At 46.2% G+C, this 57,671-nt stretch carries 44 protein-coding genes (1 of these 44 running past the window's edge); 31 read left to right on the top strand and 13 right to left on the bottom strand.

Annotated elements, in window-relative coordinates; all coding sequences use genetic code 11:
• From murA to rseP, 5 genes are all read left to right on the top strand, one after another.
• Positions 1-985 carry the 3' portion of a UDP-N-acetylglucosamine 1-carboxyvinyltransferase gene (gene murA / locus KG118_RS15800; RefSeq protein ID WP_117710763.1) on the top strand. It extends 320 nt beyond the left edge of the window, so 985 of the gene's 1,305 nt are visible here — the last part of the coding sequence; its start codon lies beyond the left edge, outside the window; the stop codon is at positions 983-985.
• 28 nt (positions 986-1,013) lie between these two features.
• On the top strand, positions 1,014-1,550 hold the full coding sequence (gene rimM / locus KG118_RS15795; RefSeq protein ID WP_117710764.1) for a ribosome maturation factor RimM: 537 nt from the start codon (positions 1,014-1,016) through the stop codon (positions 1,548-1,550).
• Entirely contained in the window at positions 1,551-2,411 is an 861-nt protein-coding gene (locus KG118_RS15790) for a M23 family metallopeptidase (protein WP_117710765.1), read from the top strand. It begins immediately after the preceding gene.
• 69 nt (positions 2,412-2,480) lie between these two features.
• Positions 2,481-3,629, top strand: a complete 1,149-nt coding sequence (locus tag KG118_RS15785) for a 1-deoxy-D-xylulose-5-phosphate reductoisomerase (RefSeq protein WP_117710766.1) — start codon at positions 2,481-2,483, stop codon at positions 3,627-3,629.
• 83 nt (positions 3,630-3,712) lie between these two features.
• A complete protein-coding gene (gene rseP / locus KG118_RS15780; protein ID WP_117710767.1) occupies positions 3,713-5,053 on the top strand; it encodes an RIP metalloprotease RseP in 1,341 nt (446 codons plus the stop codon).
• Positions 5,054-5,161: 108 nt separating this feature from the next.
• Here rseP and KG118_RS15775 read toward each other — a convergent pair whose 3' ends face one another.
• Positions 5,162-6,061, bottom strand: coding sequence for a diaminopimelate dehydrogenase (locus KG118_RS15775; protein WP_117710960.1), 900 nt, complete (start codon positions 6,059-6,061; stop codon positions 5,162-5,164).
• A 168-nt stretch (positions 6,062-6,229) separates the two neighbouring features.
• Here KG118_RS15775 and ruvA point away from each other — a divergent pair, with 168 nt between their 5' ends.
• Together ruvA and KG118_RS15765 are read left to right on the top strand one after the other, a co-directional pair.
• The gene (gene ruvA, locus KG118_RS15770) at positions 6,230-6,832 is read left to right on the top strand and encodes a Holliday junction branch migration protein RuvA (RefSeq protein ID WP_117710768.1); all 603 of its coding nucleotides are present in this window, start codon (positions 6,230-6,232) and stop codon (positions 6,830-6,832) included.
• Between the two features lie 37 nt (positions 6,833-6,869).
• Positions 6,870-7,865 (top strand): DUF3843 family protein, encoded by a 996-nt coding sequence (locus KG118_RS15765; protein ID WP_117710769.1) that lies wholly within the window; start codon positions 6,870-6,872, stop codon positions 7,863-7,865.
• A gap of 122 nt (positions 7,866-7,987) precedes the next feature.
• On the opposite strand, the gene KG118_RS15760 is transcribed toward KG118_RS15765, so the two are convergent.
• Together KG118_RS15760 and gdhA are read right to left on the bottom strand one after the other, a co-directional pair.
• The gene (locus KG118_RS15760; protein ID WP_117710770.1) at positions 7,988-9,151 is read right to left on the bottom strand and encodes a M24 family metallopeptidase; all 1,164 of its coding nucleotides are present in this window, start codon (positions 9,149-9,151) and stop codon (positions 7,988-7,990) included.
• 119 nt (positions 9,152-9,270) lie between these two features.
• On the bottom strand, positions 9,271-10,608 hold the full coding sequence (gene gdhA / locus KG118_RS15755) for an NADP-specific glutamate dehydrogenase (RefSeq protein ID WP_117710771.1): 1,338 nt from the start codon (positions 10,606-10,608) through the stop codon (positions 9,271-9,273).
• Positions 10,609-10,897: 289 nt separating this feature from the next.
• Here gdhA and KG118_RS15750 point away from each other — a divergent pair, with 289 nt between their 5' ends.
• From KG118_RS15750 to KG118_RS15710, 9 genes are all read left to right on the top strand, one after another.
• Complete coding sequence (locus KG118_RS15750) at positions 10,898-13,867, top strand: PEP/pyruvate-binding domain-containing protein (RefSeq protein ID WP_117710772.1); 2,970 nt, start codon at positions 10,898-10,900, stop codon at positions 13,865-13,867.
• A gap of 197 nt (positions 13,868-14,064) precedes the next feature.
• Entirely contained in the window at positions 14,065-16,578 is a 2,514-nt protein-coding gene (locus KG118_RS15745) for a DUF4493 domain-containing protein (protein WP_117710773.1), read from the top strand.
• 18 nt (positions 16,579-16,596) lie between these two features.
• Positions 16,597-17,859: a DUF4493 domain-containing protein gene (locus KG118_RS15740; protein WP_117710774.1), complete on the top strand. Its 1,263-nt coding sequence runs from the start codon at positions 16,597-16,599 to the stop codon at positions 17,857-17,859.
• 10 nt (positions 17,860-17,869) lie between these two features.
• Complete coding sequence (locus KG118_RS15735; protein ID WP_117710775.1) at positions 17,870-20,038, top strand: DUF4493 domain-containing protein; 2,169 nt, start codon at positions 17,870-17,872, stop codon at positions 20,036-20,038.
• 13 nt (positions 20,039-20,051) lie between these two features.
• On the top strand, positions 20,052-20,786 hold the full coding sequence (locus tag KG118_RS15730; protein ID WP_117710776.1) for a hypothetical protein: 735 nt from the start codon (positions 20,052-20,054) through the stop codon (positions 20,784-20,786).
• A 6-nt stretch (positions 20,787-20,792) separates the two neighbouring features.
• On the top strand, positions 20,793-21,632 hold the full coding sequence (locus KG118_RS15725; protein WP_117710777.1) for a hypothetical protein: 840 nt from the start codon (positions 20,793-20,795) through the stop codon (positions 21,630-21,632).
• Positions 21,633-21,639: 7 nt separating this feature from the next.
• Positions 21,640-23,229 carry a PCMD domain-containing protein gene (locus tag KG118_RS15720; protein WP_117710778.1) on the top strand — a complete coding sequence of 530 codons (1,590 nt, stop codon included), beginning with the start codon at positions 21,640-21,642 and terminating at the stop codon, positions 23,227-23,229.
• Between the two features lie 15 nt (positions 23,230-23,244).
• Complete coding sequence (locus KG118_RS15715) at positions 23,245-24,969, top strand: DUF4493 domain-containing protein (protein WP_117710779.1); 1,725 nt, start codon at positions 23,245-23,247, stop codon at positions 24,967-24,969.
• Between the two features lie 19 nt (positions 24,970-24,988).
• Positions 24,989-25,789: a DUF4493 domain-containing protein gene (locus KG118_RS15710; RefSeq protein ID WP_117710961.1), complete on the top strand. Its 801-nt coding sequence runs from the start codon at positions 24,989-24,991 to the stop codon at positions 25,787-25,789.
• A 588-nt stretch (positions 25,790-26,377) separates the two neighbouring features.
• Here the strand turns inward: KG118_RS15710 and KG118_RS15705 are convergent.
• Positions 26,378-27,283 carry a metallophosphoesterase gene (locus KG118_RS15705; protein WP_117710780.1) on the bottom strand — a complete coding sequence of 302 codons (906 nt, stop codon included), beginning with the start codon at positions 27,281-27,283 and terminating at the stop codon, positions 26,378-26,380.
• A gap of 108 nt (positions 27,284-27,391) precedes the next feature.
• Between KG118_RS15705 and menA the strand changes: the two genes are divergently transcribed.
• Complete coding sequence (gene menA / locus KG118_RS15700; RefSeq protein ID WP_117710781.1) at positions 27,392-28,303, top strand: 1,4-dihydroxy-2-naphthoate octaprenyltransferase; 912 nt, start codon at positions 27,392-27,394, stop codon at positions 28,301-28,303.
• A 3-nt stretch (positions 28,304-28,306) separates the two neighbouring features.
• Here menA and rfbB read toward each other — a convergent pair whose 3' ends face one another.
• The 3 genes from rfbB to KG118_RS15685 all read right to left on the bottom strand — a co-directional run bounded on the left by rfbB (position 28,307) and on the right by KG118_RS15685 (position 30,973).
• A complete protein-coding gene (rfbB, locus tag KG118_RS15695; RefSeq protein WP_117710782.1) occupies positions 28,307-29,446 on the bottom strand; it encodes a dTDP-glucose 4,6-dehydratase in 1,140 nt (379 codons plus the stop codon).
• Positions 29,447-29,465: 19 nt separating this feature from the next.
• A complete protein-coding gene (gene rfbA / locus KG118_RS15690) occupies positions 29,466-30,347 on the bottom strand; it encodes a glucose-1-phosphate thymidylyltransferase RfbA (protein WP_117710783.1) in 882 nt (293 codons plus the stop codon).
• Positions 30,348-30,481: 134 nt separating this feature from the next.
• Positions 30,482-30,973: a metallophosphoesterase family protein gene (locus KG118_RS15685; protein WP_117710784.1), complete on the bottom strand. Its 492-nt coding sequence runs from the start codon at positions 30,971-30,973 to the stop codon at positions 30,482-30,484.
• 56 nt (positions 30,974-31,029) lie between these two features.
• On the opposite strand from KG118_RS15685, the gene KG118_RS15680 reads away from it, so the two are divergent.
• Positions 31,030-33,084, top strand: coding sequence for an RNA degradosome polyphosphate kinase (locus KG118_RS15680; RefSeq protein ID WP_117710962.1), 2,055 nt, complete (start codon positions 31,030-31,032; stop codon positions 33,082-33,084).
• Between the two features lie 124 nt (positions 33,085-33,208).
• Positions 33,209-35,452, top strand: coding sequence for an inorganic phosphate transporter (locus KG118_RS15675; RefSeq protein WP_117710785.1), 2,244 nt, complete (start codon positions 33,209-33,211; stop codon positions 35,450-35,452).
• 6 nt (positions 35,453-35,458) lie between these two features.
• Here the strand turns inward: KG118_RS15675 and KG118_RS15670 are convergent, their stop codons facing one another.
• A complete protein-coding gene (locus tag KG118_RS15670) occupies positions 35,459-36,889 on the bottom strand; it encodes a CCA tRNA nucleotidyltransferase (protein WP_117710786.1) in 1,431 nt (476 codons plus the stop codon).
• Positions 36,890-36,971: 82 nt separating this feature from the next.
• Between KG118_RS15670 and KG118_RS15665 the strand changes: the two genes are divergently transcribed.
• Positions 36,972-37,793, top strand: coding sequence for an outer membrane protein assembly factor BamD (locus KG118_RS15665; RefSeq protein ID WP_199598733.1), 822 nt, complete (start codon positions 36,972-36,974; stop codon positions 37,791-37,793).
• 31 nt (positions 37,794-37,824) lie between these two features.
• Here the strand turns inward: KG118_RS15665 and KG118_RS15660 are convergent, their stop codons facing one another.
• From KG118_RS15660 to KG118_RS15650, 3 genes are all read right to left on the bottom strand, one after another.
• Positions 37,825-39,315 (bottom strand): RagB/SusD family nutrient uptake outer membrane protein, encoded by a 1,491-nt coding sequence (locus tag KG118_RS15660; protein ID WP_117710788.1) that lies wholly within the window; start codon positions 39,313-39,315, stop codon positions 37,825-37,827.
• Between the two features lie 12 nt (positions 39,316-39,327).
• On the bottom strand, positions 39,328-42,456 hold the full coding sequence (locus KG118_RS15655) for a SusC/RagA family TonB-linked outer membrane protein (protein ID WP_117710789.1): 3,129 nt from the start codon (positions 42,454-42,456) through the stop codon (positions 39,328-39,330).
• Between the two features lie 178 nt (positions 42,457-42,634).
• Positions 42,635-43,036 carry a response regulator gene (locus tag KG118_RS15650; RefSeq protein ID WP_117710790.1) on the bottom strand — a complete coding sequence of 134 codons (402 nt, stop codon included), beginning with the start codon at positions 43,034-43,036 and terminating at the stop codon, positions 42,635-42,637.
• 86 nt (positions 43,037-43,122) lie between these two features.
• On the opposite strand from KG118_RS15650, the gene KG118_RS15645 reads away from it, so the two are divergent.
• The 7 genes from KG118_RS15645 (at position 43,123) to KG118_RS15615 (ending at position 52,584) form a co-directional block, all read left to right on the top strand.
• Positions 43,123-44,757 (top strand): ABC-F family ATP-binding cassette domain-containing protein, encoded by a 1,635-nt coding sequence (locus KG118_RS15645; protein WP_117710791.1) that lies wholly within the window; start codon positions 43,123-43,125, stop codon positions 44,755-44,757.
• Positions 44,758-44,836: 79 nt separating this feature from the next.
• The gene (locus tag KG118_RS15640; RefSeq protein ID WP_117710792.1) at positions 44,837-46,216 is read left to right on the top strand and encodes an FAD-dependent oxidoreductase; all 1,380 of its coding nucleotides are present in this window, start codon (positions 44,837-44,839) and stop codon (positions 46,214-46,216) included.
• Between the two features lie 62 nt (positions 46,217-46,278).
• Complete coding sequence (locus KG118_RS15635) at positions 46,279-46,686, top strand: DUF6769 family protein (protein WP_117710793.1); 408 nt, start codon at positions 46,279-46,281, stop codon at positions 46,684-46,686.
• A gap of 112 nt (positions 46,687-46,798) precedes the next feature.
• Entirely contained in the window at positions 46,799-48,025 is a 1,227-nt protein-coding gene (locus KG118_RS15630; protein ID WP_117710794.1) for an efflux RND transporter periplasmic adaptor subunit, read from the top strand.
• An 11-nt stretch (positions 48,026-48,036) separates the two neighbouring features.
• Positions 48,037-51,180, top strand: coding sequence for an efflux RND transporter permease subunit (locus tag KG118_RS15625; protein WP_117710795.1), 3,144 nt, complete (start codon positions 48,037-48,039; stop codon positions 51,178-51,180).
• On the top strand, positions 51,177-51,338 hold the full coding sequence (locus tag KG118_RS15620) for a hypothetical protein (protein ID WP_158560988.1): 162 nt from the start codon (positions 51,177-51,179) through the stop codon (positions 51,336-51,338). Before KG118_RS15625 ends, KG118_RS15620 begins: the two co-directional genes overlap by 4 nt.
• A 16-nt stretch (positions 51,339-51,354) precedes the next feature.
• A complete protein-coding gene (locus KG118_RS15615; RefSeq protein ID WP_117710796.1) occupies positions 51,355-52,584 on the top strand; it encodes a TolC family protein in 1,230 nt (409 codons plus the stop codon).
• 84 nt (positions 52,585-52,668) lie between these two features.
• Here the strand turns inward: KG118_RS15615 and KG118_RS15610 are convergent, their stop codons facing one another.
• A complete protein-coding gene (locus KG118_RS15610; protein WP_117710797.1) occupies positions 52,669-53,415 on the bottom strand; it encodes a hypothetical protein in 747 nt (248 codons plus the stop codon).
• A 315-nt stretch (positions 53,416-53,730) separates the two neighbouring features.
• Here KG118_RS15610 and KG118_RS15605 point away from each other — a divergent pair, with 315 nt between their 5' ends.
• A complete protein-coding gene (locus KG118_RS15605) occupies positions 53,731-54,270 on the top strand; it encodes a flavodoxin family protein (RefSeq protein ID WP_117710963.1) in 540 nt (179 codons plus the stop codon).
• 16 nt (positions 54,271-54,286) lie between these two features.
• On the opposite strand, the gene KG118_RS15600 is transcribed toward KG118_RS15605, so the two are convergent.
• Entirely contained in the window at positions 54,287-55,762 is a 1,476-nt protein-coding gene (locus tag KG118_RS15600) for a methyltransferase RsmF C-terminal domain-like protein (RefSeq protein ID WP_117710798.1), read from the bottom strand.
• A gap of 148 nt (positions 55,763-55,910) precedes the next feature.
• Here KG118_RS15600 and KG118_RS15595 point away from each other — a divergent pair, with 148 nt between their 5' ends.
• The 3 genes from KG118_RS15595 to KG118_RS15585 are packed head-to-tail and all read left to right on the top strand — an operon-like array spanning position 55,911 to position 57,488.
• On the top strand, positions 55,911-56,633 hold the full coding sequence (locus KG118_RS15595) for a DUF6249 domain-containing protein (protein WP_222704295.1): 723 nt from the start codon (positions 55,911-55,913) through the stop codon (positions 56,631-56,633).
• Positions 56,630-57,175: an RNA polymerase sigma factor gene (locus KG118_RS15590; RefSeq protein ID WP_117710800.1), complete on the top strand. Its 546-nt coding sequence runs from the start codon at positions 56,630-56,632 to the stop codon at positions 57,173-57,175. The genes KG118_RS15595 and KG118_RS15590 overlap by 4 nt, the downstream gene beginning before the upstream one ends.
• The gene (locus KG118_RS15585) at positions 57,162-57,488 is read left to right on the top strand and encodes a DUF5056 domain-containing protein (protein ID WP_117710801.1); all 327 of its coding nucleotides are present in this window, start codon (positions 57,162-57,164) and stop codon (positions 57,486-57,488) included. The genes KG118_RS15590 and KG118_RS15585 overlap by 14 nt, the downstream gene beginning before the upstream one ends.
• Positions 57,489-57,671: the final 183 nt, after the last annotated feature.

The raw sequence follows: 57,671 nt of genomic DNA, 5'->3' as shown, positions 1-57,671 counted from the left end.
AGCACGTTTCGGTAAGGCTATGATTTCCAAACCGGGCGGGGACAAGATAGGTCGCCGCCGTCTGGATACGCATTTCATCGGTATACAAAATTTAGGAGCCGATTTTATTTACAACGAAAAACGGGAGGTTTACGAAATATCCTCCCGGCAACTGCAAGGCAGCTATATGCTGCTGGATGAAGCGTCTGTCACAGGAACAGCCAACATCGTAATGGCAGCTGTATTGGCTAAAGGCAAAACGACCATTTACAATGCCGCCTGCGAGCCTTACGTACAGCAACTCTGCCGGATGCTGAACCGTATGGGCGCAAAAATAGAAGGTATCGCTTCCAACCTGCTCACCATCGAGGGAGTGGACGAACTGCATGGAACAGAGCATACGATTCTTCCGGACATGATTGAAGTAGGAAGTTTCATCGGTATGGCAGCCATGACAAAGAGCGAACTTACCATCAAGAACGTCTCGCACGAGAACTTAGGCATCATCCCCGACAGTTTCCGACGCTTAGGCATCAAAATGGAACAACGCGGTGATGATATTTATGTACCTGCACAGGACACTTATCAGATAGAATCCTTTATCGACGGCTCCATCATGACAATTGCCGACGCTCCCTGGCCCGGACTTACACCGGACTTGTTGAGCGTATTGCTGGTAGTTGCCACACAAGCCAAAGGCAGTGTTCTGATTCATCAGAAGATGTTTGAAAGCCGCCTGTTCTTCGTGGACAAACTGATAGATATGGGGGCGCAGATCATTCTGTGCGACCCGCACCGTGCCGTAGTTATCGGGCATAATCACGGTTTCAAGCTGCGTGGCGGCAATATGACGTCACCGGATATCCGTGCCGGTATCGCTTTGCTGATAGCTGCCATGAGTGCCGACGGCATCAGCCGTATTCATAACATCGAGCAGATAGACCGAGGGTATCAGAATATCGAAGGGCGACTGAATGCACTTGGAGCGAGAATAACGAGAATATGATAAGAGAGTGATAAGAGAATAAAACGGTATGATACGCAAAGAAGAAGTATATAAGATAGGTATATTCAACAAGCCTCACGGCATTCATGGAGAGTTGTCATTCACCTTTACGGATGACATATTCGACCGTGTAGAGGCTGAATATCTCATTTGCCTGTTGGACGGGATATTCGTACCGTTCTTTATGGAAGAATATCGTTTTCGCTCGGACACTACGGCTCTCGTCAAACTCGAAGGGGTAGATACGGCGGAACGCGCACGGATGTTTACCAACATTGAAGTCTACTTCCCGGTAAAGTACGCCGAAGAAGCCGGGCCGGGAGAACTCAGTTGGGATTTCTTTATAGGATTCCGTATGGAGGAAATTCATCACGGCAAGTTGGGTGAAGTTACGGATGTAGACACATCGACCATCAATACTTTATTCGTGGTAGATTATAAAGGAGAAGAATTACTGGTTCCGGCACAGGAAGATTTTATTATAGACATCGACCAAAAGCATAAGGTTATTACGGTAGATCTGCCGGAAGGACTGCTTGCTTTGGATGATACGGAAGAGGTGTGAATGAAGAAGAAGAAAAGAAGAAAAGCATTCTGGAGTAATATCAAGTTTAAGTATAGACTGACAGTTACGAACGAGAATACCCTTGAGGATATTGTCACGTTGCGTGTGTCCAAGCTGAACGGAATCTCCGTATTGCTTTCCGTACTGACAGTGCTGTTTCTGATTGCTTCCCTGATTGTAGCTTTTACCCCGCTGCGCAATTATCTGCCCGGATATATGAACAGTGAAATTCGCGCACAGGTTGTAGAAAATGCCCTGCGTGTAGACTCGCTCCAACAACTGGTGGACAGGCAAAACCTGTACATAATGAACATTCAGGATATTTTTCAAGGTAAGATAAAAGCCGACACCATCCATTCCATAGACTCACTGACCACCGTACGCGAAGATTCACTCATGGAACGTACGCAACGCGAAGCCGAATTCCGCAAACAATACGAGGAAACCGAAAAATACAACCTGACAAGCATCACCTCACGCCCCGAAGTAGACGGATTGATATTCTACCGTCCCACCCGCGGCATGATTTCTTCTCCTTTTAATGCAGAGAAGAAGCACTTCGGTACAGACATAGCCGCCAATCCGGGAGAGAGTGTATTGGCAACTCTGGACGGGACAGTCATTCTAAGTACTTACACTGCCGAAACCGGCTATTTGATAGAAGTACAGCACAACCAAGATTTTGTGTCCGTCTACAAGCATTGCGGCTCTCTGTTGAAACGAGAGGGAGACATCGTAAAAGGCGGAGAAGCCATTGCGTTAGTAGGAAACACCGGACAACTGACTACTGGCCCGCATTTGCACTTTGAATTGTGGCACAAGGGAAGGGCGGTGAATCCGGAACTTTATATCGTATTTTGAGGATGAAATATGAGGTGTAAAGCATGAAATATAAGATATAAAAATCTGAAATCATAAACTATAAAGCTGATGAAGAAACAAATTGCCATACTTGGCTCTACCGGTTCTATCGGTACACAGGCATTGCAGGTCATAGAGGAGCATCCTGACCAATACGAGGCCTATGTGCTGACAGCCAACAACCGGGTAGATGATCTGATTGCCCAGGCCCGCAAGTTCAAGCCTGAAGCAGTGGTAATAGCAAACGAAACAAAATACCAACAACTGAAAGACGCACTTGCCGACCTGCCTATTAAAGTGTATGCCGGAGAAGAAGCATTATGCCAGATTGTAGCGGAAACGCCTATTGACCTTGTACTGACCGCTATGGTGGGCTATGCCGGGCTGAAGCCGACTATGAACGCCATTCGTGCACGCAAAGTAATAGCCCTTGCCAACAAGGAAACATTGGTCGTAGCCGGTGAACTCATTAATGACTTGGCACGTTTCAGCGGCACTCCCATCCTTCCGGTAGACTCCGAACACTCCGCTGTATTCCAGTGTTTGGCCGGAGAGGTAGGCAACCCTATTGAGAAAGTAATACTGACAGCTTCCGGCGGTCCGTTCCGTACCTGTACAATAGAACAACTCGCCACCGTAACCAAAGCACAGGCTTTGAAACACCCCAATTGGGATATGGGAGCCAAAATCACCATAGACTCCGCTTCCATGATGAACAAGGGTTTTGAGGTGATTGAAGCAAAATGGCTGTTCGGCGTGCGTCCCGACCAAATAGAAGTGGTGGTACACCCGCAGTCCGTTATTCATTCGATGGTACAATTCGAAGACGGGGCGGTGAAAGCACAGTTGGGAATGCCGGATATGCGACTGCCCATTCAATACGCATTCTCCTATCCGGAACGCCTGAAAGCATCCTTCCCGCGGCTGGACTTCAAACTGTGTACAGACCTGACATTCGAACAGCCGGATACGAAACGTTTCCGCAATCTGGCGCTGGCATACGAGGCCTTACACCGCGCAGGCAATATGCCATGTATCGTCAATGCAGCCAATGAGGTGGTGGTAGCCGCTTTCTTACGGGATGAAATCTCCTTCCTCGGCATGAGCGATGTCATTGAAAAGACAATGGCACGCGTGTCTTTCATACAGAAGCCTACTTACGAGGACTATGTAGCAACTGATGCGGAAGCCAGACGGATAGCGGAAGAGCTGATATAATCAGATATTGACAGTTAAAAATCAAACAGTAAACAGTAAACAGTAAACAGTAAATTGTAAATCATAAAATAGTAAATAATTAGATGGAAACATTTTTAATCCGTGCCCTACAACTTATAATGAGCCTTTCATTGCTCATCATAGTCCACGAAGGAGGGCACTTTCTCTTTGCTCGCTTATTCAAGACACGAGTGGAAAAGTTTTGTTTATTCTTTGACTTCGGATTCACGCTATTCAAATTTAAGCCTAAAAACAGTGAAACAGAATATGGTATCGGTTGGTTACCCTTAGGCGGATATGTTAAGATTGCGGGTATGATAGACGAATCTATGGATACCGAACAAATGAAACAACCTGTGCAACCGTGGGAGTTCCGCGCCAAACCGGCATGGCAACGCTTATTAATCATGGTAGGCGGCGTATTGTTCAACTTCTTGCTGGCATTGTTCATCTATTCCATGATACTTTTTGCTTGGGGAGATGAATATGTACCTTTGCAGAAAGCGCCGTTGGGTATGGACTTCAACGAAACAGCCAAAGCAATCGGTTTTCGCGACGGTGACATATTGATATCTGCCGACGGCGTACCCCTTGAACGCTATGGAGGCGATATGTTGACAAACATTGTCGATGCGCGCCAAGTTACCGTATTGCGTAACGGACAGGAGGCTTCCGTATATATCCCCGAAGACATGATGGAACGTCTGCTTGCCGACAGTGTCCGCTTTGCATCATTCCGTTACCCGTTTGTTGTTGACAGCATTATACCCGGCCGTCCCGCCGCACTTGCCGGACTGCAACCGGGCGACAGCATCACCCAACTGAACGGACACGACATTGCCTATTTCGACTTCCAAGAAGAAATGCAAAACCGTCAGAAGACAGCTAACGACAGTACCAGCCGCCTTCTCACCCTGACCTATGTAAGAGCCGGGGTGGCAGACACCGTAACACTGGCTACAGATTCTTTACACCAAATCGGTGTTGCCGCATTGTTACAGACCGACAAGTTGTTGCCTTTTGTCAAGAAAGAATATAGTTTCTTCGCATCGATTCCCGCCGGAGTAACTTTGGGGGTAAATACGCTGAAAGGATACGTCAGCCAGATGAAATATCTCTTCTCCAAAGAGGGCGCCAAACAGCTCGGCGGTTTCGGAACAATCGGCAGCATATTCCCTGCAACATGGGACTGGCATCAGTTCTGGTACATGACGGCATTCCTCTCCATCATCCTCGCTTTCATGAACATCCTGCCTATTCCGGCATTGGACGGCGGACACGTCTTGTTCCTTATTTACGAGATTGTGGCACGCCGCAAGCCCAGCGACAAGTTTATGGAACGTGCGCAAATGGCAGGTATGTTCTTACTGTTCGGCTTGCTTATTTGGGCAAACTTTAACGATATACTCCGATTCCTCTTCTGACGACAGGATATAAAAAAACACATCATCTGCTTCAATGAAACAGATGATGTGTACAAGATTAACAGATGATGCATTTCACGTAAACACATCATCTGTTTTTTTATGCTCTTATACCAAATGTGCAATCCACTCTTCGCGGTCGCCCGGCAGCAAATCAATTACCGGAATCTCAACCATTGTATAGCAACCCGGTTGTTGACGCATTGCAGCACGAGCCACACACACCAGCACTTGCGCAGTAAGCGCAGGATTATTGATACGCATATTGAATTCGAACAACTGGTTCTGAGTTTTTCCTGAAACACCCTTACGCGTCAGGTTTACACCGTGACCCATATCTAACAGCGCATCTACACTGGGAACGAGCTTCACGTGCGTTTCATCATTCACGAAGTACGGATCTGCCTTGATAGCTGCTGCTACTTTCTCAAATTCATAACCATCCTTCAGTTCGATGTAAACCATACGGCGATGTATGCCCGTTCCGGTAGGAATGGTCATTGAAAGAGCCGCTTTTACACCTTCAACGGCTTTCACCGCTACCGTATGTCCCATACTCATACCCGGACCGAAGTTGGTATAAGTAATACCTTTCGGAGCAATGGCTTCCAGCAAGGTGCGTACAACAGAATCGCTTCCCGGATCCCAACCGGCAGAAATAATAGACACTGTGTTATGGGCTTTTGCCTCAGCATCCAAAGTACGACGCAATGCCGGAATACCGGTATGGATGTCGAAACTATCTACCGTATGAATACCCAATGCCAATATTTCTTTAGCATATTTCTCGACACTGCGAGTAGGAGTACAAAGAATTGCAACATCTACATCCTTCAACTCTTTAATATCTTTCACTACGGAATATTCACTCAATTCCGCAGGACGGTTCTCTGCTCCTGCACGACGTACCACTCCGGCAATTTCAAAATCAGGAGCCGCTTGTAATGCTTCAAGTACAAAATGTCCGATATTGCCATAACCCACGATGGCAGCTCTTACTTTTTTCATCTTTTTATCGGTTTTAGTTATCATCTTTCTATTTTCTGAGCGCAAAAGTAATCATTTTCATTTATATCTTAGTACAGAAGTCCCCAAGTTTCACAGAGTTTTTCTTTTTTTAGAGAGTAAAAGTCGATAATAATTCCTACATTCGCAGAAAAGAAAGAGTAATGTGATATGATAGAATACATTAAAGGTGAACTTGCCGAACTAAGCCCGGCAAGCGCCATTATAGATTGCAACGGCTTGGGATATGCCATAAATATCTCCTTAAACACATACGCCGCCATACAAGGGAAAAAGAACTGCAAACTGTACATCTACGAGGCCATCCGCGAAGATGCGTATGTCTTATATGGATTTGTCGACAAGCAAGAGCGCGAATTGTTCCTGTTACTGATTTCCGTATCGGGCATCGGAGGCAATACGGCACGTATGATTCTTTCAGCCCTATCTCCCTCTGAATTGATAAATGTCATCAGTACGGAAAATGCCAATTTACTGAAAACAGTAAAAGGTATAGGTCTGAAAACGGCCCAGCGTGTGATAGTTGATTTAAAAGATAAGATAAAAACCACGGGAATGGCTGCCGGAGGGGACGCCATGACGGGTCCGGCTTTTACCCCCGCCAACGCCCAAGTACAGGAAGAGGCCATAGCCGCCCTTACCATGCTGGGATTTGCACAAGCTCCCTCGCAAAAAGTAGTAATGGCCATTTTAAAGGAAGATGCCGACGCACCGGTAGAACAAGTTATCAAGTTGGCGCTAAAAAGGCTATAACCTCATAAGCATCAATCACCTACAAAACAGACAAGTGATGAAAACAGCCCCTATTTTCATGAAACAATGGTTAGCAGCCAATAAACGCACACGCATTCTATCCGGCGACCAATGGTATCTTGATTTTGCTGCAAAAATATTGCCGATAATAAAGCTGTCTCCTCTATTCGAGGGGGATGACAATGCGCAGAAAAATGCTGCAATCTCACTCTGTGTGTATTTTCAAGATGTAATTGCCCGGACAGGAGGTTGGAAAATATTCTCCGATACATACCATTCATTATATAATACGTATCTTCCCTTCTATCAGTTATCCGACAGCTACATCCCCGATGAAATCAATCCGGAAGATATAGCTTTCGTACTGTGGACATTAAAATCTCATCCCGCACTCAATGAACCGGACGAATATGCCCTGCACAATCCGCATGACAAAGGTTTATCGACCTTAGCCCAAGAAATATACAAACTAATGGATGAGAATTTTGAAGAAGCTCCTATCAACGAAACGCCTTCTTCTTCATGGGTAACGGGGACCAATCTATTAGACACCCCATCAACTCCTCTTCCTGAAATTACTCCGGAAACAAGACTGAGCAAGAATGTTGAGTACAGTCTGGAATACAGTAGTGGCAAACCCCTGTTATACTTTACTACCTATAAAGAGCTTTGCAAATTCTTTGTTGAGGTCTTGAAATGGGAAGACACCCCTTCTTCTTTGCTGCCCGACTTACAGCATAACAAAGAGTTCGTAATCTACGCCAATGCCAAAGGTATGCTGATAGCCCCTGATGTAGCTGCCTATTTTCGTGAAGCACACAATCCTATGTACAACGCCGAACGCGCCGCAGCCAAAGGTTACGAACTTTTCTGCCGTCCGGGAACTTGCCCATTCGATTTAATAAAATACGGAATGGGCCAAGGAATATTACCGGAGGTACAACTTCCTTTTCCCGACGGCAAAGAAATCTTACACAAGAATTGGGACTTTATCGCCCGCTATTATTTATGTGAATATTATGAAGGAGACTAAAAAAGCACAATCACATCCCAACCGGAACAATAAAGCCAAACCGACAGGAAAGAGAATCGGAAAATCGAAACCGTCCAAGGCTAATAACCAATTGAATAGAAGGGTGAAGTGACTAATATCTATCACAGTTCCACAATCTCCTCTTTGCACAACGTCAGTTTTTCCAAACCATCCGTTGTTACGACCCAAGAGTTTTCAATTCCGACAGGACCGATGCCCGGCAAGACAATCTTGGGTTCCAAAGCAAATACCATACCCGGCTCCAACTCCTGCTTCATGCGGGGAGCCAATACCGGCATTTCGTTTATCTCCAGCCCGATACCATGACCTATGAACTTTGCCTTTTGCTCCACTCCCATAAAATAGTCCGCAAAACCGGCTTTAGTTACTATCTCAACAGCCTTGTTGTACATATCTTCACACACGGTACCCGGTTTTGCCATTGCGGCAACAGCCTCTTGCACCTCCAAACACGTCTGATGTGCGGCATATGCTTGTTCCGGCAACTTACCGATGGAAAACACACGGCTCATATCACCCATGTAGCCATAGAAGTTTCCGCCCATATCTACCATAAAGCATTGTCCCTCTTGCAAGAGAGTGCCGCTTACTCCACCGGGCAATGACGGGTCGATACCTTTACCACCCAATGCAAAATCGTACGGGGAAGGTACTGCCGCATTATCACCTGCCAAAAGGCTTCCCATAAAGATTTCCATGCTTTGCCCGAATACCCGGAAAATGCCCAGACAACCTTCCAGACGCATCAACCGTTCTATCTCGATAGAAAGTTGGCAATCAGTCATTCCCGGCTGATAAACCGAAGGAATCTGTTCGTACGCCTTTGTGTGGGCAGTTCCGGAACGACGGAACATTTCAATTTCTATCGGAGTCTTTATGCTTCGTGCCTGACGAATCAATGCAGTACCGCAAGGTACAACCTCCGTTTCAGGAAAGCAGGCAGCCAAGCGGTTATACTCTCTGAAAGGAAGTTCGTCACCCTCCAACATCAGCTTGGTCGGCAAAGGCAGACCGCATTCTTTCAACAACTCAATAATCTGTTCCGGCTTACGGATAGGGTGGATATGTTCGCCCTCAATGTCATTAGGACGTTTTATGAACAAACGTGCAGGGGCATTCAGCGGCAAATATAAATATCCGCTGACAACACGTCCGTACGTATAGATTAAATTTACATTACAAGTGATAAGAGCCGCATCAATGCCTTGCTGTGCCATGAGAGCACGTATCTTATCACGTCTTAATTTCAACTCCGGTTGTAACATCTCTTTGTTATTTATAATTTCGAGATGCAAAGGTAATAAAAAAAATAATGCTGCCCACACCTTCGCAGGCCGGGGCAGCACAAACCACAAATACAAATACAACTAAACAAAGTTTTTCTTTAGATAATTCCCTGGCCCATCATGGCATGGGCTACTTTCATGAAGCCGGCAATATTGGCGCCTTTCACGTAGTTAATGTAGCCGTCAGGTTCAGTTCCATATTTCACACACTGGGCATGGATACCGTGCATAATGGCATGAAGTTTTTCATCCACTTCGGCAGCGCTCCAGCTAAGGTGCATGGCATTCTGTGACATTTCCAGACCACTGGTAGCCACACCGCCTGCATTCACAGCTTTACCCGGTGCATACATAATCTTGTTCTCGATAAAGAGGTCGATAGCTTCGGGAGTACATCCCATATTGGAGATTTCGCCTACACAAGTCACTTTATTATGAATTAAGTGCTGTGCATCTTCACCATTCAGCTCATTCTGCGTTGCGCAAGGCAAAGCAATATCAGCTTTCACTTCCCATGGGCGTTTGCCGGGAACGAAAGTAGAGCCGGGGAATTCGTCAGCATACGGAGCTACAATATCATTGCCCGATGCACGAAGTTCCAACATATAATCTATCTTTTCACCACTGATACCGTTCGGGTCGTAAATATAGCCGTCGGGACCGGAGATAGTGACAACTTTCGCACCCAGCTGAGTAGCTTTGGTAGCTGCACCCCAAGCCACATTTCCGAAACCGGAGATGGCAACTGTCTTACCCTTAATATCAATGCCTTTGGTTTCCAACATCTGATGTACGAAATACAATCCGCCGAATCCTGTTGCTTCAGGACGTATCAGTGAACCGCCGAATTCCAGACCTTTACCTGTGAATGTTCCCGTGAACTCACGCGTCAGCTTCTTATACATACCGAACATATAGCCCACTTCACGACCGCCTACGCCAATATCACCGGCAGGCACATCCATATCCGGGCCAAGATGACGCCATAACTCCAGCATGAAAGCCTGGCAGAAACGCATCACTTCCGCATCACTCTTGCCACGCGGAGAGAAATCCGAACCACCTTTACCGCCACCCATAGGCAGAGTAGTCAAAGCATTCTTGAAAGTTTGTTCAAATCCCAAGAACTTCAAGATAGAGAGGTTCACGGAAGCGTGGAAACGGATACCGCCTTTGTACGGGCCAATGGCGTTGTTGAACTGTACACGATAACCGAGATTGGTTTGCACCTCACCCTTATCATCCACCCACGTAACACGGAAAGTAAAAATACGGTCAGGTTCAACCAACCGTTCTATAATCTTAGCCTTTTCGAACTCTGGATGCTGATTGTAGATATCTTCGATAGAAAGAAGTACTTCCTTTACGGCTTGAAGGTATTCAGACTCGCCGGGATGCTTTGCCTCCAAAGAGGACATGATACGTTCGATATTCATAATATTACGTTTTAAAGGTTCTTACCTCGTTAGTTAACGCTGTTTTGAGCAAAATGTCAACAAACAACACTGCAAATATAGGAAAACTTTTCAAAACGCCTAAGCATTGCAGCAATATTTTGATTAAATAATAATAAAACGTCAGATTTCATAGAATATAAATAATGAGAAAACCGGAATTAAGCTGTCCTATGCAAATACATTGCCAAAGCAAATCTTTCTTCCCCATTCTTCATTCTTCATTTTAATTGCTACTTTTGTCCTCCGAACTAATAAACCATGAGAATCCATGCTTAGTAAGTTTAAATTGAACCAGCTATATTTCAAAGATACGCAGTTTGCCAACCTCATGACACGACGTATCTTCAATGTGCTTTTAATCGCCAACCCTTATGACGCTTTCATGCTGGAAGACGACGGACGTATCGACGAAAAAATCTTCAATGAATACACCTCGCTCTCCTTGCGCTATCCGCCACGTTTCACGCAGGTATCCACTTGCGAGGAGGCATTGGCGCAACTGTCTTCCATGCCCTACGATCTTATTATATGTATGCCCGGAACAGGAGACAATGAAGGGTTTGATGTGGCACGAAATATCAAAGGACAATACGAGCATATTCCCATGGTAATTCTGACCCCGTTCAGTCATGGCATCACCAAACGCATTGCCAATGAAGACCTCAGTCCGTTCGAATACATCTTCTGCTGGTTGGGCAATACTGACTTGTTGGTGTCTATCATCAAACTGATTGAGGACAAAATGAATCTGGAGCATGATGTCAGCGAAGTCGGTGTGCAAATCATCCTTCTGGTAGAAGACGGCATCCGCTTCTACTCCTCCATCCTGCCCAACCTCTATAAATTCGTATTAAAACAGAGTCAGGAATTCTCTACCGAAGCCCTGAACGCCCACCAACGTACGCTCCGCATGAGAGGACGCCCTAAAATAGTCCTTGCACGTACTTATAATGAAGCAATCGGCATATACGAAAAATACAAGAACAACATTTTGGGAGTTATCACAGACGTTCGTTTTCCCCGCATAGAGCGTGGTGAAAAAGACGCGCTTGCAGGTATAAAGTTATGTGCCGCCATACGCAAGGAAGACCCGTTTGTCCCGTTGATTATACAATCTTCCGAATCGGAAAACGTATTGTATGCCGCCAAATACGATGCGTCTTTCATCGACAAGAATTCCAAGAAGATGGACGTGGACTTACGCCGTATCGTATCGGATAATTTCGGTTTCGGCGACTTCATCTTCCGCAACCCCGACACATTGGAAGAAATCGCCCGCGTCAAAAACCTGAAGGAACTTCAGAACATCCTCTTTGCAGTACCGGCAGAATCGTTCCTGTACCATATCAGCCGCAACCATGTGAGCCGCTGGCTCTATTCGCGTGCCATGTTCCCCATTGGCGAGTTCCTGAAGCCCATTACATGGAACAGCCTGCAAGACGTAGACGCCCATCGCAAAATCATCTTCGAGGCAATCGTGAAGTACCGCAAGATGAAGAACCAGGGAGTGGTAGCGGTATTCAGACGTGACCGTTTCGACCGTTACTCGAATTTCGCCCGCATCGGAGACGGTTCATTGGGCGGAAAAGGACGTGGCCTCGCATTCATCGACAACATGGTGAAACACCACCCCGAATTCGAAGAATTTGAGAACGCCCGTGTTGCCATCCCCAAGACCGTAGTGCTCTGTACAGATGTATTCGACGAGTTCATGGAAACCAACAATCTGTATCAGATAGCCCTCTCTGACGCAGACGATGATGTGATTCTGCGTTATTTCCTGAAAGCCAAGCTGCCCGACCGTCTGGTTGAAGACTTTTTTACTTTCTTCGATGTAGTAAAATCGCCTATCGCCATCCGTTCCTCCTCCCTGCTGGAAGATTCGCATTACCAACCTTTCGCCGGAATATACAATACTTATATGATTCCTTACCTGGATGACAAGTATGAAATGCTCCGTATGCTCAGTGATGCAATCAAGGGGGTTTATGCCTCTGTATATTTCCGTGACTCCAAGGCTTATATGCAGGCCACAAGCAATGTAATCGACCAAGAGAAGATGGCCGTTATCCTGCAAGAAGTGGTCGGCAACCAATATGGTGACCGTTACTATCCTTCCATGTCGGGTGTGGCACGCTCGCTCAATTACTACCCTATCGGCGACGAAAAAGCCGAAGAAGGCATTGTCAACCTGGCACTCGGCTTAGGTAAATATATCGTAGATGGCGGCATGACCCTCCGCTTCTCTCCCTACCACCCCAATCAGGTGCTGCAAACCAGTGAAATGGAAATTGCGCTGAAAGAAACCCAGACACGTTTCTATGCCCTCGATTTGCGTAATGCCGGTCACGATTTCTCTATCGACGACGGCTTCAACCTATTGAAGTTGCACGTAAAAGAGGCCGAGAAAGACGGTTCGCTCAATTACATAGCTTCCACCTACGACCCGTACGACCAGATTATCCGCGACGGTTTATATCCGGGCGGACGTAAAGTCATCACCTTTGCCAACATCTTGCAACATGATGTATTCCCCCTGCCCCGTATTCTGCAATTGGCATTGAAATACGGGCAACAGGAGATGCGCCGTCCTGTAGAGATTGAATTCGCAGCTACCATGAGCCGGGAAAAAGACAAGACCGGCACATTCTACCTATTGCAAATCCGTCCGATTGTCGACAGCAAGGAAATGCTCGATGAGGACCTCACGGCTATTCCCGATGAAAACCTGCTGCTCCGTTCCAACAACTCCCTGGGACATGGCATCATGAACGAACTGCAGGACGTAATCTATGTAAAGACCGATGATTACAGCGCCTCCCACAATCAGGAAATTGCTTGGGAGATAGAAAAGCTGAACCAACAATTCTTAAATGAAGGAAAGAATTATATTCTGATAGGCCCCGGACGTTGGGGTAGCAGTGATACTTGGTTGGGTATTCCCGTGAAATGGCCTCATATCAGTGCCGCACGTATCATCGTGGAAGCCGGACTGACGAATTACCGTGTCGATCCCAGTCAGGGAACGCACTTCTTCCAGAACCTTACTTCCTTTGGAGTAGGCTATTTTACGATTAATGCGTTTATGAACGACGGTGTATACAATCAAGACTTCCTGAATGCACAACCTGCTGTGCATGAGACCAAATACTTGCGCCATGTCCGTTTCGAGCATCCGATAACGGCCAAAATGGACGGGAAGAAGAAACAAGGAGTGGTATTACTGCCCCAACCCTAACAATTCATAATCAAAAATAAGCTAAAAAGCACTTTAAACAACTTTTCTTTTTTTGCAGGAAATGGGACAAATGATGTCCCATTTTTCATTTATCGCTGTAAAATAAGGCTTTACAGGGCTATTTTATCGCCAAAAAACAGTATCTTTGTCCCCAGTTTTAGATTTTAATAGGTAAAAAAGATAATTAAGTATTGTCAATGGGCAAAAAATACACAACTATTCTGACCCTGTTTGCAACTATATGTTTCATATTATCCGGATGTGAACAGGATGACGAACAAATATCAAACCGAGGCAAGCTTAATCTAAGATTGGCAGCCGATACAAGCGTGGAAAGTACCATCACACGCGCAACTACTGATGAAGGTACAAAACCCGATATAAACAATTTCACTATTGCAGTTCTTCAGAATAATAGCATAAAACTCTCATGGGATAAATATGCCGACTTTACAGACGGCACAGAGATACCGGCCGGCAATTATACCTTGAAGGCAGCTTATGGAAACATCGAGACACAAGGTTTTGATGCTCCATATTATGAAGGGATAGAGGACTTTTCTATCAAGAAAAGTGAAAGCACGGATGTATCCGTAACTTGCCGTCTCGCCAATGTAAAAATCACCACTGAATATACAGAAACTTTCAAAAAATACTTCACCGACTATTCCGTTAAGATACGTCCGGCCGGAGGGTCAGACATTACATTCAGTAAGAGCGAAACACGTGCGGCATACGTCAAGCCCGGAAAAGTAAGCATTTACATGACAGGCAGCAAGCAACAAGGAAACAAGGTAACATTTGAGCCCTCTCCCATTGAAGATGCAAAAGCGCGTACACATTATCGTATCAAATTTGATGTAAATGCGGGCGGAACCGAACTGAACATATCTTTCAGTGAAGAAACGGAGAGAGAGCCGATAGTTATCAATATCTCGGATGAAGCCCTGAATACGTATCCGCCTTTTTTCACTCCAACAGGATTTGAGTCGGGAGTGGCACAGGAATTAATAGAATGGACAGAACCCAAATCGCAACTGTCCACCCTGTTGACGGCACGTGGCGGTATTGCCAAGTGCATACTGATAACCCGTTCGCCCTCCCTCATAGAAAAAGGCTGGCCCGACGAAATAGACTTAGCTAATCCCGACCCGAGTGTTCTTGCCACCATGCAAGGATTAGGGTTGGCAACCAAAGGACTGAGTGCCAATATTGATAAGATGGCAATACTGGACTTTACCAAAGTATTGGTTAATATAGCCTATTCTGAAGCGAACAGTGAAAGTACTTTTACTCTTATTGCCACAGACAAGCTGAATAAAGTGAGCGAAGTACCGTTAGTGCTCAAAATAAAATCCTTGTCCAATGATTTTGATGTGGCCCAGCCTATGAACGTCATGCGGGGAAGTACCTCCATACAGCTGACCATAACTCTAAAAGGAGACATCAGCAAAGTCCGGTATCAATATCAAGCATACGGATATTGGCAGTCGCTCACTCCTGCAAAAGTGGAAAGTGATGTAGAAAAGCATCAAATCTTCCTGCCGTTCGAAGAAATACAAGACCCGCAACAAATCAAAATCATCGCAGGTGATAAAGAAAATATAGTAACCGTGGGAATTGGAGAATCCTCATGTTCATTATCTTCTCCGGAAGGGAGTGTATGGGCAAAGAAAGCTACCATATATTTAGTAGGAGATACGGAAGGAACAACCGAATACCTCAAAACCGTAAATGACATTACCTTAGAGTACAAAAAAGAATCGGGTGCATGGTCTTCTCCAACGCAAAAAAAGGTAAAAGAAGCAATTGAAGTAACCGGATTGGAACCTAATACTAACTATACATTCAAAGCAATCATCAAAGGAACGAATACAATCAAAGTGCTCAATGAGATTTCTGTCAAGACGGAAGAAGAATTGCAAATACCCAATTCCGATTTTGAAGAATGGTCGGAAAACAAAGTATGGGAGAAAAGCTCAGCCATTGGCGGACAAGTTATCTATGCTTACCATCCTTACAAATCAACAGATACAGACAGATGGTGGAGTACATATAATGATAAGACCACCCAAGAGTTGGCTGATGCATCATGGTATTATGGCGCATATCCGGGTAGTGTGCCAACCAATGCTGCCAATATGCACACCGCAAGCTGGCATTTAAACACGTATAAAGGAATGAGCTTAAATACCGGAGCTTTCGATGGAAATGTATCAGTAGAGCTATCGACAGTCGGTTGGGGTAAAAACAACTGGGGACCCGGAACTGATACCGGCGTAAACTATGCAGACCAAAGAACAGCAGGAAGATTATTTATCGGCACATACGACCGTAAGACTCAAACAGAAACTTTGGGACATTCATTTGAATCCCGTCCGGCTGCCGTTCACTTCTATTATACATTTTATTCATACAATGGAGAATCAGCAAAAGCGTATGTGGTTTTAGAAGATGAGAATAGAACGGTAATAGGTAAAGGAGAACTGATCATTTCCACAACTACCAACAATTACCTGCCCGGTACTATTAACATAAACTATACAGAAGCAAAAAAAGCCAAATATATAACAATTATGTTCTTGTCGAGCGCATCCGACTCTCCCTCCACATTAGCTGTTGTGGGTAATAGCGGAATGTTTAGCGGATACGGTGACTCCCGTCATATCGGCAATATATTAACCATCGACAATGTCTCATTAGAATATTAAAGAAATAAACAACGAAATATGAAGAATCTAACAGCAATATTTACCCTGGCGTTTTTCACATTACTTGCATTCTCTTCATGCGAGCGTGAAACGTGGAATAGCGGAAAAGTCACTGAAGAAGTAGACAATCGCGCTGAAGGACAAATAAGTTTGTCTGCCCTCCAAGTTTCTGTTGACGAGAGTACTTCCACCGTAACCCGTGCTGTCAGTACGAATGATTTCATTATCCGCATCTACGATAAGGATAAAGAAGGAAAAATGGTGCAAGAATGGAAGTATAGCGAAATGCCCGAAATATTCACTCTCAAAGTAAGCCATTACAGTATTACTGCCATGTCTCACGAGGTGCAGCCGGCTGAATTCGAGAAACCCTATTATTTTGCCAAGCAAGATTTTGAAATAACCGAGAATACAGTAACCGACCTGCAAGCGTTGGTTTGCTCCCTGAACAACATCAAAGTTAGAATAGAGTATGACGATGAGCTTAAAGCCCTGCTCGGAGAGGATTCCAAAGTGGGAGTTTCTCTTGGAGAAGGTCATCTGGAATATGCCAAAGATGAAACACGCGCAGGATATTTCAAAGCTATCGGCGAAACAAACATTCTGATAACCGACCTGAGTGCGACTGTAAACGGAGAAAAGGTTACGATGTCCAAAGCATTCATCGACGTGCAACCCGGAGAAGAGCGCATCATCAAATATTCAATGAAAGAAAACAGCGGGGGTGACGGCGAAAATGGAGAGATGGGAGGTATTAATATACAAATAGACGTCACCTGCGATATTGTTGAAAAAGACATCACCATAGATCCGGAAGATGAAGAGTTGATTCCCGATAATCCCGATCCGGACGAGCCAGACGACCAGACCCAACCAACTATCGTGGGTAAGGATTTCGATATCAATCAAAGCATTACCATTCCGGCAGAGACTTCCCCGGAGAATCCTTATCCGGTTGTTGTAAAAATCGCAGCGCCAAACAGCATCCAGAAACTGGAAGTAGGCATCACATCCAGCAGCTCGGACTTTACCGGAGCTATTGCCGACTTGCACCTCACGGACTTTGACTTGGCAAATCCGGCAGAGAACATATTAGGAACTATCAAAAACTTAGGTTTACCTTACGGAGACCAAGTAACCGGAAAGACTGATATGGATTTTGACATCAGCGGATTCACAGGTATGCTGGCCGGTTTCTCCGGTACTCACCAGTTCAGTCTGAAGGTTACGGACAATACGGGAAAAACAGCCTCCGCCATATTGACTTTAAAAGTAAATTAATTAAAGCTCGATGATAAGGAAATATATAAAATACAGCTTAATATGTGCAGCGGTGATTGCCCTCACCTCCTGTACGGAAAAAGACATCCTGAACGGAGAAGGTACACTTCATCTGCAAGTCGGTGTAACCGACCGGATAAGCGTAACTACCCGTGCGATGTCCGATGAGCTGCAAGACTCTTTACAGCAACATTGTACTATCAGCATTTTCAGTGACAAGGGAGTGATACGCCGCTATACAGGTGTCAACGAAGTGCCCGGAGCACTCTACCTCTCTTCCGGAAGTTATACAGCCCAAGTGATTGCCGGAGATTCGGTGCCTGCATCTTTCGAGACCAAATTCTACAGAGAAGCAAAGCCATTCGACATCAACAGCGGAGAAGTAACCAATCTCAACCTGACCTGCGGCATTGCCAACACAGTAGTTGCCGTAAAGTACGATGAAGTATTGAGATCCGTTTTCCAGACTTATAAAGTCACGGTTTCCAGCGTGGACGGAACATTAAATTACCTGCCGGAGAGCAAAGATTCCATAGGATACTATATGTTGCCCGAAGACGACAGAACTCTGTCTTGGAAGTTGGAAGCAACCACTCCCGACGGTAAGAACTATACCAAAGAAGAAAACATTAAGGATGTGAAATCCGCCTACCGCTACGATCTCTCTTTCAACTTTGTACCTACGGAATACGAAGTAGGCGGCGGTATGGTACAGGTAAGCGTCAATGCCGAACCCATAAAAACAGAAACCGAAGAAGTGCAAATCTACCAGCGTCCCATATTCCAAGGGGTGGGTTTTGACATCACTTCATCCGCTTTTTACGAGATAAATCAAGGCACAAAGTTGGAATATACCGTAACCACCACAGCCTTTCTGAAAGAGCTCTCCATGTCGTGCCGGCAATTGGCGGACTGCGGACTTCCTGCACAAATGAATCTCATGAAACTGACGCCTATGGAAAGAGGACGCCTGAAAGACAAAGGGCTGGAATTCGTCTCCGTATACAATGCAGGTAGCGGTATGGGAACCATGACGGTAACTTTCTCGGACCACTTGATGAAGCAAATCACTGCCAAGGAAGGAACATACAACATCGTGCTACACGCCACCGATGCCCGCGGACGCACCAACGAAGGATTACTCTCCATATCGGCTTCCGATGCAACGGTGCTGACCAAAGACGCTCTCGAAGGCGAAGTATGGACATCCAAAGCCACCCTGCGAGGCGGTTTGATGAAAGAAACAGCCGAGCCGCTGACATTCCGATACCGGGCAGTAGGTTCGTCCTCATGGGAGGAAACAGAAGCAACCCTGACAGGTAAAGAACTGACAGCTTCCGTCACCGGACTGAAAGTTGCCACCACCTACGAGTACGTAGCCGTAGCGGGAGAGAAAGCATCCTCGGTGGTCTGCAAGTTCACTACCGAAAAGGCGGCGCAGCTTCCCAATTCGGGATTCGAGAACTGGCACGGTTCCAAGCCGGCTTATGTGTTCGAGTCCGGCGGAACGATGTTTTGGGATACCGGTAATCATGGTTCCAAGAAAGCAAGTGTGGACATCACTACCTCGGACGATGCGGTGAAACACAGCGGCAACTATGCAGCCAAGTTGGAGTCCAAATTCGCCAGTATGTTGGGTATCGGACAGTTTGCCGCAGGAAACATATTTACCGGAAAATATTTGGAAACCAAAATGGATGGTGTTACCGGAAACGGAGTAATAGGTTGGGGACGTCCGTTCAATTCCCGCCCGACAGCACTACATGGCTATGTACGCTATATATCCGCTACGGTAGACAACGACAACAATTGCGACTATATCAATACCGGCGACCCCGACATAGGCAGTATCTTCATTGTACTGGGCAACTGGCCCGGCGAAAGCTATGGCGGCGAGACTTGGCCGGTAATCGTCAAGACCAATTTCAAGAATATCAACAGTGCGCAATTGTTTGATGTGAACAGTGAATATATCATAGGCTACGGTGAAAAGGACTTCACCTCTTCTACCGAAGGCGAAGGGATGATAGAGTTCACCATTCCGGTGGACTATCGCTACACCAACCGGAAACCTACGGCTATCATCATCGTAGCTTCATCCAGCAAGTACGGTGATTATTTCAGCGGCGGGGTAGGCAGTACCATGTGGCTTGACGACTTAGAATTAGTTTACGAATAAAAAACATCGGGAAGTGAGACAAAAAACAATCATTATAGTACTGATTCTGGCTGTCATTGCAGGCGGTAAAGCCCGGGCACAAGAGTTCAAGCGCCACATCGAGCAAAGCACTTTTGTACCCAAAGGGCAATGGGTCGTAGGAAGTTCCATATCCTATTCGGAGCACACCGAAGACAATTATCAGTTCCTGATTATCGACGGATTCAATTCCGACGGCTATACTTTCAAAGTCAGTCCTTTGATATGCTATGCTTTCAAGAACAATATGGCAGCCGGCGGGCGCTTCGCCTACAGCCGTACCCTGATGAAAATAGACGGGCTGACCTTGAATGTTGATGATGACAACCAGTTCGACATCAACGACTTGTACCAGTTAAAGCATACCTATTCCGGCATGCTGATTCTGCGCAACTATATCAGCTTGGGCCGGAGCAAGCGTTTCGCGCTGTTTAATGAGACCCAGCTTGAATGGTCGGGCAGCCAGTCCAGGGTGATAAACGGAAAAGACGAGTCCGTCACCGGAACCTTTGCCACTACCACCGGCATGAGCATCGGAGCCGCCCCGGGCATTGTGGCTTTCATCAACAACTATACAGCCGTAGAGGTCAGTATCGGCGTACTTGGCTTGAACTTCAGCAAGACCAAGCAGGTCACCAATCAGGTGTATCAGGGCGAATATTCGTCCAGCAGTGCCAATTTTAAGATAAACTTATTTTCCATAGGCTTGGGACTGGCCTTTTATTTGTAAGAGAGGATGAAGAAGTTACTTATATATATAGTGTGCATTATAGCGGGAGCGGAAATGGCAGGCGCACAAGAGGTGCATACAATATATGTGCACGATACGATTTACATTGAACGCCCTGAAGCGAAAGCCTCACCGGTGGACAGTACCGATATTATCTACACCAAGCCTATCGGACGTTTCGACCGGGGTATCATCAACTACCGCTTCATCCCCAAAAAGAAATGGGTGGGCGGGCTGACGTTCTCGTACGTGAATTTTGACGGAGAAGACAGCAGGCTGCTCTTTTCATTGCTAAAGGACTTTGACTGTAACTTCCGTACGTTGTCGGTAAAGCCGTTCGTGGGTTATGCTTTTAAAGACAACATTATAGTGGGACTGAAAGCCGGTTATAACCATACCGTAGCCGACTTGGGAAATATCTCACTGAGCATTGACGATGATTTGAGTTTCGACCTTAAAGACATACGCTATTCGGAAGACTCATATAGCATCGCCCTGTTCCACCGTTCTTATGTGGGACTGGACAGGGGCAAGCGTTTCGGTTTTTTCAATGAGAGTTCCCTCTCCTACAACAACGGAAGCAGCGTATTCAGCCGCGGCAAGGAAGAAACCCTGAAGCGCACGGAGACAACGATACACGAAATACACTTGGGACTAAACCCCGGTGTGGCCGTATTCATCATGGAGAATGTATGCGCCGAGATGTCCTTTGGAGTTGTCGGCTTCAAATACAGAATAGAGAAACAAAAGAATAATGAAGGCGAAACCGGTAAACGAAGTACCAGCGGTGCAAACTTCAAAATCAATTTGTTCAATATCAATATAGGAATTACACTTTGCTTGTAAGACATAAATGAAGAAGATAGAAACATATATCACCGGATTGTTCATGCTGCTGGCAGCCCTGCTGACCTCCTGCATAGAAAACAATGTGCCCTACCCCACCGTAAAGCTCGATATCACCGCACTTGAGGTAGAGGGGGAAACCACGGGAGCGGTTATCAGCACAGAAAACCGTACAGTGACGGTCACCCTTGCCGATACGGTAAATATGAAGAAAGTATATATCAAGAAGGTGGAGATGACGGCAGGCGCCAAAAGCATATTGCGTGCGGATACAACTTTCGACCTGACCAATCCGCAAACGGTTATCTTGTCTCTCTATCAAGACTACCCTTGGAAGATTATAGGTAAGCAGCCCATCGAACGCCGCTTTGCGGTAGAAGGCCAGATAGGAGAACCGGTTTTCTATGTCAGCGAAAAGGAGCACAGAGCCATCGCTTACGTCAGCAAAGAACAGAATCTTGAGAAAATCAAAGTTACTGACTTGAAACTGGGGCCTACAGGGGCTACGATACACGGATATGACGGCGCTTCCACCGTTATGAACTTTTCGGGCGGCAAGCCGCAGATAGTGATAGTGACCTACCGTGATGTATTGGAAGACTGGACGCTGAACGTATTCGAAACTGATGCTGTACGGGTTACTTCGGCAGACGGTTGGGTCAACGTAGCTTGGCTGTATGGCGAGGGTCTTGCCGGCGAAGACAACGGGTTTGAGATACGCGAAGCTACTTCCGATGAATGGCAGAAAGTGGACGCCTCGTATATGCAGACCACAGGCGGCAGTTTCTCGGCGCGCATTCCTCACCTGAAAGCTGCAACGACCTATGCTTGCCGCGCCTATTCGGGCACATCCGTCAGTACGGAAAAGACTTTCACTACCACTACTGCGGTAGAGTTACCGAACGCGTCTTTCGATTATTGGCACATGAGCGGCAAAGTTGCCAATCCTTGGGAAGAGAACGGGCAACAATTCTGGGATACCGGTAACGTGGGTGTCACCACCGCCAGTTCCAGCAACTCCGTTTCTACCGACGACACGGCGACCGGAACAGGCAAAGCAGCCAAACTGACCTCCAAGAATGTGATTGTGAAATTTGCCGCCGGCAACTTGTTTGTGGGCAACTTCATCAAGATAGACGGAACAAACGGTATTCTGAATTTCGGTCAGCCTTTCACCGGTCGCCCTACCAAGCTGAAAGGATATTACAAATATACCACTGCTCCGATTTCCAGTATACCTGACGAAAGCCATCAGGACTATGCACGATTCAAGGATTACAAAGGAGTACCGGACACTTGTTTCATCTACATCGCTTTAGGTGACTGGACGGAACCGGTAGAAATACGCACCCGTGCCACCAACCGCAAGCTGTTCGACAAGAACGATGAACACGTGATAGCGTATGCCGAAATGAGCAGCGGAAGCACGGTGACAGACTATCAACAATTTGAATTAGAATTAGATTATCGTGCCACCAACCGTATACCTACTTACCTCATTATCGTTTGCTCGGCAAGTAAATACGGGGACTTCTTTGTAGGAGGGGACGGAAGTACTCTCTGCGTAGATGCGTTTAGTTTGGATTATGATTACTGAAAGGGATAAGAAGATATGAGAAACGGAATACAATACATATTAATACTATGCCTGCTTTGCGGTATTGTGGGTTGTCAAGAAGACATTCTGCAATCACCTGCCAAAGGAAAAGGACGGCTTGTACTGAAGGATGTAGAGATTTCGGTAGAAGCCTCAGCTGAAGCAATTACCCGTACAACAAGTACTTATGAAGCGCCAACGCGTGACCAACTGACGTACAAAGTTACTAATACTCAAACAGGAGTTGTGGTATACGAGCAGTCCGGTGAACTCACATCTTTGGTGTTAGACGAAGGTTTTTATAAATTGGAGGCTCGTTACGGAGAAGAAACAATGGGAACAACTCCCTACTTATATACTTCCACTGAAGAGTTTCAAATAATAATGGCAACAGAAATAGAGAAAAGTATTTCAGTAAAGTTGTCATGTGCAATTGTGCATCCTGCAATAGCAGATAAGTTACTCGAACAGTATAAAAGCTACAAAATTGAAATCTCCGATGGAACAAGTACACAAGAGATAACAAACAATGCTGACTATTTCGTACCGTCCGGTAAAGATTATATATTAACCCTGTCAGGTACAAATGCTATAAATGAAGAAAAATCCAATTCTTGGAATCTGAAAGAAGTTGTTATTGCAAATCGCTATACATTGAATTGCAATCCCAATTTACCTTCCTTTACATTGCCGGAACAAGTAGAAGGAAATGTGTGGAGTAAACGTATTTATATAAATCCAATGACAAAGGAAAATATGCTTTCTCAACCTGAAATGGCAGAAAAAGTAATAAGAAACATTACATATGAAGCATCAACTGATGGGATAGAATGGCATCAAGCAATACTTGAAAATAGTAATTGGGTAATAAAAGGACTCCAACCTTCTACAACTTACACTATACGTTCACGTTTTGGTAACATAGTAAGTATTAATACATCAAAAAGTTTAAGGACAGAGGATGCACAATCTCTAAATAATGGAGATATGGAAAGTTGGAGCCAAGATGAATTATATGGAGGGCAAGGAGCAAGTTGGTGTGCAAAAATAAATTTAGTAAAAGCAACAGGATGGGATACCCGAAATGCAAAAACTACAGATGGTGCTTCTTCTAATGCAAGTAGTACGGCAGGTACTATATGGCCTGCCGACACAAAAGGAAGCTATGCTGTATGGTGGAAATGGTGTTCCGGAACTACCTCTACAACAGATTCTCATATAGGTAATGCAGCGAATATTTCTACATTAGCTTTATATAACGGAAGAGTATATGGAAAATGGGAAGAAAGTGAAGTTATAAGTTATACACAAGAAAATAACACTGTTTATCCAGGCTATTTATTCACTGGCACATACAATAAAGACAAAGACACATATGATTTAGGTATTTCTCATAATTCCCGCCCAAATAGTATCGCATTCTATTGCAAGTATATACCAGGGAATGGTGGAGACAACTGCATTGCATATGCTAAACTCTATGACAGTACTAAAAATGTAATTGCAGAAACTCAAATTTTAAAAGAAAATTCTATTAATCAGTATAAAAGGCAAGAATTATCTTTCAATTATATAGATATGCAAGCCAAAGCCTATTACATCGGTGTGTTCTTCCAATCAGGAGAAAATAAGGCTTTTTCTAGTACAACATTAGTAGATGCAAGTTCTACTCCTTTCAAAAATGCCCGTTTTGTTGGCAGTCAATTATTTATTGACGATATAGAATTAATTTATGAATAATAAAAACTCAACAATAATAATGAAACACCTTTTAGTATTAGCAGGAATTGCTTTAATGGCAGCAGCTTGCACCGGCAATGATGAGCCCGTACAGGGATATGGACAAATAAATCTATCTTTGGGGAATACTGTGAACCCGGAAATAGAAGTGAGTACCCGTGCTTACCAAATACTTACCACGGATGAAGCTAAGGACTATTGGATAGAAGTTCTTCAGAATGGCAAAAGCGTATTAGAGCCTACGAATTATCTGAACTTTATGAACACCAATCCTATATTTCCCAGCGGAGAAGGTTATGCCGTAGCGGCGCAAAGCTGTACGGAAGAGGAAGCTCAGACAGCCAATGGCGGAGCAGGTCAAGTGAGATACACAGGCACAAGTGACGCTTTCGCTATCGCGGTAAGCAGCACAAGTGATGTCACCGTAAGCTGCACTATGGCAAACGCCAAAGTCAGCATTGTGTACGATGAGGAGTTTACAAAGTATTTCACAGATTATAAAGTAACCGTTTATGAAGCCTCGAATGAGTCCCGAAAAATAGAATTCGATGCCAACGGCAAATACACCCCGTCACAAGGAGGTAGTGCTTACGATGCCGTATTTTTCAATATAGACCAAGACCCTACTCTGAAATGTGAGATATCCGGCACTTATAAAGGTATTCTACGCAAAGCCGGTACCACTGTGAATCTTGAAGCCGCCAAATGGTACAAGCTGAAAGTAAAAATCAGCCCCAGCGGACATATCGACTTAAACATAGGAGTAGACAATACGGTAACTGACACGGAAGTGGATGTAGAAGTCAATCCTTACGTATAAAAACTCCCTACATATTCTCAGACTTCAGCAAGAAGTATGACAAGTCAAACGCATCATATATTACGAGTAGATACATGATGCGTTTGGCTTTAACCAATAATGCGTTTGTCCCCTACGCATCATGCAATTCTTTCCGATACATCCTCCGTTTATCTACCTAATACAGTTTCACGCCCCTACCCTTCCACCCTCCTGAAACCTCCTATTCATGCGGGATAGCGGGTGGAACCCCATATCGCAGACTGCACATCCCGGCAATTCCAATGACACATCTCAGCTTCCCGGACAACACACCTTAGTCCCCCTAACCTCACACTTCAGCTCCCTTAACCACGGGCATTTGTCTTGCAAACCACAGGCATTTGAAGAGTTGAGGTGTGAGGTTAGGGGGACTAAGGTGCGGCATTAGGAAAGCAAAAAGCCGGTTCCACCCGCTACCCCGCATGAATAGGAGGTTCCGAAAGGGTGGAAGGGATGCAGGTACAAACTAAAATCCAAGAAAATCCTCTATTCTTATATATATGATAATCTGTTTTGATGTACATCAAAACAGATTATCATTATAGGAAAAAAAAATTAGTTCCGGACTTACTTCAGCCGTTTCAGCGTAATCACCACCACCTCACTCGGTGCAAACAAGCGGATATTCTTGTTGGAAGTACCGATGCCGTTGGTAATGATAATCGGAGTGTTATTAGAATTATACCTCAACCCGGTGAGGAAACGTTGTCCGTAATGAGAGGGAATGATAGGTGCGTACAAACCGAATAAAGTAACCTGTCCGCCATGCGTATGCCCGGCAAGAACCAAGTCGGTATTGGTAATGGGAACATCTTCGGCATAGTCGGGAGTATGCGTCAGCAGTATAACGAAGTCATCGGGAGAAAGGGAAAGTGTAGGCGACTGCCCGTTCTGTTCGAGGTTGAAAGGGTCGCGCACTCCGGCTATCACAATCCGTTCGCCGTTCCGCTTTAAGGTATCCACCTTATGCTCCAGCAGACGGATGCCCTGACGCTCCATTTCTTTCAGAATATCATCATAGCAGGCCTCATAATCGTTGTTTCCAAGAACGGCATAAGTACCCAAAGGCGTCTTTACAGCTCCCAATGCCGCTATCACATCGGGAACATATCCGCAACCCTCATGCAAATCACCGCCTATCAGCAAGGCATCGGCTTTCAGGTCATTCAACAGGCGGGTTATATCTCCCAAACCTTCCTCTTTCAGCAAGCTCTGGTAATGCAAATCGGAAACAAAAGCCAGCCGGCAACCGTCGAATGAAGCCGGGACATCACGATGCGCAAACTCATATTGCTTGACGCGCTTCACATTTTTATATCCGGACGCGGACGATTTGGAGGCGCTAATGGAATACTCGGCAGGAAGCGGCGAAGTAAAATTCTGTGTGGACTGACAAGAAGAAAGAAACAACACCGCCAAAGCTGAAACAAACAGCAGGCTCTTAAACTCCCTATAAAACATCACTTGGCACATAGGCTTATCTTTATTGTTTTAACGAAATAAATAATTTTACTCAAACAGTAGTGCAAAGATAACAAATCCTTTGACTATCTTTGTACTATAACTTTCTAAAAAATCAACATGGAAGCAATAAAATCCAACTCATTCCGCGCATGGGTACTTGCCGCCCGCCCCAAGACACTAACGGGAGCAATCATTCCTGTACTGATAGGTTCTTCACTGGCATTTGCTGACGGAAATTTTGACATAATCCCGGCATTGCTGTGCGCACTGTTCGCTTGCGGTATGCAGATTGCCGCCAATTTCATCAACGACCTATACGATTATCTGAAGGGCAGCGACCGTACAGACCGCCTCGGTCCGGAACGTGCCTGCGCGCAAGGATGGATTACTCCTGCAGCCATGAAACGAGGAATTACCGGTATGCTTATATTCTCCTGCCTCATGGGGTGCGCACTGCTGCAACAATGTTGGGGAAAATTGCCGCATGGCGGTTGGGAACTGATTCTGTTGGGGTTACTCTGCGTGATATTCGCTTTCCTATATACCACCATCCTCTCCTACCGAGGTTGGGGAGATTTGCTCGTATTGGCATTCTTCGGTTTCATCCCCGTAGGCGGAACATACTATGTGCAGGCCCATGCCCTTACCGCCGACGTATGGATAGCGTCACTTATCTGCGGACTGGTAATAGATACCTTATTGGTAGTGAACAACTACCGCGACCGCGAGCAGGATGCCCTCAGCGGCAAACGCACGCTGATTGTCCGCTTCGGCGAGCCTTTCGGCCGTTATCTGTATCTGGGATTAGGCATAGCCGCCGTTTTGCTAAGCCTGTGGTTTGTCCATACCGCCAAGATAGAACCGCTTGCTTTTATCTGGGCCCCCTGCATCTACCTGTGCCTGCACGTGCTGACTTGGCGTAAAATGGCAGCTATACGAAGCGGTAAAAAACTAAACAGCATATTAGGTGAGACTTCACGTAATATGCTGTTCTTCGGCTTGCTGCTAAGCCTTGCGTTTATTCAGTAACGATTATTTCTTTCCGTACATTCTTTCGTAGTATTTCTGATAATCGCCGCTGGTAACTTCTTCCACCCAGCCTTGATTGTTCAGATACCACTCGATGGTCTTCACGATGCCGGTCTCGAACTTCGTTTCGGGATACCAGCCTAAGGCATCCGTTATCTTGGCGGGGTCTATGGCATAGCGCTGGTCGTGACCGAGACGGTCTTTCACGAAGGTTATCAAATCTTCGTTTATCCAGCTGATGTCAATCTGTCCGCCGGCATCTTTGACTTGCTTTTTAAGTACGGCGCGATATTCGGGTTTCTCTTCCATCAGGCGGCGGATAGTGGCGATAGTCAGTTTTACAATCTCCAAGTTGGTCTTTTCGTTATGACCGCCCACGTTATAAACCTCACCCTCTACTCCTTTGCGCACAACAAGGTCGATAGCCTTGCAGTGGTCTTCCACATACAGCCAGTCGCGCACATTGCTTCCGTCACCGTATACCGGAAGATTCTTGCCTTCAAGGATATTCTTTATAATCAGCGGAATAAGTTTTTCCGGGAAATGGTACGGTCCGTAGTTATTGGAACAACGGGTAATAGTGACCGGCATTTTATAAGTGTCATGGTATGCCATCACTACCATATCGGCACTTGTCTTGGAAGCGCTGTACGGGCTGTGCGGGCATAGCGGGGTGTTTTCCGTAAAGAAGCCTTCCGCTCCCAACGAGCCGTAAACTTCGTCCGTAGATACTTGGTGATAGCGCACACCGCTACGCCAAGTGGGATAACCGGATTCATCCTTGCCCGTTACCCATGCGCGACGGGCAGCGTCAAGCAGATTCTGGGTTCCCAAAATGTTTGTCGTCAGGAAGAGCTGCGGATTCTCAATGCTGCGGTCTACGTGACTTTCGGCGGCGAAGTTCACCACATAGTCAAATTTGTACTTCGCAAACAGTTCGTCCGCAAGGACACGGTCGCAAATGTCACCCTTAACGAAGAAACAACGTTCGTCGTCAATGTCTTTGGCAATAGTACCCAGATTTCCTGCATAAGTCAGGGCATCCAATATTACCACTTTTATATCATCGTGCTTTGCCAGAATGTATTTTATATAATTAGCTCCGATAAATCCGGCGGCGCCGGTCACAAGATAAGTCTTCATATATTTATATAGTTATGAATTATGAATTAGTTCGGTATGAGTCTGCAAGTTCCATCAGGTATTTGCCGTATTCCGTCTTGCCTAGTTGTTCACCGAGACGGTAGAGTTGGTCGAGGTCTATCCAGCCTTTACGCCATGCTATTTCCTCGATGCAGCTCACACGGAAGCCCTGACGGTTCTGTATGGTAGCCACGAAATTGCTGGCTTCGAGCAGACTGTCGCAATTGCCCGTATCGAGCCAAGCAAAACCACGGCCGAACAGTTCCACCTTCAGCGTGCCTTCTTCCAGATAAAGGCGGTTGAGGTCGGTAATTTCATATTCGCCGCGGGCGGAGGGCTTCAAGGCGGCAGCCTTTGCCGTCACTGTGGAGTCGTAGAAGTATAAGCCGGGAACTGCATAATTACTCTTCGGCTGTGCGGGCTTTTCTTCCAAAGAAATAGCCTTGCCGTCGGCATCGAACTCTACCACGCCGTATGCACGCGGGTCTTTTACATAGTAACCGAAGATGCACGCGCCTTTCTCTATGGAAGCCGCACGCTTCAACATGGCGGAGAAACCCTGCCCGTAGAACATATTGTCGCCCAGAATAAGGCAGCCCGGCTCACCGTTCAAGAATTCGGCGCCAAGTACAAAAGCCTGTGCCAGTCCGTTGGGATTCTCCTGTACCTTATAAGAAAAAGACATTCCAAGCTCTTCGCCCGTTCCTAATAAATCGCGAAACATAGGCAAGTCGCGCGGAGTGGAGATAATCAGTACTTCACGTATTCCCGCTAACATCAATGTAGAGAGGGGGTAGTAAATCATGGGCTTGTCGTAGACAGGCATTATCTGTTTGGAGATAGCCTTGGACAATGGATAGAGACGAGTGGCACTGCCACCTGCAAGAATAATTCCTTTCATATTTCAGTTCTTTATTGGATTGACTTCAAATGTAGAATAAAATAAGAAGGAGGACTATGCCCCACGGCTCTCGTTGCTATTCAGGACACAAAGTTCTGAAAAAGTTCTGACATGGCAAAATTATAAAGTCAAAATCAACCTGCAAGCTCTATGACTTCAAGGTCCTTGAACACGCCGTTGTCTACTGCGAAACGCACCATAGTACGCACTTTATGAAAGCCGTAGATACCTGCCGCACCGGGATTTATATGGAGCATTCCCAGTGTCTTGTCAAATTTCACCTTTAATATATGCGAATGCCCACTGATGAACAGCTTGGGGGGATGCACCAAGATACTTCCCTGTATGGACGGGTCGTACTTGCCGGGATAGCCGCCGATGTGTTTCATCAGCACCTCGGCGCCGTCTACCGTAAAACGGAGCGTTTGCGGATAGAGCCGGCGCAGGTCTTGCCCGTCTATGTTGCCATACACTGCACGGAACGGACGGAAAGCCGCCAGCTTCTGCGCCACTTCCAATGTACCGATGTCACCCGCGTGCCATATTTCATCACACGGTTCAAAGTATTGCAGGTACTTCTCATCCCAATATCCATGCGTATCCGACAGTAAACCAACTTTTGTCATTTTTCCTTTGTTTATATGTGCAAAGGTAGCTATATTTGGAAAATAAACCTAATCTTATGGAGAGCAGATATTTCAAACGCGACATCAGTTGGCTGTCATTCAACTACCGGGTATTGCTGGAAGCAGAAGACGATACGTTGCCGCTATATGAGCGCATCAACTTTATATCCATATACTCGTCCAACCTGGAGGAGTTCTACAAAATACGTGTAGCCGACCATAAAGCCATTGCTACCGGAGCCGCACACAGCGATGAAGAGAGTGTGCAGTCTGCCATGCAACTGGTGGCGGAAATCAACGAAGAAGTAAACCGCCAGCTGGAAGAACGTATCCGCATCTACGAACAGAAGATACTGCCCGCACTGAGGCAGCACCACATTATTTTCTATCAAAGCCGCAACGTAGAGCCTTTCCATAAAGAGTTCCTGAGACGCTTCTTCCGCGAGGAAATCTTTCCGTATCTCACTCCCGTGCCCGTCAGCAAGGATAAGGTCATATCATTTCTGCGCGACAACCGTCTGTATCTTGCCGTGCGCCTGTATCTGAAAGGCGTACCTTTGGATGACCCCAACCGCATACAGTATTTTGTGATGAAGCTGCCCTACAGCAAAGTGCCACGCTTCATCGAACTGCCCAAGCACGGAAAGAACTACTACCTGATGTTCATCGAGGATATTATCAAAGCCAACATAGACACCATCTTCCCCGGCTATGACGTGGACAGCAGCTACTGCATCAAGATTTCGCGGGATGCGGACATACTGATAGATGAATCTGCCAACACATCCGAAATCATAGAACAGGTAAAGACAAAAGTAAAGAAACGCAAGATAGGCGCAGTCTGCCGTTTTGTGTACGACCGTGCCATGCCCGACGATTTTCTGGACTTCCTTGTAGACGCTTTCCGCATCAACCGCCAGGAGTTGGTGCCGGGCGACAAGCACCTCAACATGGAAGACCTGCGGCATCTGCCCAATCCGAACAATTCCGTACGCCCCATCCGCAAGCCACAACCGATGAAGCTGAACTGCCTGGACGAACGGGAATCTATCTTCCGGTATGTAGAGAAGAAGGATTTGCTGCTGCACTACCCGTACCACTCTTTCGAGCACTTCATCCACTTCTTGTACGAAGCCGTACACGAGCCCACCGTACGCGAGATTATGGTAACACAGTATCGTGTTGCCGAGAACTCCGCAGTTATCAATACCCTGATAGCCGCCGCACAGAACGGCAAGAAAGTAACCGTATTTGTGGAACTGAAAGCCCGTTTCGATGAAGAGAATAATCTGGCAACCGCCGAAATGATGAAAGCCGCCGGCATCAACATCCTGTTCAGCCTGCCCGGACTGAAGGTGCATGCCAAAGTGGCCCTTGTACTGCGGCGTGACAAGCTGGGACACAAACTACCCAGTTATGCCTATATAAGCACCGGAAACTTCAACGAGAAAACCGCCACACTCTATGCCGACTGCGGGCTGTTTACCTGCAATCCGGTACTTGTAAACGACCTGCACAACCTGTTCCGCACTTTTCAGGGTAAGGAAAATCCCGTGTTCCACCGCCTGCTGGTGGCACGCTTTAATCTGATACCCGAACTAAACCGCCTCATCGAACACGAAATAGAATTGGCAAAAAACGGAAAAGAAGGAAGAATCATACTCAAGATGAATGCCCTGCAGGACCCTGCCATGATAGAACGGCTGTACGAGGCATCACAGGCGGGAGTTAAGATAGACCTCATCGTGAGAGGCATCTGTTGCCTGATTCCCGGACGGAAATTCAGCCGTAACATCCGTGTAACACGTATTGTAGATACTTTTCTTGAACACGCCCGTGTATGGTACTTCGGAAACGGCGGAAAGCCGAAACTGTTTCTCGGCTCCCCGGACTGGATGCGCCGTAACCTCTACCGGCGTATCGAAGCTGTCACGCCCATACTGGACCCGGATTTGAAACGGGAACTGTCGGATATGCTTTCCATTCAGCTATCGGACAAGCGCAAGGCTTGCTTTGTAGACGACCACCTGCGCAACCGCTGGAAATCGGCGCGTCCGCAAAAGGAGAAGATACGGTCGCAATATACTTTCTATGAGTACTTGAAGAATTGAAAGTTGAGAGTTAGAGGATGGGAACAGGGAGCCGGAAGGACTCTTGTAACATTTCTGTAACATTTATGACATTTCCCTGCAATACAAAAAACGTTTCTTTGCAGCCAGAAATAAAATACATGTTATGGAAACTATCTATTTATGCATTGTCATCTTCCTGTTCGTCCTCGCGGTCTTCGACCTCGTTGTGGGTGTCAGCAATGATGCGGTCAACTTTCTACAATCAGCTGTCGGAGCAAAAGCAGCATCTTTCAAAACGATACTGTTTATAGCGGGTATCGGTGTATTTATCGGCGCCGCCCTATCTAACGGTATGATGGACATCGCCCGCCATGGTATCTACCAGCCGGAGCATTTCTATTTTGCGGAAATCATGTGTATCCTGTTGGCTGTGATGCTGACGGACGTAGTGTTGTTGGATGTATTCAACACAATGGGAATGCCTACATCCACTACCGTATCCATGGTTTTTGAATTGTTGGGCGGTACTTTCGCTCTTGCACTTATCAAAGTTTACGGCAGTGATACCCTCGGACTGGGTGACCTCATCAACACCGACAAGGCATTATCCGTCATCATGGCGATATTTGTGTCCGTAGCCATCGCCTTCTTCTTCGGTATGCTGGTGCAATGGTTGGCACGTATAGTCTTTACCTTCAACTATACCAAGAAGATGAAATACAGCATCGGTATCTTCGGCGGTATCGCAGCCACTTCCATCATCTACTTCATGCTGATAAAAGGTTTGAAAGACAGCTCTTTCATGACCCCGGAAAACAAACATTGGATACAAGACAACACCGCCATGCTTATCGGCTGTTTCTTTGTATTCTTTACCGTATTAATGCAAGTATTGCACTGGTGCAAAGTAAATGTGTTCAAGGTAGTGGTGCTGCTGGGTACTTTCGCTCTTGCCCTCGCCTTTGCCGGTAACGACTTGGTGAACTTCATCGGTGTGCCCCTTGCCGGATACTCTTCTTTCGTAGATTATACGACCAACGGCGCTGCCGCAGGTCCGGACGGCTTCCTTATGACCTCCTTGCTCGGCCCCGCCAAAACACCGTGGTACTTCCTCTTCGGTGCAGGCGCTATCATGGTTTATGCGCTTTGTACTTCCAAGAAAGCCCATAATGTAATCAAGACTTCCGTCGACCTTTCCCGTCAGGATGAAGGCGAAGAAAGCTTCGGTAGCACTCCCATAGCACGTACATTGGTACGTTTCAGCATGACAATAGCCAACGGGCTTTCCAGAATAATGCCCGAAAGCGGCAAACGCTGGATTGAAACCCGCTTCCAAAAGGATGAAGCCATTATTGCCGACGGTGCGGCATTCGACTTAGTGCGCGCCTCCGTCAATCTGGTACTCGCCGGTCTGCTGATTGCCTTAGGTACTTCATTGAAACTTCCCCTTTCCACTACTTATGTTACCTTCATGGTGGCAATGGGTACCTCGCTTGCCGACCGTGCATGGGGACGCGACTCTGCCGTATTCCGCATTACCGGTGTGCTGAGTGTTATCGGCGGCTGGTTCATCACTGCCGGAGCGGCATTCACCATCTGTTTCTTCGTAACCTTCGTTATCCATTTCGGCGGAACAATCGCTATCATCGCCCTTATCGGTCTGGCTGTATTCATGTTGATACGCAGCCAAGTAATGTACAAGAAGCGCAAAGAGAAAGAAAAAGGCAACGCCACCATCAAGCAGCTGATGCAAAGCACGGACAATATGGAAATTCTGGAATTGCTACGCACACACACCCGTGAGGAGCTTGGCAAGATACTGGAATTTACAGAAGACAACTTTGAACGCACTGTTACCGCCTTCCTGCACGAGAACCTGCGCGGACTGCGCCGGGCAATGGGTTCCGTGAAATTTGAAAAGCAACTGATAAAGCAGATGAAGCGTACCGGTACACTCGCCATGTGCCGTCTGGACAACAATACGGTGCTCGAAAAAGGACTTTACTATTATCAGGGCAATGACTTCGCCAGTGAATTGGTATATAGTGTGGGACGTCTTTGCGAGCCGTGTCTGGAGCATATCGACAACAACTTCAAGCCGCTGGATACAATCCAGAAAGGAGAATTTGCAGACGTAACGGAAGACATTGTTTATCTGCTTCAAGTTTGCCGTCACAAACTGGAGAACAACGATTACAATAACTTCGAGGAAGATATACGCAAAGCCAATGACCTGAACGGCCAACTTGCCCACCTGAAACGTGAGGAACTGCAACGTATTCAAAGCCAATCCGGCAGTATCAAAGTCAGCATGGTATATCTGACAATGATACAGGAAGCACAGAATATAGTAACTTACTCTATCAACCTGATGAAAGTAAGCAGGAAGTTCCAAGCGGAGGAATAATAAAAGTTACGGTTCTTTCAATCCCATTTTTTCTGCCCGTTGCAACATAAATGCACGGGCAGCTTCGTATTCATTAGGAATGACACCGTCCAATATGGCATCTTTAATGGCGCTCTTCAATGCGCCTACCTGCCGGCAAGGGGGCAGATTGAATATTTTCATAATCTCCTCACCGCTTACAGGGGGCTGGAAGTTACGGATACGATCGCGTTCTTCCAAGTCTTTCAGTTTCTGACGTACCAATTGGAAGTTATTCAGGAAACGCTGCTTACGCTCCATATTCTTGGAAGTGATATCGGCTTCACACAACGTCATAAGGTCGTCTATGTCATCACCCGCCTCAAACAGCAGACGGCGGACAGCCGAGTCGGTCACCACATCATCCGCTATCACGATAGGACGCATATGCAGACCTACCAGTTTCTGCACATATTTCATCTTCTCATTCATAGGGAGCTTCATTCTCCGGAAAATATCGGGTATCATCTTCTCGCCGATGAAATTATGGTTGTGGAATGTCCAACCGGCACGGGGTTCCCAACGCTTGGTCGCCGGTTTGGCTATGTCATGCAGAAGAGCTGCCCAACGCAGCCAAAGATTATCGGTCTTTTTACAGATATTATCGAGTACTTCGAGCGTATGATAGAAATTGTCCTTATGCGCTCTGCCATTGCGGGTCTCAACACCCTGCAAGGCTACCAACTCCGGGAAGATAAGTTGCAACAGGCCGGAGCGGTCCAAATCTATGAATCCTTTGGACGGGACGGGAGACAGCAATATCTTATTCAGTTCATCCGCAATCCGCTCTTTGGATATGATGGAAATGCGTTCTTTGTTACGGCACAAAGACTCAAAAGTATCATCATCAATATAGAAATTCAGCTGGGTGGCAAAGCGGATGCAGCGCATCATACGCAAAGGGTCGTCACTGAAAGTGATGTCCGGGTCAAGCGGCGTACGAATGGTTTTCTCCTTCATATCCTCCATTCCTCCAAACGGGTCCACCAATTCTCCATAGCGATGCCGGTTCAGGCAAACCGCCAACGCATTGATGGTAAAGTCCCGCCGGTTCTGGTCATCCTCCAACGAACCGTCCTCAACAATAGGCTTGCGCGAATCGTGTGTGTAGGACTCCTTACGCGCACCCACAAACTCCACTTCCGTTCCATGATACTTCAACTGCGCCGTACCGAAATTCTTAAAAACAGAGAGATGAGCGCCACGGCCCAAACGTTTGGCAAGAGCCTCAGCCATAACGATTCCGCTACCTACCACTACCACATCAATATCTTTGGAAGGACGTTGCAGGAATATGTCACGCACGTAGCCGCCGACTACGTAACATTCCAATCCCAATTCATCCGCCGTTTCTGAAATACGTTTAAATATGTCGTCACTGAAACGCTGCTTCAGTTCTTCTGTTGTCAATTCAATCATTTGCCAATAAATCATTTTGAGGGTGCAAAGATACGGATATTATTTTTTATTTTTGTCCCCACTAACATCAAGAATGAAAATTATGAAGAAAGCAGCATTCCTTGCGTGCCTTTGTTGCACGCTCTTCTCTTGCAGCAATGTAGAGAAAAAAGCAGGTGAGAAACTTCAAACAGCCCGCGAAGCCTTCGAGCGCGGAGATTACAGCGAAGCAAAAATGCAAATTGACAGTATCAAGATACTCTACCCGAAAGCTTTTGAAGCACGCCGCGAGGGCATCGGACTTATGCAACAGGTGGAACTGAAAGAACAGGAAAAGACCCTTGCCTACCTCGACAGTATGCTCCAAGAGAAGCAAAAAGCAGTGGATGCCATCAAAAAGAACTACACTTTCGAGAAAGACGCCGAATATCAACGGATAGGGAATTACCTGCATCCCTCACAAGTAATAGAAAAGAACCTGCACCGTTCTTACCTGCGTTTTCAAGTAGACGAAACCGGCGTTATGAGCATGACTTCCATCTATTGCGGCCCGTACAACATTCATCACTTAGCCGTAAAAGTTACCGCACCCGACGGCAGCTTTGCCGAGACTCCCGCATCTAAAGACAGTTATGAAACAACTGATTTGGGAGAAAAGATAGAAAAAGCGGATTATAAGCTGGGAGAGGACGGCAATGTAATCGCTTTCCTCAACTTGAACAAGGATAAAAACATCCGCATCAACTATCTTGGCGAACGCTCCTATGCTACTACCATGACACCGAACGACCGCAAAGCGGTGGCAGCTGTTTATGAACTGGCACAGTTGCTGTCTTCCATCACAGAAATCAAGAAGAACATGGAAGAAGCCAACCTGAAGATTGAATTCGTGAAACGCAGGATAGAGGCCAAATCCATGCCTTAAAAAATCATCAACTACATTCTGACACCCTCTTTTATAAATTAGGATTCGCATTTGTCTCCTTTTCAGGAATGGCATATAGATAATACACACTGTTCGGCACAAACTTCGTTCCGTCGGGAAAAGAAGTAAACCAATGGCCTTCGGGATTATACTCTTTATAAGTATCACCTTGCTGCCAGCAATCATATTTCTTCTCCGCTTCCTCTTTGGTCAACGGCACGCGCTCTACGGAACGTTGCGTGCGAAGAATATCGGTAATGCCAAATCCCTCCCCCCACAGTTCTCGGCGACGTTCCAGCAAAATATCATCTACAAGCCGGTTTTGCGTCTTGCCGGTCAGATCATAGTCGGCAAGCCCACGGGCATTGCGCAACGTGTTCAACGGTTTCACGGCTTCTCCCGGCTGCCCATCGCGCGCCAATGCCTCTGCCGCTATCAAATACATCTCAGCGGAACGCATCACGACAATATCCCCGGTCTGGTCGGCACGGATACGGAACTTGCGATAACCCAAATATCCCTCACGCATCCACTGAAACAAATCCAGACGGATATCACCCGATTCAAAGGTATCCTTAAAATGCGGGTCTGCCATAAAACTGTTATACGCATCGGGAGTCACCACATCAATATAATAAAAATTATAGCTGGCATCGGACTGGCTTACAGATTGAGGATGCCCCCACATCCACTCGGTATTGGATATATCGTTAAAGCCCATATAGGTTTTAGCATCCGTCATCAAACTATATCCCTTAGCCGCTTCGAGCGCAGCTTCCGCCGCCTCACTCCACTGTCCGGTGAGCAAATACGCACGTGCCAACAATCCGTTGACAACACTTGAATTCGGTTTGAATTTAGAATTATCATCCGGACGGACATAGCCTTCAAGAAGTTCTTTAGCTTTATTCAAATCTTTGAATATCTGCGTATATATCTCTTCCAAAGTGGCCTTGCCTTTAGGCTCTGTCGTAGAAGCGGTAGGTTCTGTATAAAGCGGAACAGCCGGTGCGGCAGGATTTTTCAAATAAGTAAACTGGTAATGCTGCGCCAGATGCAGATAGCAGAAAGCCCGCAAAGCATAGGCCTGTCCCTGAGAATAACGAAAATCGGCTGTATTGTCATCACCGGTAGCAGTAATGGAAATAGCCGTATTACAGTTGTCAATAGTCTTATACATCAGATACCAGGCAAATGCAGTGCGGTTATTGGCAGGCATCACCACATCGTTAAACTGATAGGAAGAGTTGAAGCCATACATAGGACGTGATACTACATCATCCGCCATCATATCGTCCTGTAACATCAAGGCACGATAACCTATATTGGCATACGTGCTGCCGTACTCAAACAAGTTGTACCATGCACCGTTGAATATACGCCCCGCATTGGAAGGTACAGGAACAATGCCCGCATCTACTGAATCCGTAGGTTTGTTGTCGAGAAAATCTCCACTGCACGAAGACAGGACAGATAATAATCCCAGCGTGAAGATTGCTATATTTTTAATTGAAGTATTCATGTAAATAGTGATTTAGAATGAAACATTAAGTCCTCCCGAAATGGAACGCATGGCAGGATACCGGTAATAAGTCAACCCTGTGATGCCCTGTTCCGGATCCATTCCCTGATTCTTGGAGAAAGTCAGAAGATTATCCGCTTGTACAAAGAGTTGCAGACTGTTCAGGCTGATTTTCTTTATCAACGGCTGCGGGAAGTTATAGGACAGCGTGATATTCTTCATTCGCAAATACGAATTATTGAACAGGTTACGGGTAGAATTTGAGTTCCAGCTATTGGATACCGTTTTCAAAGCCGGCACGTCCGTATAACGGTTCTCAGGTGTCCAGCGTTTCAGCATTTCGGTAGACCAAGCACGTCCGGGATTGCTTCCATTACTCCACAACATCGTAACGTCACGGTCCACAATATAGCCGCCTATACTGTATGCAAAGATTGCCGACAATTCAAATCCTTTGTAAGAGAACGCTGTATTGAAACCACCGTAAACCTTGGGAAGCGAGGACTTGTCTACATAATAATAATCTGCCTGTGCATAATCATTGGTGGTAGTGCGCCCGGTAATATTACCTTCCGCATCCTTCACATTTTTATACCACAGCGGATCGCCGTTATCAGGGTTTACCCCCGCCCATTCGCGCAGATAGAAATCATAGACCGAACGCCCCTCTTTCAGACGGGTAACCCCTGTAATGGGCATATCTTTCAGCGGAAGGTCAGTCACCACATTCTTATAATGTGTGAGGTTGGCGCCCATACGCCACATAAAATCGCGGGTATGTATCAGCGTTCCTTTAAGGTCTATCTCAAAACCCGTATTCTTCAATGCACCGATATTTTCATCCATTGAAGTATAACCCAAAGAGGTTGCCAAAGGACGGGAGTACAACAAATCCTTGGAACGACGCTGGAAGAAATCGAACGAACCGGAGAAACGGTTGTCGAACAATGAGAAGTCGATACCGACATTGAGATTCAGATTAGTCTCCCATTTCAAATCGGGCGTTGCAAGGCGGTCGGACACCAAAGCATTCTCACCAGCTTGCGAAACAATGGAATAAAGTCCGCTGCTGGCATAATAAGTACCCAGATTATCATTGCCTTGCGCTCCATAGCTGGCTTTCAAAGTCAAGGCGGAAAGCCAGTCGGCAGTATTCTGCATGAAATCTTCACGGTCTATACGCCACGAAGCCCCCAACGACCAAAAATTACCCCAACGCGTACCCGGTGCAAAACGGGAAGAACCGTCGCGACGATAGGATGCGGAGAAAAAATACTTGCTTTGGTAGTCATACTGGGCATTGACAAGATAACCCAGTAGCGAGTAATCAATACGATAACCTGTGCCCGCAGTTACCAGTGAACCGACAGCCAGTTCCGGCATATCCGGTACAGCCATATTGCTGCGTGCGGCCTGCAACACATCATAACGGTAAGAGTAAGCCTCTTGTCCGGCAAGGATATTGAAATGATGTTCACCGAAGGTCTTATCGTAAGTCACAATATTATTCCATGTCCATGAGAAAGTACGGGTATATTCACGACTTGCTCCTCCACCTGTATTAACGGCGGGACCTATCTTAGGATTGGTATAATCCAGCGTATTGTAATCTATCAGATCAAAGTTGAAACTGGTCTTGAACTTCAACCCCTCCATAAAAGTAACTTCAAGGAAAGTGCGTCCTGAGAACTCATCCCGCATACGTTCTGACTTGTCGTTGGGCAAAGTGGCGGGTAAGTTCCAGTTAGCCATAGAGCCTGAGGGACGGTAAGATCCGAAGTCATAAATCCGTTTGCCCTCTGAATCGAGTTTATAAGTACCGTCGGTGTTCATTTCGTACATGGGATAAAAATCAGCCATTAAACGCCCGGCGTTAATAACATTACTGGTCTTGGCATCGGACGAAACCGGATAATTCTGTATGGAGTGGGCATAACTCATATTCACACCGCCACGCAACCAGTGGGTTATCTCACTCGAAATATTAGAACGCAGATTGAAACGTTGGTAGCCGGATTCAAGAGCAATACCCTTGTCATTCAGATAACCGGCCGAGAAATAGTACTGGTTGGTTTTTCCGCCGCCGGAAACATTCAATCCGATTTCCGTACGCAGCGCCTGCTGTTCCATTTCTTTCTGCCAGTCTACATTCCAAAGCGGAGTAGCACCGGCAACCAGCTTGCCGTCCGCACCTACCGGTTGCGGATAATTGGGACCATAAGGATTGGGACCACCCCCCATTAACTTGCCGACCAAGTCTTTTGAGGCTTGGGCAGCTGCAGTCTGCGGAGTATATTTATCTGTATTCAAAGCATATTGGTTACGCAACGCTTCCCAATAAAGTTCAAAATACCGGTCAGTACCGATACGGTCGTAATCTCGGATAGCCCTATTGGAACCGCCGAAACTGGCATTGATGCTAACCGTGGTTTTAGAGTCGGTTTGTCCCTGTTTGGTAGTTATTATAATGACACCATTAGCTCCACGCGAACCGTAGAGAGCCGCCGAAGCGGCATCTTTCAATACTGTCAATGAAGCGATGTCCTCCGGATTAATGGAGTTGATGCTACCGTCGAACGGTACGCCGTCCACCACATACAGCGGAGCGCTTGAGGCATTGATAGAACCGATGCCACGAATACGTATCTCCGCATCCGTACCCGGCTGACCGCTGGGCGCACTTGCCTGAAGTCCGGAAACCGTACCCTCAAGTGCACGCGACACATTGGATACCTGCATCTTGGCAATCTCACTTCCTTTCACCGTAGAAGCCGCTCCTGTAAAACTATATTTCTTGACAGTAGCATAAGCCACCACCATTACTTCATCCAGTTGTTCACTGTCCGGAATCAATTCCGCATTAATGACAGAACGTCCATTTACTTTTTGTTCAATAGCCTTCAGTCCGATAAAACTAAAGACCAGCGTACCGTCTGTCGGTACGGTAAGGGTATATTTTCCGTCAACATCGGTCACTGTTCCGTTGTGGGTTCCTTTCACCAATACCGATGCTCCCGGCAAAGGTTCCCCTTCCGACATCACAACGCCCGACACACGAATATCACCACTTGTGGCTGCATACAACTCCACCACGAAGAGTATAAACAGTGATGTTAAGAAAAAGCGCAGTTTACTATTCATTCTGTTAAAATTTGGTTAGACTTCATTAACAGAAGAAAATATATTTTGTTCAGATGTACCTCTTCTTTTTTCAAAAAGTAAACGGCGCGGATAACCGGAGATTTCCACTCCTGCTATCCGCGCCGTATGCGCTTGATAATTTAATAAAGAAAATTCTATTTATTCCCGACCGGGGCTCCTACCACTTCAATTCAGGCAGATAACTGCTCAGGCAATTACGTAACGCACTCAGTGTTATCGGCTTCACCAATACTTCCGAAGCGCCGCTTCTCATGGCATTTTCACGGTCGGTAGAGAACGCATAAGCCGTCTGCATGATAATAGGCAATGTCCCGCCTTCCTCACGAATAATTCGCGTGGCATCCAATCCATTCATTACAGGCATCTTGATGTCCATCAGTATTGCAGCCGTTTTGTCACGATTCTCGCGAAACAAAGAGACGATTTCTTCCCCGTTCTTTGCCCACATTATCTCACATTTTTTCCCAATAATAGCTTTTATCAACTTAAAGTTACTATCATCATCTTCCGCCACAAGAATGAGCGGACGGTAATCAGCTGATTGATTTTCGGTTTCCATGACTTATACCATTGTTTATACCGGGCAAAGATAAGAAAAATAATATATTTGCATTATCTTTGCGCCTTATTTTTAAAAATGACATAATGATTTCTATTGACGGACTCGCCGTAGAATTTGGCGGCACAACCTTATTCAGTGACATATCTTTCGTAATCAACGAAAAAGACCGTATTGCCCTCATGGGAAAAAACGGAGCCGGAAAAAGTACGCTATTAAAGATACTTGCCGGAGTACGGCAACCTACCCGCGGTAAAATTTCAGCCCCTAAGGATTGCATCATCGCTTATCTCCCCCAACACTTGATGACGGAAGACGGACGTACCGTCTTCCAAGAGACTGCACAGGCCTTTGCCCACCTGCACGAAATGGAAGCCGAAATAGACCGCATGAACAAAGAACTGGAAACCCGTACCGACTACGAAAGCGACAGTTATATGGAACTTATCGAACAAGTGTCCGCCTTAAGTGAGAAATTCTATGCCATTGATGCCACCAATTACGAAGAAGATGTTGAAAAAGCATTGCTCGGTCTCGGATTCACAAGAGAGGATTTCAACCGCCAGACAAGTGACTTCAGCGGTGGCTGGCGTATGCGTATCGAACTCGCCAAACTGCTGTTGCAGAAACCTGATGTGCTTCTGCTGGACGAGCCGACCAACCACCTCGACATCGAGTCTATCCAATGGTTGGAAGATTTCCTTATCAATAATGGGAAAGCCGTTATCGTCATCAGCCACGACCGCAAATTCGTGGACAACATCACGACCCGTACCATTGAAGTGACAATGGGACGCATTTACGATTATAAAGTAAACTACTCCAAATATCTGGAGCTTCGCAAAGAACGTCGCGAACAGCAACAAAAGGCTTACGACGAACAACAGAAGTTCATCGCCGAAACCAAAGAATTCATCGAACGTTTCAAAGGAACTTATTCCAAGACCCTGCAAGTACAAAGCCGTGTCAAAATGTTGGAAAAGCTGGTGCTTTTGGAAGTAGATGAAGAAGACACCTCGGCATTGCGGCTGAAGTTCCCTCCTTCTCCGCGTTCCGGCAATTATCCGGTCATCATGGAGAATGTAGGAAAGACATACGGAGAACACGTCGTATTCAAAAATGCCAACCTCACCATAGAGAGAGGTGATAAAGTAGCTTTTGTAGGCAAGAACGGTGAAGGTAAATCCACATTGGTAAAGTGTATCATGGGAGAACTGGAACACGAAGGTACTCTTACCATCGGCCATAATGTGCAGATAGGCTATTTCGCCCAGAACCAAGCATCCTTGCTGGATGAGAACCTGACCGTATTCCAAACCATCGACGATGTAGCCAAAGGAGAAATCCGTAACAAGATACGTGATTTGCTGGGAGCTTTCATGTTCGGCGGACCGGAGGAGTCTATGAAAAAGGTGAAAGTCCTGTCCGGTGGAGAACGTACACGGCTTGCCATGATTAAGCTGCTGTTGGAGCCCGTAAACCTACTAATTCTGGATGAGCCTACCAACCATCTGGATATGAAAACTAAGGACATCCTGAAACAGGCGCTCATGGACTTCGACGGCACTCTGATACTTGTAAGCCACGACCGTGACTTCCTCGACGGACTGGTGAGCAAAGTCTATGAGTTCGGTAACAAACGGGTAACCGAGCATCTGAGCGGCATCTATGAGTTCCTCGAAAAGAAGAAGATGGATTCGCTTCGCGAACTGGAACGGTAAACTTTCATTAACTAACTTCCCGCAACAAATAATTTGTTATTATTGTTTCATTTCCATAAATTCTTAATTACGAATTAAAATGAAACAATATGACGCTATCATTATAGGGTTCGGCAAAGGCGGGAAACTGCTGGCAGCCGAACTTGCCAACCGTAACTGGAAAGTGGCAATCATTGAACGTTCCCCGCATATGTACGGGGGAACCTGTGTAAATACCGGGTGTATTCCCACTAAAGCGCTGATTCATGAATCGGAACAAGCCGAACGGCTCTACCGGGACGACTACAGCAATCAAGCCAAATATTATGCACTCGCCATCGGACGGAAAAACAAGCTCGTATCATTCCTGCGAGATAAGAATTATGAACATATAAAAGCCCATTCCAATATTACATTGTATGACGGTACGGCATCTTTTGTATCCGGCGATACTGTAAAAGTCGTTTCCCATGATAAAAAGGAAGTCCTCCTCAAAGGGAAAGAAGTTTTTATCAATACAGGCTCCACCCCTATCCTGCCCGAAGTGGAAGGGCTTAAAGGAAGCAAGCATGTATTCACCAGTGAAACCCTGCTCCAGCAGAGCAAACTTCCCGCCCGCCTGCTCGTTCTGGGCGCCGGAACTATCGGAATGGAACTTGCCACCATGTATGCCGGTTTCGGAAGCAAGGTTACTTTACTGGAATCCGGCAACCGCTTTATGCCCAAATCAGACCGTGACATTGCGGAATCCATGCTGGAGTCTCTGAAAAGAAAAGGAATTGAGATACGTTTAAATACCTATGCCCTGTCGGTATATGACACAGTCAATGGTGTGACACTGACCTATACGGACAGTTCCGACAACACCCCTTATTTTTTGAAAGGAGACGCCCTGCTGCTTGCCACCGGACGCAGGCCGATGACCGATGACCTCAACCTCCATGCAGCCGGCATACAGACTGATGCTCAGGGAGCTATCATCGTCAACGGACATCTTCAAACTACTTCTCCACATATATGGGCCATAGGAGATGTAAAAGGCGGTGCGCTGTACGACTATTTATCTATTGATGATTTCCGCATCATCACCAGCCAGCTGTTTGGTAATAAAAAACGAAAAGTCAATGACAGGCTTCCTGTTCCTTATGTCATTTTCACAGACCCTCCGTTGGCACATATCGGCATGACCGAAGAAGAAGCCGTAAAGCAGGGTTATTCACTCCAAGTATCCCGGCTACCGGCCGCCGCCATACCACGTGCCCGTACCCTGCAGCAGATAGACGGTATGATGAAAGCCATTGTCAATGCACATACGGGACGCATAATAGGCTGTACCTTGTTTTGCATCGACGCACCCGAAGTCATTAATTTGGTCTCACTGACCATGAAGAATGATTTGCACTACAGTGTCCTGCGAGATTTCATCTTTACACATCCCAGTATGAGCGAAGGATTAAATGATTTATTCAAGGCTTTTTAGCATCTTGGGTTTGGCAGTTAAATGATTAACTTCTATCTTTGCGACCAATCAAAGAAAGAGGGATGAAAACGAAAAGGTACATTGCATATTTCCTGTTCTTCATCAGCATGATTATGCTGGTAGTGCCTGTTATTCCCCATCACCACCATGAAGACGGTGTAATTTGTATGAAAAACGATCTGCCGTCCGAGGGATGCTGCCACCATCAAAGCTCTTGCAACGAACATTGTTGCTGTGACACAGGCTGCATGACCACCCATTTTTATCAAAAAACACCCAATCCGGACAACAGCGACTTACAGCCCGGCTTCGTATGGGTAAATACTTTATTTTCCGAACCGATTCTCAAACTCCTGACCTTACCCGAAGAAACAGGTATAGGGCAAGAGTTTATCTATTTGGAATCTCTTCACGGCACGTTCATTACACGTGCCACAGGGCTTCGCGCACCTCCTTTTGTTCTTGCCTAACCGATAGTTGCCGGAAACAGATTCTCTGTCGGCACAGGAATGATGCAACTTGGTTGCACAATCCATTCACTAATTTTGTATTTCAAAACAAGTAAGAACAAAAACAATTATCATGAAGAAAGTTATATTCATGGGAGTTATAGGATTGTTCCTGTTAGGCTCCTGTAACAGCAAGTCCGGTGAAGGACATAATCACGAAACAGAAGAACATACCCATGCGGGACATGACCACGAAGGTCATGACCATGCAAGCGAAGCCCCCGACCATAAGCATGACGACGGGCACAATCATGGTGAGGAAGCCGCTATGGCACATAGTGACGAAATCATATTGCCGCCCGCCAAAGCACAGGCCGCCGGAGTTATGGCAAGTGTCATCGAACCGGGTAGTTTCAACCAAGTTATAAAAACCAGCGGTCAGGTTATGGCTGCGCAAGGTGACGAAAGTGTTGCCGTAGCCACTGTGGCGGGTGTAGTTTCCTTTCATGGAAAGGTAATAGAAGGTATGAGCGTCGGCAAGGGTACCCCTCTCGTAGTGCTTTCATCCAAGAATATGGCGGACGGAGACCCTGTACAAAGAGCACGCATCGCCTACGAAACAGCCAAAAAGGAATACGAACGAATGAAAGAGCTTCTCCCCGATAAAATTGTTTCGGAGAAAGACTTTGCCCAGGCTCAACAGGCATACGAGAATGCCCGTATCAGCTATGAAGCCGTTGCCAAGAATCATTCTTCCCAAGGACAGTCCGTACCCTCTCCTATCAACGGATATGTAAAGAGCCTCTTAGTAAAGGAAGGCGACTATGTCACAGTAGGTCAGCCGCTCGTAAGTATCACTCAAAACCGCAGGTTATTCCTGCGTGCCGATGTTTCGGAGAAATATTATCCCTATCTCCGCACTATCGGTTCCGCCAACTTCTGCACTCCTTATAATAATAAGGTGTACACATTAAAGGAGTTGAACGGACGCCTGCTCTCTTATGGAAAAGCATCGGGCGAAAACAGCTACTATGTGCCCGTTACTTTTGAGTTTGATAACAAAGGAGATATCATTCCGGGAGCATTTGTCGAAATATTCCTGCTCTCCTCTCCTATGGAGAATGTTATTTCACTCCCCCATACGGCTTTGACCGAAGAACAAGGCAGTTTCTTCGTGTACCTGCAAGTGGATGAAGAAGGATACAAGAAACAACTTGTCACTCTTGGAGCCGATAACGGCGAAAGGGTGCAAATCCTTTCCGGCGTCAAGGCCGGTGACAAAGTCGTGACCCAAGGCGCATACCAAGTGAAACTTGCAGGCGCCACCAATGCAATTCCGGCACACAGCCACGAACACTAAACCTTACCATCATGTTAAACAAGATTATACATTTCTCTCTTCAGAACCGCATACTGGTGCTGGTGGCATCGGTACTGCTGCTGATTGGCGGTACATATACCGCAATGCATACGGAAGTGGATGTGTTCCCCGACTTGAATGCGCCGACCGTAGTTATCATGACCGAAGCCAACGGTATGGCAGCCGAGGAAGTGGAACAACTGGTGACTTTTCCTGTTGAGACAGCCGTAAACGGCGCTACGGGAGTACGTCGCGTACGTTCTTCCTCCACCAACGGTTTTTCTGTCGTATGGGTTGAATTTGACTGGGAAACGGACGTATATCTGGCACGCCAGATTGTTAGCGAAAAACTGGCGGTTGTCAGCGAGTCCCTACCCTCTAATGTAGGCAAGCCTACCCTCGGCCCGCAATCATCCATCTTAGGTGAAATGCTGATTGTAGGACTGACGGCCGATTCCACTTCCATGCTCGACCTGCGCACCATAGCCGACTGGACTATCCGCCCGCGCCTTCTCTCTACCGGCGGTGTGGCACAAGTAGCCGTGCTGGGCGGAGATATTAAAGAATATCAGATACAACTCGACCCGGAACGAATGCGTCATTACAGTGTGACCCTTACCGAAGTAATGAACGCTACGCGCGAAATGAACCTGAACGCCAACGGCGGGGTGCTTTATGAATATGGAAACGAATACATTGTACGCGGTGTAATCTCCACCGACCGTGTGGAGCAACTGGCAAAAGCTGTGGTCAAGCTGCAAGACGGAAGTGCCGGGCTCTCAACTGCCGCTTCTCCTGTTTTATTGGAAGACATTGCAGATGTGCGTATCGGAGCCAAGCTGCCGAAACTGGGTACGGCTTCCGAACGAGGCAAACCCGCTGTGCTGCTGACCGTAACCAAACAGCCTGCCACAAGTACCCTCGAACTCACCGATAAGTTAGAAACCTCTCTAAAGGACTTGCAGAAGAATCTGCCGTCCGATGTAAAAGTCAGCACCGACATTTTCAGGCAAAGCCGCTTTATAGAAAGCTCCATCGGCAACGTACAGAAATCACTGGTAGAAGGCGGTATTTTTGTTGTTATCGTCCTGTTCCTGTTTCTTGCCAATGTACGGACCACCGTCATTTCACTGGTTACGCTTCCTTTGTCACTGATAGCTTCTCTGTTGGCATTGCATTATATGGGGTTCACCATCAACACAATGAGTCTCGGAGGTATGGCCATTGCCATCGGTTCACTGGTAGATGACGCCATTGTCGATGTGGAGAACGTGTACAAACGCTTGCGGGAAAATCGGATGAAACCGGAGGCGGAACGTTTGCCGATACTGGAAGTCGTATTCAATGCTTCTAAAGAAGTACGTATGCCTATCCTGAACTCCACACTTATCATTGTGGTAAGTTTCGTACCCTTGTTCTTCCTGAGCGGTATGGAAGGGAGGATGCTCGTACCTCTGGGCATCGCTTTCATCGTGGCATTGGCGGCCTCTACCGTTGTAGCGCTGACAGTGACCCCTGTACTGTGCTCCTATCTGCTGGGAAAAGAAAAGATAAAAGATGAAAAACGCTCCACCGGCGATTCACCGGTAGCGCGTAAGATGAAAGAGTGGTATGGCACGGCACTTACCTTTGTGCTTGGACATAAGAAGAGCGTATTGGGGGGAACTATCGGTTTGTTTGCAGTGGCGCTTGCTTGCTTCTTCACATTGGGACGTTCGTTCCTGCCGCCGTTTAATGAAGGCTCGTTCACAATCAATATATCATCCCTGCCGGGCATCTCGCTGGAAGAGAGTGACAAGATAGGACATCGTGCCGAAGAGTTACTGCTTTCCATTCCCGAAATACAAACCGTAGCCCGCAAGACGGGACGTGCCGAACTGGACGAGCACGCCTTAGGCGTGAATGTCTCCGAAATCGAAGCTCCCTTTGAACTGAAAGACCGTTCGCGCAGCGAGCTGGTGGCCGATGTACGCGAAAAGCTGGGTACGATTGTAGGCGCCAATGTGGAAATCGGGCAACCTATCAGCCACCGTATCGACGCCATGCTGTCCGGCACGAAAGCCAATATAGCCATTAAGCTGTTCGGTGACGATTTGAACCGTATGTTTTCTTTGGGAAATGAAATAAAGAATACCATTCAAGACATTCCCGGCATCGCCGACCTGAACGTGGAACAACAGATTGAACGTCCACAGCTCATTATCTCTCCCAAACGGGAAGTACTTGCCAAATATGGCATTTCCCTGCCGGAGTTTTCGGAATTTGTCAACGTATGCCTTGCCGGCGAATCCGTATCCCAAGTATACGAGAAAGGAAAAAGTTTCGACCTCACCGTACGCGTCAAGGACGACTTGCGGGATGAAATGGAAAAGATACGCAACCTGATGATTGATACCGGTAACGGACAGAAAATACCGCTGAACTATGTAGCGGAAGTCCGCTCGGCAATGGGTCCTAATACCATCAGCCGCGAGAACGTGAAACGGAAAATCGTGATCTCCGCCAACGTTGCCGACCGCGACCTGCGCAGTGTGGTAAACGATATACAGGAGCGTGTAGATGCCTCGGTAAAACTGCCGGAAGGCTACCACATTGAATACGGTGGCCAGTTTGAAAGCGAACAGGCTGCAAGCCGTACACTGGCTTTGACTTCATTCATGTCCATCGTGGTGATATTCCTGCTGCTGTACCACGAGTTCCGTGGTGTAAAGGAAAGTGCAATTATCCTTATCAACCTGCCTTTGGCATTGATTGGCGGTGTTTTCGCCCTGCTCCTCACCACAGGCGAAGTCAGTATTCCCGCTATCATCGGCTTTATCTCATTGTTCGGTATCGCTACCCGAAACGGTATGCTGCTCATCAGCCATTACAACCATTTGCAACAAGAAGAGGGCTGCGGAGTGTACGACAGTGTGATACGCGGTTCGCTGGACAGATTGAATCCTATCCTGATGACAGCACTGTCCAGTGCGCTTGCATTGATTCCGTTGGCACTCAGCGGCGACCTGCCCGGTAACGAGATACAAAGCCCTATGGCAAAGGTTATTCTGGGTGGATTGCTGACTTCCACTTTCCTGAACGGTTTCATCATTCCGATTGTTTATCTGATGATGCACGGAAAGAAGAAGGAGGAGCCGCATACGTATAACGAATGAACCGGATTCATGGAGCTACCGAACGATGCTCCCACTGCAACCGAGGTATGCTCCCGATACGACTGAACGACACTCCCACTATAACAGAAACGGGTGGGACATCAACAGTTCAGTCAGTCAGCAACTTACAACATCCGTACACGATAACGAATAAATAACTTAATAACAGAATATATGAAACAAATACTTATAACCACCGTCGCCCTCCTTATCTGCCTGGGAATAAGGGCGCAAAATCAAGGTATCGACTCCGTACTCCGCCAAATAGAAGCGAACAACAAAGAGCTGCAAGCCAATGCACAACTCATTTCCTCGCAGAAGCTGGAGAATAAGACAGAGAACAACCTTCCGGATCCTACCCTTTCATACGCTCATCTTTGGGACTCCAAAAACAGTGATGAAACCGTAGGTGAAATGGTCGTTTCCCAAAGTTTTGATTTCCCTACCCTATACGTGACAAGGGGAAAGATGAACCGTCTCCGTACCGGAGCACTGGATGCGCAAGCGGCAACCATGCGCCAACAAATATTGCTGCAAGCCAAAGAGGTGTGTCTGGACATCATCATGCTGCAACACCAACAAGAATTACTCGATGCACGGTTGAAGAACGCTGAGGAACTGTCTGCCATGTATGCCAAACGACTGGCTACAGGAGACGCCAATGCACTGGAAACAAATAAAATCAATTTGGAACTGCTGAATGTCCGCACCGAATCACGTATGAACAGCACCGCCTTGAACAATAAAATCAAGGAGTTGCTGGTGCTTAACGGTAACCATCCGCTTACTCCCGGACACCCCATGCCCGAAGGACCGGCAGTACCTACCGCCAACACCCTCGGCCTGACAGACTATCCTCTGATTCCTTTGCCGGCGGATTTCTATCAGGTATGTGATGAATTATTGGCTGCCGACCCTTCCCTGCAATCATTCGACAGCGAGAGCGCGGCAGCCCGCAAACTAATTTCGGCAAGCAAACAAGGCTGGTTGCCGAAACTGGAGTTAGGTTATCGCCGCAATACGGAATCGGGACATCCGCTGAACGGCGTTGTCGTAGGATTCTCCTTTCCTCTGTTTGCCAATAAAGGAAAGGTGAAGATTGCCAAAGCCCAAGCCATGAACATCGACTTCCTGAAAGACAACGCAAAAGTAAAGGCAAGTTCCGAGTTATGGCAGCTCTATGAAGAAGCCCGCAATCTGGATGCCTCCATGCAGGAGTACAAACGGACTTTTCAAGACCAACAAGATCTGACTTTGCTAAAACAAGCGCTTATGGGCGGACAAATCAGTATGATAGAGTATTTCGTTGAGGTCTCGGTTGTGTACCAAAGCAAAACTAACCTCCTGCAACTGGAAAACCAGTACCAGAAGGCAATGGCACGGATATATAAGAGTAAGTTGTAAGATAATCACGCAACTATATATTTCCAAGTAAGCAAATGTTATACGTAATATTTGCTTACTTGGAAATATATAGTTGCGTAAAATTCAAAGAATAAAGTCTAATGACTGCCTTTCCAATTCCATCTCATATTGTTTAACAAGAGCTTGATAACTTAGAAAAGTAACTCGCCTGCCTTTACGCAATTCATCAAATGCATGATAATACAGTTTATTTTCAAACTCTAATTTACGTCTTGCATCTGCAACTATTATCATTCTAACATAAAAATCTTGCAAATCATTAAATTTCAATAGAGAATTCTGAATATCGGTTGAATACTCTACTTCAAAAAAAGAATGTGGCATATTGCGTTCATTAAACCATATTGTGTCTATTGTAGCACTACGATTAACCAATTGGGCATATGAATAATGTGGTTGTTCACTAAGCGTGGAAAGTTCACGTAAGGCTCTTCCATCATAAAATTTTTTATTCTTGTCTTGATTCGGAATAAAAGTATTCATATTTCGATATTTACCGATAATCAATAATAAACCTTGATAATAAGCATGATTTGATTTTACTAAAGATTCCGAATTCCTATTTACTTCCGTTTCAACAAGGAATCCCTTGTCTTCTATTTGCTTTTTGTACTTCTCAAGTCCATATAGCCCTGGCTTGATTTTATAAATGCCTTTTGTTTGCTGAACAATCCGGCGAATACTGGCAAATGGAGTTTTTGTTTTCCACTCGCATTCCTTTATTTTAAATACCTCCATATTTAAATCTCCCAAAGTAGCCATGCCGCCCAATCTGTCTAAAGTTTCAATAACAGCTTCGTATTGTTTCATTATTCTATATAGTTTTATCTATGTCATCATCAACCACACCTTTTATATTTTTATGTGCCGACTGCATATGGAATAATATTATTTTCTTTCCCACAAATAGTGTTACAAAAATAATCAATTGCCGCCTACTATTTGTCAATAATAATAGATTTATTTTTTCATTATATAAAAATCAACATCCATTAATTACAATCTCCAGTATATCGCCCCATAATAAGCCAAATCAGTAATTCAGGTATTCCTTTCTGTAATTTATCTACCGGCATTAAGCCTAAAAAGCGATAATTTTGTACCAGCAACCTAATAAGAATGAATATGAACAAGAAAATTTTAATTCTTTCTTCCAGTCCACGCCGTGGAGGAAATTCCGACAGTCTTTGCGATGAATTTATGCGTGGCGCCATTGAAACGGGAAATCAAGTGGAGAAAATATTCCTGCGTGACAAAACCATTCACTATTGTACCGGATGCAGCACATGCAGTCATTTGCAAAAGCCGTGTCCCCAAAAGGACGACGCACACGAAGTGATTGAAAAGATGATTGACGCAAATGTCATCGTCATGGCAACCCCGGTCTACTTCTACGCCATGAGTGCGCAGATGAAAACGTTGATTGACCGCTGTTGCGGTGACTACACCCGGATAACGAACAAAGAGTTTTACTTTATCGCAACCGCCGCCGAAGAGGACGAAAGCATTATGCAACGCATCACGGACAACCTGACGGGTTTCCTCGATTGCTTGGAGAACCCCGTCCTCAAAGGAACACTCTTTTGCGGAGGTGTATGGCTGATGAATGAAATAAAGGGTAATCCTAAACTGAAGGAAGCCTATGAAATGGGCAAACAAGCATAAATATACGTATAACGACCTAAATCACCGTACTTATCACCTCCGGCAGGTATCCGCTACGAATGCGCCATTCCTGCGGATAAAGGTTATTGGCGCGATTGCCGATGTTCTTGACAAAGCCGAGAGGTACGTGCCTATACGTGAGTAGAACAGCTCCACGGGGAGAGGCATCCGACAACACGACAGCCTCTTTCCGTAAATAAGCGATGGCCTTTTCGTAAGATAGCTCTTCACGCGGAAAGGCATCCGACGCCAGTATACGGCTCATTGCCAAGGCATGACAGGGCATCCAGTCCTTTCCTTTCTCTTCGGCAAGCTCTACTCCCGCCTGTACAACGCGCAAGGATGCCTGCAACACCGACAACTCCGCAAGGTAACGCTTAGGGAAGGCACTGACATTACTGCCTTTTTGAATAAACTCGTACTTTTCAGGAGCCAGCACCCACTTCTTCAAAGCCGAGAGCTGTTCTCCGGAAAGCCCCAAAGTTTTCATTCCTTTCCCATGAGGATTCTTCCCTTTTTTCCGAGAGTTTTCACCATTTAAGCCCTGAATTCCGGAAGTATACCCCTGAACAAATTCCGGTTCACCTCCAGACTTGCAAGCATTCCCTCCCTGTTTTCGGAGAACAGCTAAAAAGAATCCCTCTCCTTTGGTTTTATGGGGCAGAAAACGATAAACGGGAAAATCCTCTCCCTGCAACAAATTGCCCGTGATATTCCAATCTTCCGATACATCAAGCGGCAGCACCTCTGCTTCAAACTCATCTCTTATCCAACGGATGTTTTCTTCATTTTCCTTCGTGTTGCAGGTACAAGTACTGTATATCAGGATTCCTCCCGGCTTCAGGCAAGGCCAGATATCCGAAATAATTCTTCGCTGACGCTGCCAGCATATTTCTACATTCTCCGGACTCCACTCACTCACGGCAACAGGGTCTTTGCGAAACATTCCCTCGCCGGAACAGGGCACATCCGCCAATATAATATCAAAGAAATCTGCCAACGGCGTAAAGTCCGACGGATCACTATTGGTGACCACCACATCGGGATACCCCCACTTAGTCAAATTCTCGGCAAGTATCTGCGAACGATTGCGGATGACCTCATTGGCCACCAACAAACTGTCTTCGGGAAGAACGCTGCGTGCGTGCGTCGACTTACCGCCCGGAGCGGCACAAAGATCGAGCATCACTACCGGCTCCTCACCCATATATTGCTTCAAAGCTCGTTCTACAAACATGGACGAAGCCTCTTGCACATAATAGCATCCCGCATGAAACAAAGGATCAAAAGTAAACGTCAGGCGTTCTTTAAGATAAAAGCCAGAGGTACACCAAGGAACCGCATCCTTCCCGGAGCGGAATGCAAAAAGTTTTAACGGGTTCAGCCGAATGCTGACAGGTTGTTCCGACTCCAAAGAGGTGACTAACTGCATATACCCCTCATTTCCTAAAAGAGTGCGGGTATATTCTGTGAAAGAAGCGGGTAGTTCCATGTATTGTACTGTTTTATGCAGGCAAAGGTAACATAAATATTTTGCGGTCAATAATAGCTATTCTAAAAAAAATATCGTCTCTTTGCAACTTTCTAAATGATTGGAAACGTCTAACACACAAAGAAACTAATAAAAAACAAAAAATAGCATGATTATGAAACGTATCATTTTTGCACTAATGACAACCATGATGCTCTGCACATTGGTACAAGGGAAGAACAGAACTGTAACGGAAAATGACAGTCTGGGAAACAAACAAAGGGTTATAGAGTTGAGAGACACCCTAATTAACGGAAAAGCCGTAACGGATACACTCAGCGTCATGACTTATGAAAACAGTTCAAGCAGTAATTCAGAAAGCGGTAATGATTATAAGCACCATAGCAGTGCTTACGACTTCGGTTGGAATATCGGACATGATGTGAAAGAAACGATTGTAGCGGTTACAGCTATCGTATTCGTATTCGGCTTTCCGCTGATAATTGTATTCATCATTTTCTTTTTCCGCTATAAGAACCGGAAAGCCAAATATCGTTTGGTGGAGCAGGCTTTGGCCAGCGGACAGCCGCTACCGGAAAACCTTTTTAAAGAAGCCGAGTCGATAGATACCCGTAGCAAAGGAATCAAGAACGTATTTGTCGGTATCGGATTATTCATCTTCCTTTGGGCTATTACCGGAGAATTCGGGCTTGGTTGTATAGGTCTGCTTGTCATGTTCACCGGCTTCGGACAGGTTGTCATTTACTACACGCAACAGAGCAAAAACGGGGAACCTTTTATCCAAGTAAAAAATGATAAGGAAAACGAAGAACAAAGTGTAAAGATAGGCGGCATCGAAATCAGCAACCGCCGGAAGAATGAAGAAAAATGAGTCAGCTCAATGATATATCGTTAGTCGCACAGGTCGTGGTGTTCCGCAACACCAGGGCCTTCGACCAGTTGGTAAGGAAATATCAGTCGCCCGTACGACGATTCTTTCTGCACTTGACTTGCGGCGACAGCGAATTGAGCGATGACTTGGCGCAAGATACATTCATTAAAGCATACACTAACTTGGCCTCATTCAAGAACCTATCCAGTTTTACCACTTGGCTCTATCGTATTGCTTATAATGTATTTTATGATTATCTTCGCACCCGTAAGGAGACAGACTGCTTGGAAACACGCCAAGTGGACGCTCAATGCAGTACGCAGCAAAGCGACATAGGACAGCGTATGGATATTTACCGTGCGCTGAGTATGCTGAAAGAAATGGAACGAACCTGCATCACACTCTTCTACATGGAGGACCAAAGCATCGAGAAAATTGCAGGTATTACCGGTTGCCCCGCAGGAACTGTAAAAAGCCACCTGTCACGGGCTAAAGAAAAAATGGCTACCTACTTAAAACAAAATGGTTATGACGGAAAATAATGACAGACTTTTAGTTGCTTTCTTTGCCGAACACCGGCAGGATATACCGGACCATGGCTTCACCCACCGCGTGATGCGTCACTTGCCCGACCGTACCCGCCGGATTTCACAATTATGGGTTACGTTCTGTTTCACACTGGCATTAGTGTTGTTCTTTACCTTCGACGGTCTACAACTGATACTGGGTACGCTTCGTGAAACGTTTACCGCCGCTACCCAAAGCGGCATCACCGAACTCGACCCGAAATCTTTATTGGTTGCAGGGATAGTATTGCTTTTCTTGCTCTATCGCAAGATATGCTCACTGGCTTAAACGTTTCGGAAAACAGAGAAGGTAAGGGCTAATTTTTTATAAACGGATGAACATATCTCAATGACCTTAATTCCGCAACACTATTATAAAATATTTTTTTTAAGTACCTGAGCAACAAAAAGTTGCTCAGGATTTTGCCATGTCAGAGGATTCACTTAACTTAGTGTTGCAAAAAAATAATCA

This window comes from Bacteroides propionicigenes (genome assembly GCF_018390535.1).
In the GTDB taxonomy this organism is placed as follows: domain Bacteria; phylum Bacteroidota; class Bacteroidia; order Bacteroidales; family Bacteroidaceae; genus Bacteroides; species Bacteroides propionicigenes.
The sequence above is the reverse complement of the archived record's forward strand: the minus strand, read 5'-3'. Positions and strand labels throughout refer to the sequence as shown.

Bases quoted from the DNA above. Each gene is read 5' to 3' on its own strand.
- rimM (WP_117710764.1), top strand. From the start codon at position 1,014: ATGATACGCAAAGAAGAAGTATATAAGATAGGTATATTCAACAAGCCT.
- KG118_RS15790 (WP_117710765.1), top strand. From the start codon at position 1,551: ATGAAGAAGAAGAAAAGAAGAAAAGCATTCTGGAGTAATATCAAGTTT.
- KG118_RS15785 (WP_117710766.1), top strand. From the start codon at position 2,481: ATGAAGAAACAAATTGCCATACTTGGCTCTACCGGTTCTATCGGTACA.
- rseP (WP_117710767.1), top strand. From the start codon at position 3,713: ATGGAAACATTTTTAATCCGTGCCCTACAACTTATAATGAGCCTTTCA.
- KG118_RS15775 (WP_117710960.1), bottom strand. From the start codon at position 6,061: ATGAAAAAAGTAAGAGCTGCCATCGTGGGTTATGGCAATATCGGACAT.
- ruvA (WP_117710768.1), top strand. From the start codon at position 6,230: ATGATAGAATACATTAAAGGTGAACTTGCCGAACTAAGCCCGGCAAGC.
- KG118_RS15765 (WP_117710769.1), top strand. From the start codon at position 6,870: ATGAAAACAGCCCCTATTTTCATGAAACAATGGTTAGCAGCCAATAAA.
- KG118_RS15760 (WP_117710770.1), bottom strand. From the start codon at position 9,151: ATGTTACAACCGGAGTTGAAATTAAGACGTGATAAGATACGTGCTCTC.
- gdhA (WP_117710771.1), bottom strand. From the start codon at position 10,608: ATGAATATCGAACGTATCATGTCCTCTTTGGAGGCAAAGCATCCCGGC.
- KG118_RS15750 (WP_117710772.1), top strand. From the start codon at position 10,898: ATGCTTAGTAAGTTTAAATTGAACCAGCTATATTTCAAAGATACGCAG.
- KG118_RS15745 (WP_117710773.1), top strand. From the start codon at position 14,065: ATGGGCAAAAAATACACAACTATTCTGACCCTGTTTGCAACTATATGT.
- KG118_RS15740 (WP_117710774.1), top strand. From the start codon at position 16,597: ATGAAGAATCTAACAGCAATATTTACCCTGGCGTTTTTCACATTACTT.
- KG118_RS15735 (WP_117710775.1), top strand. From the start codon at position 17,870: ATGATAAGGAAATATATAAAATACAGCTTAATATGTGCAGCGGTGATT.
- KG118_RS15725 (WP_117710777.1), top strand. From the start codon at position 20,793: ATGAAGAAGTTACTTATATATATAGTGTGCATTATAGCGGGAGCGGAA.
- KG118_RS15720 (WP_117710778.1), top strand. From the start codon at position 21,640: ATGAAGAAGATAGAAACATATATCACCGGATTGTTCATGCTGCTGGCA.
- KG118_RS15715 (WP_117710779.1), top strand. From the start codon at position 23,245: ATGAGAAACGGAATACAATACATATTAATACTATGCCTGCTTTGCGGT.
- KG118_RS15710 (WP_117710961.1), top strand. From the start codon at position 24,989: ATGAAACACCTTTTAGTATTAGCAGGAATTGCTTTAATGGCAGCAGCT.
- KG118_RS15705 (WP_117710780.1), bottom strand. From the start codon at position 27,283: ATGTGCCAAGTGATGTTTTATAGGGAGTTTAAGAGCCTGCTGTTTGTT.
- menA (WP_117710781.1), top strand. From the start codon at position 27,392: ATGGAAGCAATAAAATCCAACTCATTCCGCGCATGGGTACTTGCCGCC.
- rfbB (WP_117710782.1), bottom strand. From the start codon at position 29,446: ATGAAGACTTATCTTGTGACCGGCGCCGCCGGATTTATCGGAGCTAAT.
- rfbA (WP_117710783.1), bottom strand. From the start codon at position 30,347: ATGAAAGGAATTATTCTTGCAGGTGGCAGTGCCACTCGTCTCTATCCA.
- KG118_RS15685 (WP_117710784.1), bottom strand. From the start codon at position 30,973: ATGACAAAAGTTGGTTTACTGTCGGATACGCATGGATATTGGGATGAG.
- KG118_RS15680 (WP_117710962.1), top strand. From the start codon at position 31,030: ATGGAGAGCAGATATTTCAAACGCGACATCAGTTGGCTGTCATTCAAC.
- KG118_RS15675 (WP_117710785.1), top strand. From the start codon at position 33,209: ATGGAAACTATCTATTTATGCATTGTCATCTTCCTGTTCGTCCTCGCG.
- KG118_RS15670 (WP_117710786.1), bottom strand. From the start codon at position 36,889: ATGATTGAATTGACAACAGAAGAACTGAAGCAGCGTTTCAGTGACGAC.
- KG118_RS15665 (WP_199598733.1), top strand. From the start codon at position 36,972: ATGAAGAAAGCAGCATTCCTTGCGTGCCTTTGTTGCACGCTCTTCTCT.
- KG118_RS15660 (WP_117710788.1), bottom strand. From the start codon at position 39,315: ATGAATACTTCAATTAAAAATATAGCAATCTTCACGCTGGGATTATTA.
- KG118_RS15655 (WP_117710789.1), bottom strand. From the start codon at position 42,456: ATGAATAGTAAACTGCGCTTTTTCTTAACATCACTGTTTATACTCTTC.
- KG118_RS15650 (WP_117710790.1), bottom strand. From the start codon at position 43,036: ATGGAAACCGAAAATCAATCAGCTGATTACCGTCCGCTCATTCTTGTG.
- KG118_RS15645 (WP_117710791.1), top strand. From the start codon at position 43,123: ATGATTTCTATTGACGGACTCGCCGTAGAATTTGGCGGCACAACCTTA.
- KG118_RS15640 (WP_117710792.1), top strand. From the start codon at position 44,837: ATGAAACAATATGACGCTATCATTATAGGGTTCGGCAAAGGCGGGAAA.
- KG118_RS15635 (WP_117710793.1), top strand. From the start codon at position 46,279: ATGAAAACGAAAAGGTACATTGCATATTTCCTGTTCTTCATCAGCATG.
- KG118_RS15630 (WP_117710794.1), top strand. From the start codon at position 46,799: ATGAAGAAAGTTATATTCATGGGAGTTATAGGATTGTTCCTGTTAGGC.
- KG118_RS15625 (WP_117710795.1), top strand. From the start codon at position 48,037: ATGTTAAACAAGATTATACATTTCTCTCTTCAGAACCGCATACTGGTG.
- KG118_RS15620 (WP_158560988.1), top strand. From the start codon at position 51,177: ATGAACCGGATTCATGGAGCTACCGAACGATGCTCCCACTGCAACCGA.
- KG118_RS15615 (WP_117710796.1), top strand. From the start codon at position 51,355: ATGAAACAAATACTTATAACCACCGTCGCCCTCCTTATCTGCCTGGGA.
- KG118_RS15610 (WP_117710797.1), bottom strand. From the start codon at position 53,415: ATGAAACAATACGAAGCTGTTATTGAAACTTTAGACAGATTGGGCGGC.
- KG118_RS15605 (WP_117710963.1), top strand. From the start codon at position 53,731: ATGAACAAGAAAATTTTAATTCTTTCTTCCAGTCCACGCCGTGGAGGA.
- KG118_RS15600 (WP_117710798.1), bottom strand. From the start codon at position 55,762: ATGGAACTACCCGCTTCTTTCACAGAATATACCCGCACTCTTTTAGGA.
- KG118_RS15595 (WP_222704295.1), top strand. From the start codon at position 55,911: ATGATTATGAAACGTATCATTTTTGCACTAATGACAACCATGATGCTC.
- KG118_RS15590 (WP_117710800.1), top strand. From the start codon at position 56,630: ATGAGTCAGCTCAATGATATATCGTTAGTCGCACAGGTCGTGGTGTTC.
- KG118_RS15585 (WP_117710801.1), top strand. From the start codon at position 57,162: ATGACGGAAAATAATGACAGACTTTTAGTTGCTTTCTTTGCCGAACAC.